This window comes from Saccharopolyspora griseoalba (assembly GCF_042665275.1).
Lineage (GTDB): Bacteria > Actinomycetota > Actinomycetes > Mycobacteriales > Pseudonocardiaceae > Saccharopolyspora > Saccharopolyspora griseoalba.
This window is the reverse complement of record NZ_JBHTCJ010000011.1, coordinates 57,260-114,027: the sequence shown is the minus strand read 5'-3', so window position 1 is coordinate 114,027 and position 56,768 is coordinate 57,260. Positions and strand designations below refer to the sequence as shown.

Sequence of the window (56,768 nt, the reverse complement as noted above, 5' to 3'; positions counted from 1 at the left end):
GATCAGCGCGCCGGGCACCAGGTTCACCGGCGCGGGGACGAACTTCTTCCAGCCGACCATGATCAGCAGGGCGACCGCGGCCAGCGCCAGACCGCTCTGCCCGGCCGGGGTGGTGACCAGCGAGGTCGCCAGCTCACCGAGCCCCGTGAACTTCGCCGCGGTGGTGTCCGGCTGTTCGAGGCCGCCGACCGGGTAGATCTGGCCGAGGATGATCACCAGCCCGATGCCGGCGAGCATGCCCTGCACCACCGCGGGCGAGATCGCCCGGAACCAGGTGCCCAGCTTGGCCAGCCCGAGCAGGATCTGCAGCACACCGGCGCCGAGCACGATCACGCCCAGCATGGCCAGCCCGTGCGCGTGCACCGCGGAGGCCACCAGCACGGTCAGCCCGGCCGCGGGGCCGGAGACCTGGATGGAGCTGCCGGGCATCAGCCCGACCACCAGGCCGCCGATGATGCCGGTGAGGATGCCCAGCTCCACCGGCACGCCGGAGGCCGCGGCGATGCCCACGCACAGCGGGACCGCCACCAGGAACACCACCAGCGAAGCACCCAGGTCCGCGCCGAAGGTCGACGACTTGCGACCGGTCGGCGGCGCGGAGCTCTCTTCGAGTTGGGAAGTCACAACGCCTCCAAAGGCAACAGGTACGTGCGGAACGGGTCTTGCGCCGGGCGCACCGCCGTCGGGGCGCCCGGCGTGCGAACTCGCTCGGCCGCGTTACAGCGGAAGGAAGTCCGGGTCGTCGTCGGCTTCCGGGCAGGCGTAGACGAGGCCGGTGTCGATCTCGTAGAACCAGCCGTGCAGGCGCAGCTCGCCGGCCTCGATCCGGTCGCGGATGAACGGGTAGCCGCGCAGCGCGTCCAGCTGCGCGCGCAGGTGCCGCTTGCTCTCGGCGCGAACGGCCTCGGTGGGTTCGGCCCTGGTCATCCCGTCGGTGCCCAGCCAGCTCCGCAGCGCGGGAAGCTCGTCGAGGCCGTCACCGGCGATGGTCAGCGCGGTGACCGCACCGCAGTGCGAGTGCCCGCACACCACGATCTCCGGGACCCGTAGCTGCAGGACCGCGTACTCGATCGTGGCCATTTCGCTGGAACCCGAGTCGGGCGCGTATTCCGGGACGACGTTCCCGGCAGTTCGCAGCTCGAACAGCGTGCCCGGTTCCGCCCCGGTGATCTGGGACGGAATCACTCGCGAATCTGAACATCCGATGAACAACGCGCTGGGCTGCTGGCCCGCGGCCAACTCCTCGCGCTGCTCGGCGGAAAGCGTGCTGGGGTGACGACGTGCGTGCTGCACGAAGTTCTCGAAGCTCATTGTTAAATTTCTCCGGGTCGTCATGTCGGCTCGGCGAACTGGCGATCGAGCCGAATTAATGTCGAACGACCTGCAACGCCGCCGGAGAATGTCTGAGCCGAAGATGTTCGTGGTAGGTATCGCTCCCGGAATTCGGGAACCAGGTGCGCTGCGCTTCTCGGGATTCCTCCCAGCCCCGCAGGAATGCGGGCACCGGCCTGCGATCGTCGCTGTGCCGCGCCTGGTGCCGCCGGTTGAGCGTCGCGGACTTGGGCAGCCGATCGCGCAGCTTCTCGCTGTCCCGCTGCTCCTTGGGGTCGGGCTTGTGCTCGTGGGTGGCAACACCCACGTTCGGGCTCGCCACGGCTGCATCGACGGGACCGAGGGCGGCCAGCACGACCACGAAGAGCAGGAACAACCCCGCCCTCGTAATCCGCCAGACCTTGCCACGCACGGGTGCCTCCGAAGAATTGAGCAGCCTCATCCCCCGATCCGGCGACATCGGCGGTTGCGGGGGGAACAAGCGGAACGCTTGAGTCCAAGAATACCCGATCACCGCACCCCGGGTGCAAGTCGCAGAAACGGGCGAATCGCCTCCGATGACGAATGAGCAAACACTAATGCGATCCCCTCCACCAGCACAATTCACCCGGTAGCTGGGTAGACGGGGCCCCATTTGTTGCAGCGAGTCAGGATCGGCGGGCGCACGGGGCCGCAGGAATGTGATCGAGCTAACCTCATCGTGAACGAGAACTCGGTCCAGCACGTGAGAACTCGTAACGCGCGGGAAACTTCGGCTTCACCCGATCCGATAGTGATAGCGGTGCGAGGGAAGGAATCCCAACGACTCGTAACGACTGCGCGCCACCGGATTGTCGTCCTCGACCTGCAGGAAGATCCGCTGCGCGTCCACCGCCCAGCGCGCCCCCGCGCGGATCAGCGCCGCCGCGACCCCGCGCCGGCGCCAGTCGGGGCTGGTGCGCATCCCGTAGACCGCGCACCAGCCCGCCGAGACGGCGAACATGCCGACGCCGACCGGGTTTCCGCCGCGCGCGGCGACCGCGAAGCCCACCGGGAGCGGCATCCGCTCCAGCGCGGGTTCCGGCTTGCCGCCGCACGCGACCACCGCCGCCAGCCAGCGCGGGTGCGGGGAGTCGTCGACGACCACGTCGAAATCGGGCGCCTCGACGTCGGTCAGCGCGGCGCGCTCGGCGCGCATGCAGGTCACCGGAGCGTCGATCCGGTAGCCGCGATCGGCCAGCGCGGCGTCCAGGTCCCCGCACCGCTCCAGCGGGCTGACCTGGATCCGCGGTGCGGCACCGCGTTCGGCGTAGAAGCGCTCCGCGGTCTCGATCGGCGCACCGGGATCCAGCGGCACCGCGGAGTTCGAGCGGCGGCGCGGCAGCCGTTCGCAGTGCCGCAGCAGCCAGCCGTCGCGGCGTTCGACCTCGCTGGCCGGCCAGGTGGCCAGCGAGGCGCGCTCGATCTCGAAGACCAGGTCCAACCGGTCACTGCTCCGCGCGGAACGCGGGATAGGGCTGCAGGTGCAGCGCCCCGGCGCCGAACCGGTCCACCAGCGCGTCGATCATCTGATCGGCGAACTCGGCGACCTCGGCGATGTCGGCGGCGCGCGCGTCCGAGCGCAGGTGGCGCCAGCGGTCGACCAGCGCGGTGCTGCGCCGCGGCGAGGGCATGTGCAGGTCGATCGGCCGGTCGTTCTCGCCCTCGCGGGGCAGGTACCACCAGGTCGACACCCACACCCACAGCAGCTGGGCGTTGAACAGCCGGGGCAGCAGCACCTCGTCGTCGTCGAGCTCCGGGAACACCTCGGCGATCTCGGAGCGCCAGGTCGACAGCATGCTCTGCGCCAGGTTCTCCGGCAGCGCGTAGGAGCACCACGACGAGGGGAACGGGTACTGCAGGTAGGCCGCGTCCATCGCGACGTCCCGCACGCATCCCCACTCGAAGTCCAGGAACCGGACCCCGCTGGAGCCGGTGACCAGGCTGTTCTCCGGGCAGATGTCCGACGGGCTGAAGGCCTGGTAGCGGCTGCCGCCGAGCTGCTCGGACGCCGCGGTGAGCCGTTCGGCCATCTCCGGGGAGGTCCGCACGTCGAGCAGCTGGTCGATCAGCTCGGGGAGCTCGGCCACCGCCGAACCGATGTCGTCGCCGACCGGGTCGGTCCAGGACTTCGCGCCCAGGCGGCGCATCAGCGCGTCGAAGTCGGCGCTGCAGCCCGCCGTGGTGCTGTGCAGCCTGCCCAGCGCGCGGGCCCAGGCCAGCAGGGCGCGCTCGGCGGCCCGCGGGTCCTCGCCGAAGAGCACGTCGGCCAGCGTCGAACCGCGACCGAGGTCCTCCAGGACCAGCAGGCGCTCGTTGGTGTCGTGAGCGATGAGTTCGGGGCTCACCCGGGCTTCGGGCGGCAGCGCGGTGGTCAGCTGGCAGCTGGCCGCCTCGTGCGCGAACGGGTCGGAGCGGGCTTCCGGCGGGCACTCCCCGTAGTGCTTGACCACGACGGTCCGGGGCAGCTCGAACGGCGATTCGGCGATCCGCACCCGCAGCACGACCGAGCGGTCGCTACCGCCCAGGTCTTCCACGTCGGCGAGCCGCACCGGAGCGCCGGTCCGCTTGCTCAGCACCGCCTCCGCGGTGGCGACCGTGTCGGTCGCCTCGGTGCTGGCCGGAACCCGGACCTCCGGAGGGCCGGTGGTGATCTCCACGCTCATCGTCTCCAGACACTACCCCCACAACATGAACTCCAAGGGCCATGACCGGTCAAGTGACACTCGGCCGGACAACGGCATATGCGCAGCGTGTTAAGCCCGAAGTCCCCCGATCGGGTCCGCCCGCGACCGCGCACGCGGCCCCCACAGACGTTGACGGAGCCGGGCTGCGGGCGAGTTGCACCCGGACGACGATTGGGCAACCGGTCGTTGCCCAATCAACGGCTCCGGACGCGCCGGAGCCGGCCCGGCTGCGCGACCCGGGCCGGCTCCGCTCACGATCAGCCCTGCTCGTCAGCCTTCTTCTCGCCGGACTCGCCCTTCTTCGCCCCCGGCTTGGCGTCGATGCCCGCCTCCTTGCGCTGCTCGGCGGTGATCGGCGAAGGCGCGCTGGTCAGCGGGTCGAAACCGCCGCCGCTCTTCGGGAAGGCGATGACGTCGCGCAGCGAGTCCGCCCCGGCCAGCAGCATGCAGATCCGGTCCCAGCCGAAGGCGATGCCGCCGTGCGGCGGCGGGCCGTACTTGAACGCCTCCAGCAGGAAGCCGAACTTGTCCTGCGCCTCCTCCCCGGAGATGCCCAGCAGCTCGAACACCCGCTGCTGCACGTCCGAGCGGTGAATACGGATCGAGCCGCCGCCGATCTCGTTGCCGTTGCAGACGATGTCGTAGGCCCAGGCCAGCGCGTTCTGCGGATCGTCGTCGAAGTTGTCGATCCAGTCCGCGTTCGGCGAGGTGAACGGGTGGTGCACCGCGGTCCACTGGCTGGCGCCAACCGCGACGTCGCCCGCTTCCATCTCCGCGACCGGCTCGAACATCGGTGCGTCCACGATCCACACGAACGACCAGGCGTCGTGGTCGATCAGGCCGCACAGCTCGCCGATCTCCAGCCGCGCCGCACCCAGCAGGGAGCGCGCCGCGGAGCGCTGACCGGCGCCGAAGAACACGCAGTCGCCGGGATTGGCGCCGACGGCCTTGGCCAGGCCCTCGCGCTCGGTCTCGGAGAGGTTCTTGGCCACCGGGCCGGACAGGTCGCCGTCCTCGCCGACGAGCACGTAGGCCAGCCCCTTGGCGCCGCGCTGCTTGGCCCACTCCTGCCAGGCGTCGAGCTGGCGCCGCGGCTGGTCGGCCCCGCCGGGCATGACCACCGCGCCCACGTAGGGCGCCTGGAACACGCGGAACGGCGTGTCCTCGAAGTACTCGGTCATCTCGGTGAGCTCGACGCCGAAGCGCAGGTCCGGCTTGTCGGTGCCGTAGCGCGCCATCGCCTCGTGGTAGGTCATCCGCGGGATGGGGCGCGGGATCTCGTGGTCGATCAGCTTCCACAGCCCGGCGAGGATCTCCTCGCTGAGCTGCAGGACGTCCTCCTGGTCGACGAAGCTCATCTCCACGTCGAGCTGGGTGAACTCCGGCTGCCGGTCGGCGCGGAAGTCCTCGTCGCGGTAGCAGCGGGCGATCTGGAAGTAGCGCTCCATGCCGCCGACCATCAGCAGCTGCTTGAACAGCTGCGGCGACTGCGGCAGCGCGTACCAGCTGCCCGGCTGCAGCCGCGCCGGGATCAGGAAGTCGCGCGCGCCCTCCGGGGTCGAGCGAGTCATCGTCGGGGTCTCGACCTCGACGAACTCGTGGCCGTGCAGGACCTCGCGGGCCACCCGGTTGACCTCGCTGCGCAGCCGCATGATCCGCGCGGGCTCGCCGCGGCGCAGGTCCAGGTAGCGGTGCTTAAGGCGGACCTCCTCGCCGACCTCCAGGTGCTCGTCGAGCGGGAAGGGCAGCGGCGCGGCCTCCGAGAGCACCTCCAGGTCGGTGGCGGTGATCTCGATCGAACCGGTGGGGATCTCCGGGTTCTCGTTGCCCTCCGGCCGGATGACGACCTCGCCGGTGACCTTGACGCAGAACTCGGCGCGCAGCCGGTGGGCGCGCTCGGCCATCTCGCCTTCGCGGAACACGACCTGGGAGACGCCCGAAGCGTCGCGCAGATCGATGAAGATGACCCCGCCGTGATCGCGACGGCGCGCCACCCACCCGCTGAGGGTGACGGTCTGCCCGGCATGACCGGCGCGGAGCGATCCGGCCTCGTGCGTGCGCATCACGGGTACTGAGCTCCTTCTTCCGCTGTTCGAGCGCTCGGTGTTGCTTCGGTGCGTCCCGGCCGCCCGGCCGCCGCGCGGGCGTGAGCAGCGCGGACGCAAGACTTCAAGGCTAGCGGGCGACGCGGGGGCGGCCGCGCGCAGGGCCGGGCGGAAGGCTCCCACGGGCCGGGCGGGTGCCGCGAACCCTTTCCCGGGAGGGCACGAAGTGCCAGACTGGGCCAACCAATTTTCGCGCCAGTGATCCGCAATTCACCGCTATCGCGACACCGACGCCGAGGATCGGTGAACCCCCGTCGGTACCCGCATGCGTGTTGGAGAGCGGAAAGGCAACGGCAGAAGGCCGGTCTACTCCTAAAGTACGAGACCGGAACCGGAACTCGGTCGTTGCACAACAGTGATCCACTGATTAGCGTAAGTTCGGAATTCGCCGGACACGAGGAGTAACGATGACCGGCCCGAAAACCGAGGCCCGACCGACCGCCCACCCGGCCGTCCGCGGCCCGCAGCAGCAGCCCTCCAACGGCGTCTCCCCGGAGCTCGCCGAGCTCCTGCGCACCGGCCCGTTCGAAGCCGCGCTGCGGTTCGCGATCCGGGCCAGCCGCCTCAGCCTGGAGCGCATCCAGCACCGGCTGCGCGCAAGGGGCACCCCGGTCAGCATCACCGCCTTGAGCTACTGGCAGTCCGGCAGGCGCCGCCCCGAGCGCCCCGACTCGCTGCTGGCGCTGCAGCAGCTCGAACAGGTCCTGGGAGTGCCGGAGAGCTCGTTATCCGCGCTGCTGGGCCCGCCGCGGCCGCGCGGGCGCACCCGCCAGGCCAGCTCCGAGGCGCCGCCGCTGAGCGCGCTGTGGTCCGAGCACGAGTCGGCCGCGGAACTGCTGACCAAGATCGACACCAACCACGACTCCAAGCTCACCCGCCTGTCGCACCACGACGTGGTCCACGTCGACCAGCGCGGCGACCTGCGCAAGATCCGCACCCGCAAGCTGGTGCGCGCCGAGACCAACAACGTGGACCGCTGGGTGATCATGTTCGACGGCGCGTCCTCGGTGACCACGCCGCCGATCATCCGGCCGATCCGGTCCTGCCGGCTGGGCCAGGTGCTCACCGACCACGCGCGCGACCTGGTGGTCGCCGAGCTGCTGTTCGACCGCGCGCTGGCGCGCGGGGAAACGCTGCTGCTGGAGTACGAGATCATCGACCCGCCGACCGGACCCAACGAGCAGGAGCACAGCTTCTGCAGGCTGTTCCGGCTGCCGGTGCGGCAGTACGTCGTGGAGCTGCAGTTCGACCCGGCCCACCCGCCGACCTGCGCGGAGAGCTACGTGGGCGACTCGGCGATGCAGGAGTCCGAGGCCCCCAAGCAGCTGGCGGTGGACCGCTTCGGCCGCGCGCACGCGGTCGCGCTGGACTTCGGCATGGGCGTGTTCGGCGTCCGCTGGCAGCCCGAGGCCGAGAACGCGGAATCCGATCCGCCCGAATGAGCTTCGCGCCCGAACGGTTGCCTACGAACAGTAATGCTCATGGCCCGTTCGGGCGGCGCTCGAGCTCGATTTCGTTCAATCTCGAATAAACTCGCGCTCCTACCAACGGCGGAACAGAAGAGAGCGCTCCCGAACTCCGCTGCTTGCCGCACGGAAAACGATTGTTCCTTTCGAGTTCGGGTTGCGCACGAACGTTCGCAACGCGCCGAGTCGGCGTGCTTCCTCGCGGTCCGCGGGCGGCCGCACCGGCGCGGCTGCACCGTCCGCACCCCCTCCTGGGCGGCGGCTGTCACTCGGTGCCGCTGTCCAGCCGGTTGCGGTTATATGCCGCTCTGGTTATATTCCTGACATGGCAACTGCGTTCGAGGTGCTGGCCGAGCCTCGGCGGCGGGAGATCCTCGACCTGCTGCGCGGCCGCGAACGCCTCGTGGGCGAGCTGGGCGAGCAGCTGGCGCTCTCCCAACCGGCTGTTTCCAAGCACTTGAAGGTGCTCCGCGACGCCGGGCTGGTCGCCGTTCGCCAGGACGCGCAGCGCCGCTGGTACCGCCTGCGGCCGGAACCGCTGGCGGAGGTCGATTCCTGGCTCGCGCCCTACCGCGAGCTCTGGGCGAGGAGCCTCGACGACCTCGAGCGGCACTTGGACGCCATGCCGGATCAGCCCGACGAGGGGACGAAACCATGACCGACGCCCTGAGCCCAGCCGGAGACCGGTGGCAGCTACGCTTCGAACGACGGCTGGCGCATCCGCCGGAGAAGGTGTGGCGCGCGATCACCGAGGCGCAGCACCTGAACCGCTGGTACCCGTTCACGGCAGCCGCGATCGATCTGCGCGTCGGCGGCCGCATCCTGTTCCGCGACGAGGAGGGCACCGAGCTGCACGCCGAGATCACCGAGCTCGTGCCGCCGAAGGCCTTCGCCTTCACCGAGCACGACGAGGAAACCGGCGTCCACGAGCTGCGGCTCGAACTGGAACCCGACGCCGAGGGCTGCCGGTTGATCTTCACGCACACGTTCGCCGACGACACCTGGGCAGCCCAGACCGAAACCGGTTGGCAGCACTGCCTCGACGCGCTCACCCGAGCCGTGGAGCAGGTCGGCTGAACGTCGGGGCTCGGCAGCCCGCTCGGCCGGGAGCGCCTGCGGGTCAGGACCTGACGGCGGCGATGGCGGGCTGATCGGCTCTTCCCGATGTCGCCACGCCGCGCTCAGAGCAGGGCGAGCTGGCGCTGCTGGTCCCGGTCCGCATCCGACTGCGGGGGGTGGTGCTGCCGGAAGCTCTCCGACACGGGGCGAGCCAGCCCGTGCCGGCGCTTGGCGCGTTCCACCAGGGCGACGACCTCGCGCTGGTAGGACTTCGGCGCGTAGGCCCCGTTGCGGTACAGCCGCTGGTGCAGCGGGAGCAGGTCGGGGCGCCGGGCGCGCAGCCACTCGAAGTACCACTCGCGGGCGCCGCTGCGCAGGTGCAGCAGCAGCGGGGTGATGTTCGCGGCCCCGGCCTCGGCGATCGCGGCCACGGTGCGGTCGATCTGCTCCTCGGAGTCGCCGAGCCCGGGCAGGATCGGCGCCATCAGCACCGAGCACCCGATGCCGGCGTCGGCGAACCGGCGCACCACGTCGAGGCGGCGCAGCGGGGCGGGCGCGCCGGGTTCGACCTCGCGCCACGACCGCTCGTCGACCGACCCGATCGACACCGCCACCGACACCGGCGCCTGCCGCGCGGCGCGGGTGATCAGGTCGAGATCGCGCAGGATCAAGGTTCCCTTGGTCAGGATGGAGAACGGGTTGGCCCGCTCCCCCAGCGCGCCGATGATCTCGCGCATCAGCCGGTAGCGACCTTCGGCCCGCTGGTAGGGATCGGTGTTGGTGCCCATCGCGATCGCGTCGCCGGACCACTTCGGCGAGGCGAGCTCCTTGCGCAGCAGGGTTCCGGCGTTGACCTTCACCACGATCTTGCTGTCGAAGTCGTGCCCGGAGTCCAGGTCGAGGTAGGTGTGCGTCCGCCGCGCGAAGCAATACCGGCAGGCGTGCCCGCAGCCCCGGTACGGGTTGACCGTCCAGCCGAACGGCACCCGGGCCTCGCCGGGAACCCGGTTGATGATCGACTTCGCCTGCACCTCGATCGCGTAGGCGTCCTCGGTCCCCGCCTCGATCGGCACCGGCTCCGGCAGCTTCAAGCCCGCCCGGCCACCCCCGCGCTCGACCGGCTCTGGCAGTTCGAGCGGCAACTCCGCCACCCGCTCAACCCCGACCCGCTGCTCTTCCCAACGCATGCCCCCATTCGAACACAGTTTCGACCCCCTGTCGACCGACCTCACCCCATCGAGTCGAAGACCGCGCGGGCACGCACCCAGCACGCGCGTCCGCGGCGAGCTGCGCGTCGAGATCGCGCGAGCGCGCGCCACCCCGTTGCCGCGAACAGCTGAACCACCCGTTTATCCGCTGGACGCGCGACAGGCGGCGGCATTACCTTTCCCGTTGCCCGGCCGCGGTGCACGCCGGTCGGGTCCAAGCAACGCGCCCCCGCGCCCACCGGTTCCGCCGGCCGGCCGCGGGGGCGCTCGTTCTGGCGCCCGGGTCCGCCAACGGCGGGTGGGGCGCGCTCTCCCGGCGGCTCGACCACGGGAATCCGCACGGGCTGCTATTGACCCAGCCCAGCGGAGGAACGAATGATGTGCGTCACACCGGCCTCGTGTCGCAGCTGGCGGACGACGCACGCCTGCCAGCCCGCGGAGGCCTTGCCAGCGTCCAGGAGCGGACGGGCGAGCCCGGCAGGAGCGCCAGCCCACCGCGAGCGAGCGGGGAGGTAGCTCGTGCACCACTACGAGCACCGGCGAGACCAGGCACCGGCGGCAGCTGGCGTGCGCATCTCTCACCGCCTGTTCCGGACCACCGGCCGGGCGCGGCGCGGCTTCTCCTGACCGTCGCCCGCGTGCGCGGTGGCGACGCCGCCTCGCCCGGCCCGATGGCTACTCGACGCGCGTCTGCGCATCCGATTGCTGCTCGTCCTCCTCCGGCAGGTGGACGTCGTTGACCGCGATGTTCACCTCGACTACTTCCAATCCGGTCATGCGCTGCACCGCGTTGATGACGTTGCGGCGCACCGCCTGCGCGAGGTCCATCAGCGCCGCGCCGTGCTCCACGACGATCTCCAGGTCGACGGCCGCCTGCGCTTCGCCGACCTCCACGGCCACCCCGGAGGTCCGCGAGGAGCTCGCGCCCGGAATCCGCTCCCGGATCGCGCCGAACGCCCGCTCCACGCCCCCGCCTATGGCGTGGACCCCCGAGATCTCCTCGGTGGCGATGCGCGCGACCTGCTGCACCACGGTCGCGGCGATCGTCGTGCGCCCCTTCGGGCTTTCCGCCACCTGGGTGGTCTCGCCGCCGCGGCTGGCCGTCCCGGCCCCGCCGGCAGCGGTGGTGGACCAACCCGACTCGTTGCTCTCGGTTTCCGTGCTCCGCTTCCCCCTGGACCGCTCAGCCACCGCCACCACGTCCCCTCTCCTGCTGCTCGTCGGTTCCCGCGACCCCGTCGGAGCGCGGACGTCCCCGCTTCAGCGTTCCGGCGCCCGAACGAGCGACATGCGCGAGGTCGGCACCCCGAGAGTCCGCTGCCGGGCTCGAACCTCCGCACCGACCGGTCGGTCCTGGCGGGAGAACTCGGCTTCCCTCCCGCTGCCTCATTGGAAGTTCTTCATGGTTTCCCCGGCCCGTTGGACTCCGGCCTGCACATCGCTGAAGTCCATCGCCGGTGTGAGCTCGACGTGCGCACCGAGCTTCTCGAAGAACGGTTCCACGATCGACGGAATGTGGGAGGTCTCCTGCATGTCGAACACGAAGTACGCGGTCCGCACCCCGTCCGTCGGGCTGAAGAACGCCGCCTCGGGATTCAGCTGCTCCCGGGCCCACTGCATGACCTTCGGCAGCGTGCCGTCGCGGAACGCCTGGTTGCCCTTCTCCGTGTCGATCGAGACCTTCAAGAGCATTCTCATGACTTCCCCCCGCGGGCTGCGCCGGTCCGGTGCGCGGCGCACCGGTTACGCACCGGGCAGCACCGCCCCCACCGTGTCCAACGGCGCGTGCCCTGACCAATCGATCTGGACACGTTCGGCGGGCGATGAGTTCTCGTCGCGCGATCGGTCACACCATCTGGTGGAGCAGGCACAACAGGGAGGAGGGGCCCGATGCGGAGCTCGAGAGCGCACTGCCCCGCGATCACCGCTGGACCCGTCGGAGCGGTGGACCCGCCGTCATGCTGATCTACTCGATGAACGTCTCGGTGGACGGCTACATCGCCGACCGAGAGGGCCAGCTCGGGTGGTCGGTCCCGGGCACCGAGCAGTTCCGCTTCCACGTCGAGCAGGTGCGCCAGCTCGGCCGCTTCCTGTGCGGCCGCAGGCTCTACGAGACCATGCTCCCGTGGGAGACCGACCCCGCGTTCCGCGCCGACGAGCTCGGTGCCGCGTTCGCCGACGCGTGGAGCGCGCTCCCGAAGGTCGTCTTCAGCCGCACGCTCGACGGCGTCGAGGGCAACGCGCGGCTCGCCGGGGCCTCGGTGGCCGAGGAGGCCGCTGCGGCGCTCGAGAGCACCGACCTGGACGTCGCCGTCGGCGGGGCCGGTCTGGCCGCGGCAGCGATCGAGCTCGGCCTCGTCGACGAGCTCCGCGTGTTCCGCTGCCCGGTCGTCATCGGCGGCGGCACTCCCTTCCTGCCGCCGGTCGCCGAACACCTCCAGCTGGACCTGCTGGAGACCACGACGTTCGGGTCGCGGGTGATCTACGAGCGCTACGGCCGGGCCCGCGACGGATCGGGCCGGGGAACAACGCCCGAGTAGCGGTCCGATCCACCGCCGCGCGGTCAGCCGCCCAGCGGGACGACGTCGCGCTGGGCTTCCGGGCGGAGCTCCGGGAGGTAGGCGAGCAGCAGGCGCAGCGCGCTGATCGGGGCGCTCGCGGGGTTCGGCAGCGTCGTGTCGTGGATGACGTGGGCTCCCCGGTAGGTCGGTTCGGATTCCCGGACGTCGGTGAACCAGCGGTAGAAGTCGGCCGGAGCCAGCGGGGTTCCCGTGCGCTCGCGCGTCGTCCGGTTGAGCTCGAACAGCACCGGCTGCGGGTTGCGCAGCATCCAGCGGTACAGCTCGGAGCCCAGGTAGAGGTTGCGGTCCATGCGGCTGGGCTCGGCTCCGCGCGCCTCCGCCAGCGACACGCCGTGCTCCAGGGAGGCCTGCTCGGCGTCGGCGAACACCGGGTCGTGGGTCGCCCGGTCGGCGAGCTCGCCGCGGTGCATCCGGCGCAGGTAGTCGGCCCACGGCTCCGCGCCCGGGTTGCCGAAGTCGGGGCCCGAACCGCGCAGCGCGATCGCCACGCCGCGCTCGATGCCCTCCAGGTTCCCGGCGTCCGACCAGGAGATCCAGCTGCCGCGGGCGCCGTAGCCGCGCTCGTCGAAGAACCGCAGCAGGCCCTCGAAGTTGCGCCAGTGCCGGAAACCCGGGATGTAGTCGGCGGCGAGGCGCTCCTGCAGGGCCCGCAGGAACACCACCCGCTGCCCCATCGGGATCGCCTCCAGCTCGGCTGCCGAGCAGTCCAGCTCGGCAGCGCACTCCTCGGCGGTGCGCGCCGGACCGGCGGTCGCCGGTGCACCGGGCACGACCAGCAGCAGGACCAGCAGCGGGGCCAGCAGAACGGCGCGCATCGATCTCCCTCGGCGGAGTTGGCAAGATCGCGCCGATCCTACGGGCCGCAACGATCTCGGAATCCCCGTTCGGCCGAACCCGCGGCCAACCGCAGCAGGTGGCCGGGGCCTCCGCGGGTCGAGGGGCGGGACGCATAATTGCCCGGTGACCGAGCGCCGTCCTGAGGCAGGGCCTCCCGAACAGCCCGGTGGTCGTCGCGCTCGCCGGGAGCCGAGCGCCGGCTGGCAGCCTCCGACGGCGCCGCCGGGCGGTCAGCCCCCGCGCCCGCAACCGCCGGGCGAGCGGTCGTCCCCCAGGCGGCGGGCGGATCGGCAGCCTCCCCAGCCGTCCGAGCCGCGGCACGCGCAGCGACCCGGCGAGCCCGCACCGGCCCGGCCGCCCGAATCCGATCGGCGGCGCGAGTCCGCGCCGCCGCGCCCGGAGCGCCGCGAACCGGCGCCGTCGCGGGAAGCCGAACCGGCTCGCGCGAAGCGCCCCCGGCGGCGCGAACCCGCCGCTCCTGCGCGCGGTCACGGGCACGGCCACGGGCCCGCCGACCCGGCCCCGAAGCGGGTCAAGATCTGGCTGGCCGCGCTGCTGGTGCCCTTCGCGCTGGCCACCGCCGTCGGGATCCTGGTGCTCTACCCGTTCGGGCACACCCAGAAGACCGGTGCGGACATCGGTTTCGGGCAGGACCCGGTCAACGCCGAGGTGATCTCGGCCAAGACCTCCGGGTGCAGCGAAGGCGGTTCCGGCAGCGGCTGCGTCACCTTGCAGGTCGAGATGCAGGACGGTCCGCGACCGGGTCAGACGATCGAGCAGGTCATGCCGACCGACCCGGGGACGCCTCGGTTCGCCGTCGGTGATCAGGTGGTGCTCAGCTACTCCGGCACCAACCCGCAGGACCCGTCCTCTTTCCAGGTCGTCGACTTCCAGCGCGGCACGCCGCTGCTGGTGCTGGCGCTGGTGTTCGTCGCCGCGGTGCTCGTGCTGGCCCGCTGGCAGGGCGTGAAGGCGCTGATCGGGCTCGCGCTGAGCCTGGCGGTGCTGATCGGGTTCGTGCTGCCGGCGATCCTGGCCGGGGAGAACCCGCTGCTGGTCGCGGTGGCGGGCGCCGGCGCGACGATGTTCGCGGCCCTCTACCTCGCCCACGGGGTGTCCGCGCGCACCTCCGCGGCGGTGCTCGGCACGATGGTGAGCCTGGCGCTGATCGGCGCGCTCAGCGCGGCGTTCTCGGCGGCCACCAACCTCACCGGGCTCGACGAGGACACCTCCAGCCTGATCGGGCTGCTCGGCGTGCCCATCGACGCGCGCGGGCTGCTGCTGGCCGGGATCGTCATCGGCGCGCTGGGCGCCCTCGACGACGTCACCGTGACCCAGACCAGCGCGGTGTGGGAGCTGCGCGCGGCCAACCCGAACCTGAGCTGGCGCCAGCTCTACGGCGCCGGGCTGCGCATCGGACGCGACCACGCGTCCTCGGCGGTGAACACGCTGGTGCTGGCCTACGCGGGCGCGGCGCTGCCGATGCTGCTGGCCTACACGCTCTCCGGGCGGTCGTTCGGCGAGATCGTCAGCTCGCAGACGGTGGCGCAGGAGGTGGTGCGCACCCTGGTCGGCAGCATCGGGCTGGTCGCGGCGATCCCGGTCACCACCGCCCTGGCGGCGCTGGTGGTCACGCGGCAGCGCGCGGACTCCGAGCCGCAGGGGCCCACTCCCGGCGACGAGGTCAGCCGGGGCGCCGAGCACAGCGCCGAGGAGGCGCTCTGGTGGCGCCCGACCCAGAAGATCCAGGTCCAGCGCCCGGACTAGCGGGCCGCGCGGTTCTCCATTTCAGCGAATGTCCCGGCTCGCGTGCGGGACTCTCGATGAAAAGAGGGACCGCGAGCCGTCCTCAGAGGGTCGCGACGAACTTCGCCACCGCGTCGGAGTTGAGGCGCTTGGCCACGCCGCCCTGGGGAGCCTGCGAACCGATCTGGTACAGCGGCCGGTTGGGCGCCGGCTCGCCCCTGGCCTCCGCTTGCAGCTGGGCCACGATCAGCTGGGACAGCACCAGGGCCCGGGTGTCCGGGTTGGTCGCCAGCACGTCGGCCAGCCTGCGCAGGCCGTAGATGCCCAGCTCCCGACCGCCGGTGCCGGCGTACATCGCCAGGGCGACGCTGATCGCCTTGCCCCGACCGCCGACGAGCACGTTGATCGTGCGGGTGCCGCGCAGGTCGGTGACGAACAGCTCCAGCCGCGTCGCGGTGCGCACGTCCACCACGCGGCTGCCCAGCGCCCGCGCGACCACCTGCTCGCCGCGCAGCTGCACGGTCTTGCGCGCCTCGGTGAAGGCCAGCAGCAGCAGCGGAACGGCCACCACCGCGAACGTGACGCCGAAGCCCGCCGGACCGGCGAACAGCCCCACGACGCCGCCGAGCGCGGCGCCCACCAGGAGCGCCGCGATCGCCACGTTGCGGGCGCGCACCCGCACGGTGCGCCGGTCCAGCAGGTCCAGCGACACCGCCTCGTCCTCGGCCATCAGCGCCCCAGCGCCTCGCGCACGCCGGCGACCAGCGAGTCCAGCGCCACCTCGCGCTGCTCACCGGTGGCCAGCTCCTTGAGCTGGGCCGAGCCGGACTCCAGGTCCCGCTCGCCGAGCACCAGCGCGAACCGGGCCCCGGAGCGGTCGGCGGCCTTCATCGCGCCCTTGAGCCCCTTGCCGCCGTAGGCGATGTCGACCCGCACGCCCGCGGCCCGCAGGCCGCCCGCGGCCTCGACCAGCTTGCGCTTGGCGGTTTCGCCCATCGGCACGCAGTAGACGTCGCAGCGCGCCTGGTCGCCCACGGTCAGCCCCTCGACCTGGCAGGCCAGCAGCGTGCGGTCCACGCCCAGGCCGAAGCCGATGCCGGAGAGCTCCTGGCCGCCGAGCTCGGCCATCAGGCCGTCGTAGCGGCCGCCGCCGCCGATGCCGGACTGGGCGCCGAGCCCGTCGTGGACGAACTCGAAGGTCGTCTTGGTGTAGTAGTCCAGGCCGCGCACCATCCGCGGGTTCTCCGAGAACCGCACGCCCAGGTCGATCAGGTGCGCCTTGACCTGCTCGTAGTGGTCCTTCGCCTCGGCCGAGAGGTGGTCGACCATCAGCGGGGCGTCGGCGAGCAGCTCGCGGACCTCGGGGCGCTTGTCGTCGAGCACCCGCAGCGGGTTGAGCTCGGCGCGCTTCTGCGTCTCCTCGTCCAGCGGCAGCCCGCGCAGGAACTCCTGCAGCTTGGCGCGGTAGGCCGGGCGGCAGGTGGCATCGCCCAGCGAGGTCAGCTCGACGCGGTGCCCGGTGATGCCCAGCCGCCGGTAGGCCTCGTCGGCGATGGCGATGACCTCGGCGTCCAGGGCCGGGTCGTCGACCCCGATGGCCTCCACGCCGACCTGCTGCAGCTGGCGGTAGCGGCCCGCCTGCGGGCGCTCGTAGCGGAAGAACGCGCCGGAGTAGTACAGCTTCACCGGCAGCTGGCCGCGATCGAGCCCGTGCTCGATCACCGAGCGCATGACACCGGCCGTGCCCTCCGGGCGCAGCGTCACCGAGCGGCCGCCGCGGTCGGCGAAGGTGTACATCTCCTTGCTGACCACGTCGGTGGACTCGCCGACGCCGCGGGCGAACAGCGAGGTGTCCTCGAAGAGCGGCAGCTCGATGTAGCCGTAGCCCGCGCGGCGCGCGGCGTCCGAGAAGGCCTCGCGCACGGCGAGGAAGCCGGCGGATTCCGGCGGGTAGTACTCGGGGATGCCCTTGGGGGCGGTGAACTCGGTCATGTTCTTTCGGTCGCAGTCCTCGTCAGTGGGCGTCGGCGGGCAGTTCCTGCAGGAACGGGTTGCCCGCGCGCTCGCGCCCGATGGTGGTGGTCGGCCCGTGGCCCGGCAGCACGACGGTCTCGTCGTCCAGCGGCAGCACCCGGTTGGTCAGCGATTCGAGCATCTGGCCGTGGTCTCCGCCGGGCAGGTCGGTGCGCCCGATGGCGCCGGCGAAGAGGGTGTCACCGGACAGCAGGAGCCGTCCGCCCTCCTCGGTGCCGACGCCGAAAAGCACCGACCCGCCGGTATGGCCCGGGGTGTGCGCGACGTCGAAGCGCAGGCCCGCGAGCTCCAGCACGTCGCCGTCGGCGAGCTCGCGCACCTCGGCGGGCTCCTCCCCCGCCGGCCCGTCGCCGAAGAGCTGCTTGCCCATCGGGCCCAGGGCCGCGCCCGGGTCGGCGAGCATGTACCGGTCGGCCGGGTGGACGTGCGCGGCGATCTCGTGCTCCGCGCAGATCTTCGCCGCGGACATGACGTGGTCGAAGTGCCCGTGGGTCAGCAGCACGGCCTCCGGGGTCAGCCGGTGCTCGTCCAGCTGCGCGGCCAGCGGCTCGGCGGCGTCCTGCCCGGGATCCACGACCACGCACGGCTCGCCGTCGCCGCGCGCCAGCACGTAGCAGTTCGCCTGCAGAGGTCCGGCCGGAAACCCGAGGACAAGCACGTGGGGCCTTTCGTCGGAGGTGATGACGGTCCCAGGTTATCGTCCGGCGCTCCCGTCCCCGCGCACGCGGGCGCGGGCTCTCAGGAAACCGGATCGGGCGACCTCATAAACTGCCAGCACAACATCACAGACGGGATTGGGGAGGGAGCAGGTGCCCAGCAACGAGCAGCGCCGGCAGGCCGCCAAGCGGAAGCTCGAGCGCCAGATGCAGCGCCGCGAGCAGCAGGCCAAGCGACGCCGGGTGATCACCATCGGCACCACGATCGTCGTGGTCGTGGCGGTCGTGGTGGGGGTCTTCTACTTCACCCGCGACAACGACAGCTCCGCGGCTCCGAAGCAGCAGGACCAGCAGCAGCCGAAGGTCGACATCCCGACCGAACCGGCCCCGGTGCCCGCGCGCCCCGCTCCGCTGGCCGATCCGGTCTCGTGCCAGTACCGCCCGGACGGCGAGGCGAGCAAGCCGGTGCAGCCGCCGGCCGACGGCGAGGTGTCCTCGAAGGGCACCGTGCAGGCCACGATCAAGACCAACCGCGGCGACATCCCGCTGACCCTGGACCGCGCGCTGGCCCCGTGCGCGGTCAACAGCTTCGTCCACCTGGCCGAGCAGTCGTTCTACGACGGCACCAGCTGCCACCGGCTGGGCACCGAGGGCCTGCAGATGCTGCAGTGCGGCGACCCGACCGGCCAGGGCAGCGGCGGCCCCGGTTACGCCTTCGACGACGAGACCTTCCCGGAGCTCAAGTACGGCCGGGGGATCCTGGCCATGGCCAACTCCGGCCCGAACACCAACGGCAGCCAGTTCTTCATGGTCTTCGGCGAAGCTCCGCTGCCGCCCAACTACACCGTGTTCGGCACCATCTCCGAGGACGGGCTGAAGGTCGTCGACGACATCGCCCGCGCGGGCACCGACGGCGCCTTCGAGCCCTCGCCCGGCGGCGGCCACCCGAACAAGAAGGTCACCTTCGAGAAGGTCGCGGTCCAGGAGGCCTGATCGCCGCTTCTCATCAGAAGTCCCCCGCGCGCGCAGTGGCGTGGCGGGGGACTTCTGACGAGAAGGGGGCGCGGGGCTACGCGGCCGAGGTCACGCGGTAGACGTCGTAGACGCCTTCGATGTTGCGGACCGCCTTGAGGACGTGGCCCAGGTGCTTCGGGTCGCCCATCTCGAAGGAGAAGCGGCTGACCGCCACCCGGTCCTTCGAGGTGGTCACCGAGGCCGACAGGATGTTCACCCGCTCGTCGGCCAGCACCTTGGTGACGTCCGAGAGCAGCCGGTGCCGGTCCAGCGCCTCCACCTGGATGGCCACCAGGAACACCGAGGACGACGAGGGCGCCCAGTGCACCTCGACCAGGCGCTCCGGGGTGGCGCGCAGGTCGTCGGCGTTGGTGCAGTCGGTGCGGTGCACGCTCACCCAGCCGCCCCGGGTGATGAAGCCCAGGATCTCGTCGCCCGGCACCGGGGTGCAGCAGCGCGCCAGCTTGGCGTAGACGTCGTTGAGGTCCTGCACCACCACGCCCGAGTCGCCGCTGACCCGGCGCTTGCCGCGCAGCGTGGAGGGGGTCGAGCGCTCGGCCACCTCGTCGGCGGCCTGCTCCGGACCGCCGATGCAGGCCACCAGCCGCTGCACCAGGTGCTGCGCGGAGAGCTGCTTCTCGCCCACCGCCGCGTACAGCGCGGTGACGTCGACGTAGTGCAGCTCGCGGGCGACCGCGCCCAGCGCCTCGGCGGAGATCAGCCGCTGCACCGGCAGGCCCAGCCGGCGGACCTCCTTGGTGATCAGGTCCTTGCCGGACTCGATCGCCTCCTCCCGGCGCTCCTTTGCGAACCACTGCTTGATCTTGGCCTTGGCGCGCGGGGAGGCGACGAACGACAGCCAGTCCCGGCTCGGCCCGGAGCCCTCGGCCTTGGAGGTGAAGATCTCCACGACCTCGCCGTTCTCCAGCTTGCGCTCCAGGGCCACCAGCCGGCCGTTCACCCGGGAGCCGATGCAGCGGTGCCCGACCTCGGTGTGCACCGCGTAGGCGAAGTCCACCGGGGTGGAACCGCTGGGCAGCGTGATCACGTCGCCCTTGGGGGTGAAGACGAAGATCTCCCTGGTGGCCAGGTCGTAGCGCAGCGACTCCAGGAACTCGCCCGGGTCGGCGGCCTCGCGCTGCCAATCCAGCAGCTGACGCATCCAGGCCATCTCGTCGACCTCGTGCCCGCCGGTGGCGTTGCGGCCCTTGGTCTCCTTGTAGCGCCAGTGCGCCGCGATGCCGTACTCGGCGGTGCGGTGCATGTCGTGGGTGCGGATCTGCACCTCCAGCGGCTTGCCCTCCGGGCCGACCACCGTCGTGTGCAGCGACTGGTAGACCCCGAAGCGCGGCTGGGCGATGTAGTCCTTGAACCGGCCGGGCATCGGCTGCCACAGCGCGTGCACCACGCCCATGGCCGCGTAGCAGTCGCGGATCTCGTCGACCAGGATCCGCACGCCCACCAGGTCGTGGATGTCGTCGAAGTCGCGGCCCCGCACGATCATCTTCTGGTGGATCGAGTAGTAGTGCTTGGGCCTGCCCTCGACCTTGGCGGCCAGCCGAGCGGCGTCGAGGTGCTGGGAGAGCTCGTCGACGACGCTGCGCAGGTAGGTGTCGCGGGAGGGCGCGCGGTTGGCCACCAGCCGCACGATCTCGTCGTACTTCTTGGGCTGCAGGATGGCGAAGGCCAGGTCCTCCAGCTCCCACTTGATCGTGGCCATGCCCAGCCGGTGCGCCAGCGGGGCGAGCACCTCCAGGGTCTCCCGGGCCTTGCGCGCCTGCTTCTCCGGCGGCAGGAAGCGCATGGTGCGCATGTTGTGCAGCCGGTCGGCGAGCTTGATCACCAGCACCCGGGGGTCGCGGGCCATCGCGATGACCATCTTGCGGATGGTCTCGGCCTCCGCGGCCGCGCCGAGCTTGACCTTGTCCAGCTTGGTCACGCCGTCGACCAGGTGCCCGACCTCGTCGCCGAAGTCGGCGCGCAGCCGGTCCAGCGAGTAGTCGGTGTCCTCGACGGTGTCGTGCAGCAGACCGGCCACCAGCGTGGTGGTGTCCATGCCCAGCTCGGCGAGAATCGTGGCCACCGCCAGCGGGTGGGTGATGTAGGGGTCGCCGGACTTGCGGGTCTGGGTCCGGTGCTTCTCCTCGGCGACGTCGTAGGCGCGCTGCAGCAGCCCCAGATCGGCTTGCGGGTGGAGTTCGCGGTGCACCGCGGCGAGGGGTTCGAGAACCTGCTTGACCTGCGCCGCGCGCTGGGCCGTGATCCTCCTGGCCAGGCGGGCCCGCACGCGGCGGGTGGCTCCCGCGCGCGGTTCGGCAACCTGATCGGCTGCCGAAGCGGGGGAATCGACGTGATGGCTCACCGCACGCTCCCGGGCTCAGGCGTTGCTTCGAAGTCCCAGGTCCGGGGGACCCGGACACCGAGAATAACGCCGCCGACCTCGCAGGCCTTCCCCGGTGTGTCCGTCAATACGCTCAGCGGTCCCATCCGGCGGCCGAAACGACCACGCGGGTTCGCCCGAACCGATCACCAGCGCCGGTCACCACGGCCCGCGGGACGACGAATCCCCCGGCTCCCGTGCGGGAGGTCCGGGGGATTCGACAGCCCGTTCGCGCCTGGTCAGACCTTCAGCAGCGCGCGGATCTCGGTATCGGCGACCTTCGAGCGGCCCTCCAGCGCGGTCAGCTCCATGACCACCGCGGCCGCCGTGACCTCGGCGCCCGCCTGGGCGATCAGCTTGCAGGCCGCGTCCAGGGTGCCGCCGGTGGCCAGCACGTCGTCGACGACCAGCACCCGCTGCCCGGACCGAAGCGTGTCGGCCGGCAGCTCCAGGGACGCCCGGCCGTACTCCAGCTCGTAGGAGATCGAGTCGGCCACCACGGGCAGCTTCCCGGGCTTGCGCAGCCCGATCACGCCGGTGCCGAACTGGTTGGCCACCGCCGCGCCGAGCAGGAAGCCGCGGGCCTCCACCCCGGCCACCACGTCGAACTCCAGGCCGCGGCCGAGCGCGGCGGTGATCGCCCGCAGCGCGGCCGGGTCCGAGAGCATCGGCCCGATGTCGCGGAACAGCACGCCCGGCTCCGGGAAGTCGGGCACCTCCCGGATCAGGTCGACCGACCGCACGAGCTCGTGATCGCTGGAGTCGGCGACCTGGACGGGCATCGCTTCTCGCACTGCTTCCTCGCTCACGGGTCAACGCCGCTTCTTGCCGCTGGGACGCTGCGCCTTGCCGGCCGGGCGGGCCGCCGGGCGCTTGGGCCCCGCGGCCGCGGCGACCGGGCGCTTGGGCTCTTCCTCGGGAGCCTCGCCGGCGGCGTCGCGGCTGGCGGACTTGGTCCGGCGCTGCTCGACCTTGGCCGCGTGCTGCTGGTAGCGACGCTCGCGCATCTTGAGATCGACCAGCAGCGGCGTGGCCAGGAAGATCGACGAGATGACACCGGCGATCATGCCGACCAGCTGCACCAGGGCCAGGTCGCGGAGCACGCCCACGCCCAGCACCCCGGCGCCGATGACCAGCAGGCCCAGCACGGGCAGCAGCGCGATGACCGAGGTGTTGATCGACCGCATCAGCGTCTGGTTGACCGCCAGGTTGGCCGCCTCCGGGTAGGTCCGGCGGGTCATCGACAGCAGCCCGCGGGTGTTCTCCTTGACCTTGTCGAAGACGACCACCGTGTCGTAGAGCGAGAAGCCGAGGATGGTCAGCAGACCGATCACGGTGCTCGGCGTGACCTCGAAGCCGACCAGGGCGTAGATGCCCATGGTGACCAGGACGTCGTGGATGAGCGCCACCAGCGCGGACACGGCCATCCACTTCTCGAAGTAGAAGGCCAGGAAGATCGTCACCAGCACCAGGAAGACCCCGAGCGCGATCAGCGCCTGCTGCGTGATCTCGCTGCCCCAGGTGCCCGACACGGCGCTGTCGCTGATCACCGCCTCGCTGGGCTGCCCGTTGGCCGCCAGCGGCTTGGTGGATTCGAAGATCTCCTGCTTGACCGAGGCGACCTCGGCGACCGACAGCGAGGTGGCCCGGATCTGGATGGTCTGGGCGTCCCCGGAGCCCACCACCTGGACGGTCGACGGCGCGTGGCCGACGGCCTCGCCGAAGGCCTTCTCGACCTCGGCGGGCTCGATCGGCCCCTGAGCGCCGACCGCCGGCATCGACAGCTGGGTGCCGCCCACGAAGTCGATGCCGAGGTTGAAGCCCTTGAAGCCGATGCCGCCGAGGCAGATCAGCACCAGCAGCCCGAGAGCGACGTAGAACCGGGAGCGCTTGCCGACGATGTCGAAGGCGCCGGTACCGGTGTGGAGCCGGTGGAAGACGCTGCCTTGGGCACGCAGGTCTTCGGTACCTGGAGTCGTCACCTTCACGCCTCCTTGGCGGTGGTCGCGGCGGCCTGCTTGCGCGCTGCCCGGTTCTGGTTGCCGATCTTCTGCACGGCGCCCAGACCGGAGACCGAGGGCTTGGACAGGAACTTGTTCTTCGAGGCCATCGCGACCAGCGGGTGCGTCACCAGGAACACCACGACCAGGTCCAGCACGGTGGACATGCCGAGGGTGAACGCGAAGCCCTTCACCTGGCCGACGGCCAGCACGTAGAGCACGGCGGCGGCCAGGAAGCTGACCGCGTCGGCGGACAGGATCGTGCGGCGGGCCCGCACCCACGCCCGCGGGACCGCGGAGCGGAACGTGCGGCCCTCGCGGACCTCGTCCTTGAGACGTTCGAAGAACACGATGAACGAGTCGGCGGTGATGCCGATGGCGACGATGAAGCCGGCCACGCCCGCCAGGTCGAGGGTGAACCCGATCCAGCGCCCGAGCAGCACCAGCACCGCGTAGACGATCCCGCCGGAGAGGACCAGCGACAGGATCGTGAGCACGCCCAGCGCCCGGTAGTAGGCCAGGCAGTACAGCGCGACCAGCAGCAGCCCGATGGCACCGGCGATCAGTCCGGACTCCAGCGAGGTCACGCCCAGCGTCGGCGAGACGGTCTGGGCCTCGGACTGGTCGAAGGCCAGCGGAAGCGAGCCGTACTTGAGGATCTGCGCGAGGTCGGTCGCGCTCTGCTGGTTGAACTGGCCCTGGACGTTGGCGTTGCCGCCCAGCATCGGCTCGTTGATCGACGGTGCGGACACGACCCGGCCGTCGAGCACGAACGCGGCCCGCTGCTGGACGTTCTTCGAGGTGAAGTCGGCCCACTGCTTGCCGCCCTCGGCCTTGAAGTCCACGTTGACCGTCCAGCCGGGCTGGCCGCCCTGCGGCTGCGGCGGTTGGGCCCTGGCGTCGGCGATCTGCTTGCCCTGGATCACCACCGGTTCGAGCACGAACTTCTGCGTGCCCTCGCGGTTGCAGGTCACCAGCGGGAGGTTCGGGTCGGCGTTGCCGCGCAGCGGGTCCTCGGCCTTGCAGTCGAGCGTCTGCAGCGCCTGCATCTGGACCGCCGGGTCGGCGCTCTGCCGGGTCGCCTTGGCCTCCTCGATGGCCTTGGCGTGGTCCTCCGGAGGCTGGCCGGCCTGCTGCGGCGCGGTGCCTGCGGGCGGTGCCTGACCGGCCTGGATGGCCTGGGTGACCTTGCGGATGGTCAGCTTCGCGGTCTGGCCGAGCTGCTTGGCCTGCTCGCCACCGGCGCCGGGCACCGTGATGACCAGGTTGTTGCCCTCGAGCGCGACCTCGGAGCCGCTGATGCCCATGCCGTTGACGCGGGTCTCGATGATCGAACGCGCCTGGTCGAGCGATTCCTTGCTCGGCGGCTCGCCGTTGAGGGTGCGCGCGGTGAGCGTGACCCGCGTGCCGCCCTGCAGGTCGATGCCCAGCTTGGGATTGGGCTTACCGTCGCCGGTGAAGAACACCAGCGAGTACAGCGCAGCCGCGATCAGCACGAAGATCGCGAGATAACGCCCTGGGCGGATCTGCCCGGCCGGAGGTGCCACGGTGCGTCGTTCTCCTGTTCGAGGTCTGTGCGGATGCGCGGCCCGCCCGCAGCGCGGGCGGCTCGGCCGCGCAGTGGCCGACGAATTGCCACCGTCAAAACTACCGCCGGTTCTACACCGGCCCGTGCGATCGATGCGATGTCGTGTCGATCTTCGCCACGGTCAGTGGGCCCGGCGGTCGAGCCAACGGCGCCGCCACCACGTTCGACGCCTCAGTCTCGCAGGCCCGGCACCGGTCAGGACGATGCGGGGTGGGCGACGAGGTGATCACGCAGCGTGAAAGTGCGCAAAAGCACTGACGCGGACCCGCAGCAGGCGCGGGTCCGCGTCGTGGTCACGTCGGTTCGATGCGGGCCGAGACGTCCCGCGCGGCGAGTCGCGATCGCGGATCCGCTGGTCGTCGTGGTGACCAGCGGTGCGCCGCGGTTCTGCCGCGCCGCGCGGGCTCGGAGGCGCGCCGCGTCGGGCCCGCAGGAACCGGGGAGGGGCCGGTCAGCTGGTCTTCTGCTCCTCGGCCTTGGCCTCGGTGACCTCCTCGGCGGCCGGCTCCTCGGTGACCTCGTTGGTCTCCTCGGCAGCCGCCTCGGTCGAGACCTTCTCGCGGACCGCCTGGCGCACCCAGGTGGTGGTCAGGCCCGGGGCCAGCTCCAGGTCGATGCTGTCGTCGTTGGTGGCCACGACGGTCCCGAACACACCGGAGGTGGTCATGACCCGGTCGCCGACGGTGATGGAGTTCTGCAGCTTCTGCTGCTCGGCCATCATCCGCTTCTGCTTGCGGGCCTGCAGGAACAGCGGCACCGCCAGCAGGACGATCAGCAGCGGGAGGATCAGGGATTGGAGGTTCATCGTGCTCCGTTCAGCGGACGCTTCGGGGCCAGCCCTCTGAGTACTGCGCCCGAATTGTTCGGATGTTCAAACCCAGTGTGCCAGGTCAACTTCGACTGACTCGCCTTTCACCAGGTCGTCAAGGGTCCAATCGGCCCGGGGATCGGCGCGCACCGCCCGGCCGCCCCGGATCGAGACGTGACGAGGATAACGCCAAGCCCAAGACCCCGGTCAGCACCCCGACCCGGACCCGAGCGCCACCGTAGTGTCGCTTTGTCACCGTTCGGTCACTTCGACCGCGGACCTCGTCCCACCGTAGTCGAGGATCGTCCCGCACCGGGGGCTTGCCGCTCGGCGAACGTCACTCCTCGAACAGCGAGGGTTGGGCCTCGCCGGGGGCGTGCTCCGGAGGGCTCATGCCCAGGTGGTTCCAGGCCGCCGCGGTGGCCACCCGGCCCCGCGGGGTGCGCGCGAGCATCCCGATGCGCACCAGGTACGGCTCGCAGACCTCCTCGACCGTGGTCGCCTCCTCCCCCACGGCCACCGCCAGCGTGGAGATTCCCACCGGGCCGCCGTGGAAGGACCGGATCAGCGCGCGCAGCACCGCGCGGTCCAGCCGGTCCAGGCCGATCTCGTCGACGTCGTAGACGTCGAGGGCCGAGCGCGCGATCTCGCGGGTGACCGCCCCGTCGGAGCGCACCTCGGCGTAGTCGCGGACCCGGCGCAGCAGCCGGTTGGCGATGCGCGGGGTGCCCCGCGACCGGGTGGCGATCTCGGTCGCGCCGTCGTCGCGCAGGTCCACGCCCAGGATGCCCGCCGAGCGGCGCACGACCAGCTCCAGCTCGGCCGGGGTGTAGAACTCCATGTGCGCGGTGAAGCCGAACCGGTCGCGCAGCGGACCGGTCAACGAGCCCGAGCGCGTGGTGGCCCCGACCAGGGTGAACGGAGCCAGCTCCAACGGGATGCTGGTCGCGCCCGGCCCCTTGCCCACCACGACGTCGACCCGGTAGTCCTCCATCGCCAGGTAGAGCATCTCCTCGGCCGGGCGGGCGATGCGGTGGATCTCGTCGATGAACAGCACGTCGCCCTCGGTGAGGTTGGACAGCATCGCCGCCAGGTCACCGGGCTTCTCCAGGGCAGGCCCGGAGGTCACGCGGATGGCCGAGCCGAGCTCCGCGGCGATGATCATCGACAGGCTGGTCTTGCCGAGCCCGGGCGGGCCGGAGAACAGCACGTGGTCGGGCTGGTCACCGCGCCGCAGCGCGCCGTGCAGCACCAGTTCCAGCTGCTCGCGCACGCGCGATTGCCCGACGAACTCGCCGAGCTTGCGGGGGCGCAGCGAGGTCTCGACATCCTGGTCCGAGGGCTCCTGCTGCGGGGTGAGCGACACCGAGTCTCCGGGTGCCGGCCAGTCCTGGGGTTCCTCGTACATCGGCTACCTCACTTGGGCCCGAGGGCGGCCAGCGCCTTGCGCAGCACCGCGGAGGTGTCCAGTTCGCCGCCGCCGTTGGACAGCACCTGCTCCACGCTCTGCTCGGCCTGCTTGGCCGAGAAGCCCAGGCTCACCAGCGCCTCGGAGACCTCGCCGCGGATCCGGCCGTGGTCGGGAGACTGGGCGGGGGTCTCGGCGGTGCCGGCCAGCACCCCGACCTTGTCGCGCAGCTCCAGGATCAGCCGCTCGGCGCTCTTGCGGCCGATGCCGGGAACCTGGGTGAGCACGGTGAGGTTGCCGTCGGCCAGCGCGTGGCCGAGCTGGTCGGGCGAGAGCACGGCGAGGGTGGCCAGGGCCAGCCGCGGCCCGACGCCGGAGGCGGTCTGCAGCAGCGCGAACAGGTCGCGGGACTCGGCGTCGGCGAAGCCGTAGAGGGTCAGCGAGTCCTCGCGCACGATCAGCGTGGTCCACAGCCGCGCCTCCTCGCCGCGGCGCAGACCGGCGAGGGTGTTCGGGGTGGCGTGCACGGCCATCCCGACGCCGCCGACCTCGATCACCGCGTGGTCGAGCCCGATCGACAGCACCGGGCCGCGCACCGTGGAGATCATTTCTTCGTCCCTCCTGTTTTGGCCCTGGCGGCCTGCTGCGCCTGCTTGAGGCGGGCGCGGTGATTGCGGGCGAGTTCCGCGGCGCGGGCCTCGGCCTGCGCCAACCGGTCCATCATCGGCGCCCGCCAGAGGTGGCAGATGGCCAGGGCCAGGGCATCGGCGGCGTCGGCGGGCTTCGGCGCGGCGTCCAACCCGAGGATCTTGGTGACCATGGCGGTGACCTGCTGCTTGTCCGCGCGGCCCGAACCGCTGATGGCGGCCTTGACCTCGCTGGGGGTGTGGAAGGCCACAGGCAGGTCGCGGCGCGCGGCGGCCAGCGCGACCACCCCGGACACCTGCGCGGTGCCCATCACGGTGCGCACGTTGTGCTGGCTGAACACCCGCTCGATCGCGACGACCTGCGGCTGGTGCAGATCCATCCAGCGCTCGACCTCGTCGCCCACGGCCAGCAGCCGCGAGGCCAGCTCGTCCTCCGCTGGCGAGCGCGCGACCCCGACGGCCACGCAACCGGCCTCGCGCCCGCGCCCGCCGTCGACGACGCCCAGACCGCAGCGGGTCAGACCGGGGTCGACTCCCAGCACACGCACGACGCCACCCACTCACTCGGAAATGAACACGCGTTCGAAGGCTATCGAATCGGGATCAACCCCGCCCCACCGACACGCCTAGCCCTCCCCCACCCGAGTGGCGATCATCGTCGCGCCCGGTCCGGTGTCCGGCGAGCACCCGGCATGCCCGCGCGGTCCTCGGCGAAGCCGCCGCTACGGCCCGTCGTGGCCCGGGGTCCAGGACTCCGGGGACCCCGAGTCGGTCAGGATCGGCTGGTACTCCCGGAAGCCGCCGGGCGCGTCCGGCTCCCACGGGAACTTCCCCTCGTCGGGGCTGGAGACGATCAGCTGCAACGCCGGGAAGTCCGGCCCGCTGTAGACCAGGAACGCGCTGCCCAGGTACTCCGGGTAGTGCTGCAGCGAGATCTTCTCGAAGGTGACCGGGCAGCCCTGCAGGAAGCCCTCGTAGACCACGCCCGGCTTGAACCGCTCGCCCTGCCCGGCGCGCTGCACGTAGGTGTTCACCACCGCGTGCGCGACCTCCTGGGGCAGGCCGATCACCACGACCTCCGGCTTGCCGAAGCGCCGCCAGGCTCCCACCGAGAACGCGTACGCCGGACCGCTGCCGTCCTCCGCGACGTGCATCACCGCGGCGCCGTGCTGCTCCGCGGTGTTGACCATCCACCTGCGCAGACCCTCATCCGTGTCGACCACGGCGTCATTGTGCACGCACCGGCAAACCCCAGGACCCACCGGACCACATCGGACACCCGCAGCGCTCGACCCCGAGCACTGCGCGCACGCGCCCGCCGGGATCCGGCACCGGTTTCCGGGTTCAGCGCACCGCGCTGCGGTTGCCGCTACTCGCGATCCCCTCGCCCTGGTCGATCGTGTGCAGCAACCGCTTGGCGTCGTCGATGGCGAGCAGCAGGCCCGCTCGGATCGGCGGCGAGGTGTGGTCGTCGTAGGCGCTCAAGTTGGCCTTGTCCAGGTACTCCAGCCGCATGATCAAGGTGCGCAACGCGTCGTGAGCGTTCATCTCGGCCTCCCCAGTCTCCCCGCCGGCAACTGGTTCCCAGCATGCGCCGAGAGCCCGGAACCGGGAGGGCCGATGGTCCCCGACCCGCACCCTTTCGGGCCGCCCGCGCAGCCTGACCGCGCGCGTCGGCGGCCACCGGCGTCACCAGGGGCTTTCGCCCCTGTCCCGCGCACCGTCCCGGGAGGACGCTCGGAGCAACCGCATCTCCGGATGCCGCTGGGGGGTTGATCCGAATGACCACCGAACAGCCTTACTTCCCGCCACCAGGGCCACCGGCGATGGCACCCCGCGCACCCACGAACGGCATGTCGGTGGCCGCGCTGGTGCTGGGCATCGTCGGAGTGGCACCACTGGCGGTGATCTTCGGTCACATCGCGGTGCACGACATCAAGAACAATCCGCCGCAGTCGGGGCAGGGCATGGCCATCGCCGGCCTCGTGCTGGGCTACGTGGCCCTGGCGGGATGGGCGATCTTGATCGTCCTGTTCACGATCCTCGCGATCGGAGCGGCCAGCACCGGCGTGGCCGGGTAGCGCGCGGGCGCGCGCCGACGGAGCGGGTGAGCCAGCGATGAATCCCAGCAGGTGGGTGGTGCTGATCGCGGGCCTGGCGCTGGCCTCGTCCGGATGCTTCGGCACGGCGGAGGAGAAACCAGCACCGGCGCCGCCTCCCACGACGCAGCAGGTGGAACCCGCCCCGGCTCCGGCCGAGGCCCCCGCGGACAACTGCGCGCTGGATCCGGCGGACATGGACGCCAAGACGAAAGCCCAGTGCGGCCTGCCGGTCGGCGAGCCGTCGACGCAGACCTCGGGCGCGACCACGCCGCCCGAGGGCGACGCGCAGGCGCCCGAGGACGATTCCAGCGTCCCGCAGACCGACCCGGACTCACCGCTCTACCAGCAGTACCGGGAGCAGACCGGGTACCCGTACTCGGAACAGCAGTACGACCAGCTGCCCGGTTATCAGCAGTGCGGCACGGCCTGCGGGAAGGAACCCACCAGCGGCGAGGTCCAGCAGCAGTGGGGCTGCGAGCAGGGATACATCACCGAGGGCTGCTGACCGGGGACGCGAGAACCTCCGGCCGCGCGGTGCGGACGCCGGCCGCTGCACGTCAGCCGACGTCGGCCACACCCCTCACCGGCGACGTCGAGCGCGCTTGCGCCGACGGGCAAGCAGACCCGCGGAACTGCCATCTCGACCGCCGTACCTCCTGGACTAGCTCCTCGATCCGGGCCGGCGGGCTGCGACGATTGCCGCGCCGACCGAGCCAGGACTTTGCCCCTACTGCGCATATCGCCCGAGAGGGACCATTCAGTCATCGCTGGGTTTCTGAGGACCTGATTCGGATGAGCGAGAAACGTCCTCGTCGCCACGTGCTGCGCTACCGAGAACTCGAGCGGGCCTAGACCTGACGCAGCCACGGCGCGAGCCGCATCCGGCGCATCGAGCCCGCCGGTGAAAAGCATTCTCCCCCACCGCTGTCGGCGACGACATCTCCGATCCACCCCTCTCCTCGGGGGCTAAGGAGATCGTTATGACCTTTCAAGAACCGATGCCGGTCGTCGTTCGCAACGGCATGGGAATCTCCGCCCTGGTCCTGGGAATCGTCGGGCTCTTGTTCGCCTGGATCCCCTTCGTGGGCTCGCTCGGGTTCGTGCTCGGGATTTTGACCGTCGTCCTCGGCGGGGCCGGAATCTACGGTTCGCAACACGGTGACGACGACTTGCAGATCAACTCGATCACGCTCACTGCGCAGCACGACGGGCGCGTGGCCCAGCAGGATTACCTGTCCGGCGACCTGCTGCCGAACGCTCAGCTCCGACCGGGCGGGGAGACGGCGTTCACCACCGTCTACGAGGTCGGCGCCGGGCCCGGCGAACTTCAGATCTCGGTGCAACCGAACTACTTCGCCGAGGACACCGTCTGCTTCACGGGCCAGTTCCAGCCATGATGCGGTGGCGTTTCCCGCAGCTGCTCGGCTGACCATTCGTCAACGAACGTCCCTCCCCGGCCTTCGGACCGGGGAGGGACTTCTTGAGCGAAACCGACCCCCAGGCCTTTCGGCCCTACTGCGCAAACCGCCCGAAGGGGATTCTTTCATCATCACTGGGGCCGCCTTGGGGGATGATTCGGATGAGCGCGAAGAGTTCTCACGCTCCGAAATCGGCACGGGGGCCCGGATCCTACGCGGCTCTGATCGCTGGTCTAGCGCTCGCGCTGTCCGGCTGCTTCGGCGCCGCGGAAGACGACAAACCCGCCCCCGCGCCGCCCCCGGCGTCGGAGCAGCAGCCTCCGGACGCGGCCCCGCCGCCCCCGGCTCCGGCTGAACAAGCGCCCGCGGACAACTGCGGGCTCGATCCGGCAGACATGGACGACGCGACCAAGGTCCAATGCGGGTTGGCTCCCGAGCCGACCGCTCCGATCGAGTGCACCGGCAACAGCGTGCCCGTTCAATCGTTGGCCGACGGCTCCTGGTACTGCGACTACTCCGGCGGGACGGGTGAAGAAGCGGTGCCGTTCGAAGGTGACCACTCGTTCGAAACCTTCTGCCGCGAGGGATTGCTCGGACCCGAACAGGGGTGCCCGACTGCTTACACACCCGAAGACGACGGGCCGGGAAGCTTGTACACGCACCCGGAATCACCGATGTATCAAGGCGGAGCCGACTGCACCTGGGGAAGCGGCCCGACCGTGCACTGCACGGGCCCGAACGGGTCGTACTCCTTCGAGGACGGCACCGGAGGCTGATATCGCACAGCCGTCGAGAGCGCCGATCACCGTAGCGATGCTCTCCGGCACATCCTGAAGGGCAAAGAACCCCTCCCCAGCTCCGGCACGGGAGGGGCTCCTCGCGTTCAAGAACCTATTCGAGGCCGGCTTCGCTTCCGAAGCGAAGCCGGCCTCTCATTGGTCAGCTGTTCGCACCCAGGGAATTGCGTTCCAGCACGCCCCCGGCACGTGCTCGGTTGACGCGCTGGCGCCCCGGGAGCGACGACTCGACGCCACGGCCGACCCCGTCGCTCGGGGGCCGGCCGGTGGGGGTTGTGGGAGGTCAGCCGACCTCGGCCATGACCTCGTCGGAGACGTCGAAGGCCGCGTAGACGTTCTGCACGTCGTCGCAGTCCTCCAGGGCTTCGATGAGCTTGAAGATCTTGCGGGCGCCCTCGGCGTCGAGCTCGACGTTGGTGGTGGCCAGGAAGCTGGTCTCGGACGAGTCGTACTCGATGCCCGCGGCCTGCACCGCCTTGCGGACCTCGACCAGGTCGCTCGGCTCGGTGAGGACCTCGAAGGTCTCGCCGAGGTCGTTGATCTCCTCGGCCCCGGCTTCGAGCACCACGGCGAGCAGGTCGTCCTCGGTCATCCCGTTCTTGGGCACCAGCAGCACGCCGCGGCGGTTGAACATGTAGGAGACCGAACCGGCGTCGGCCATCGAGCCGCCGTTGCGGGTCATCGCGGTGCGGACCTCGCCCGCGGCGCGGTTCTTGTTGTCGGTCAGGCACTCCACCAGCACGCCGACGCCGTTGGGCGCGTAGCCCTCGTACATGATCGTCTGCCAGTCGGCGCCGCCGGCTTCCTCGCCTGCGCCGCGCTTGCGCGCGCGCTCGATGTTGTCGGCGGGAACGGAGTTCTTCCGCGCCTTCTGCATGGCGTCGTACAGCGTGGGGTTGCCCTCGGGATCGCCTCCACCGGTGCGGGCGGCAACCTCAACGTTCTTGATCAGCTTCGCGAAGAGCTTGCCGCGCTTGGCGTCGAGGGCGGCCTTCTTGTGCTTGGTGGTGGCCCACTTGGAGTGGCCGCTCATCTCTCCTCCGTCTTTCCACGCCTGCGCTGCGGTTTCAGCGCGCGCGGACGATCTGTACGAAATAGCGGTGCACGCGCTCGTCCCCCTCGACCAGTTCCGGGTGGAAGGCCGTGGCGAGCACCGCTCCCTGCTGAACCGCAACGATCCTACCGGCGGCCTCCGAGCGCTCGGACACATCCGGCCCATCCGGCACGGTGGCCAGCACCGACACGCCGTCGCCGATCTTGTCCACCCACGGGGCGCGGATGAACACCGCGTGCACCGGGTCGTCGACGCCGGCGAAGTCCAGGTCCGTCTCGAAGGAGTCGACCTGCCGTCCGAACGCGTTCCGGCGCACGGTCACGTCCAGCGCGCCCAGCGGACGCACAGCAGGAGCTGCGGCTCCGTCCCCACCATCGCACACCGCGGCGGACAGCATGATCATCCCGGCGCACGACCCGTACGCGGGCAGCCCGTCGGCGAGTCGTTCGCGCAGCGGCTCGTAGAGGTCGAAGATGTCCAGCAGCCGGGTCATCGTCGTCGACTCGCCCCCGGGCAGCACGATGCCGTGCAGCCCGTCGAGCTCCTCGGCCCGCCGCACGGGCCGCGCGGTCACCCCGCAGCGCTCCAGCGCCGCGACGTGCTCGGCGACCCCGCCCTGCAATGCCAGCACCCCGACAACAGGCGTACCCAAAGCTCACTCCTCCTCACCCCGTCACCCACCCAGGTCACCACCGCCGATCTCCATGGAAATCGCCCCGGCGAAAACCATGGAATTCGCCGGGGTGATTTCTAGGGTTCTTGGCGCGGATGGGCGGGTCGGGCGTGTTGTTCCGGTTGGTCACCAGCCCCGGTCGGCGTAGCGCTGGGTCTCCGGGAGGTCGGTGACGTTGAGGCCGACCATGGCCTCGCCCAGGCCGCGGGAGACCTTGGCCACCACGTCCGGGTCGTCGTAGAAGGTGGTGGCCTTGACGATGGCCTCGGCGCGCTTGGCCGGGTCGCCGGACTTGAAGATGCCCGATCCCACGAACACGCCCTCGGCGCCGAGCTGGCGCATCATCGCCGCGTCGGCCGGGGTGGCGATGCCGCCGGCGGTGAACAGCACGACCGGCAGCGAGCCGGTGCGCGCGATCTCCTGGACCAGCGGCAGCGGCGACTGCAGCTCCTTGGCCGCCACGTAGAGCTCGTCGGCGTCGAGCACCGACAGCTTGCGGATGTCCGCGCGGATCTGGCGCATGTGCCGGGTGGCCTCGACGACGTTGCCGGTGCCGGCCTCGCCCTTGGAGCGGATCATCGCCGCGCCCTCGCCGATGCGGCGCAGCGCCTCGCCGAGGTTGGTCGCGCCGCAGACGAACGGCGCGGTGAAGGCCCACTTGTCGATGTGGTTGGCCTCGTCGGCCGGGGTGAGCACCTCGGACTCGTCGATGTAGTCCACGCCCAGCGACTGCAGGACCTGGGCCTCGACGAAGTGGCCGATGCGCGCCTTGGCCATCACCGGGATGGACACCGAGCTCACGATGCCCTCGATCATGTCCGGGTCCGACATCCGGGCCACGCCGCCCTGCGCGCGGATGTCCGCGGGCACCCGCTCCAGGGCCATGACCGCGACCGCGCCGGCCTGCTCGGCGATCTTCGCCTGCTCCGGGGTGACCACGTCCATGATCACGCCGCCCTTGAGCATCTCGGCCATCCCGCGCTTCACGCCGTCGGTGCCGGTGGACGCCACGTCCGCAGTAGCCAACTTCGACCATCCTCGAGAGTTCGTCGGTTCTTCCGACACCAGGCTAGATGCGAACTGGACCATCGCCACGGTCCAGTCGATGCCAATTTCAGTAGTCCACTTCGCAGTGCGGAAGCGTCATCCGACGGTGCCCTTGCACCCCGGAGGACCCGGGTGTGTGATCGGAGACACATCCGCACGCGCGCCCGAGCGCCTTCTCCCCAGGGAGCGAGCCATGGGAAGCAAGCAATCCGGCACACCAGGAGGGCCGGGCATCCCGGCCCCCGAAGATCCCGCGCAGATCCGCAACGTGGTGCTGGTCGGCCCGTCCGCGGCGGGCAAGACCACCCTGGTCGAGGCGATGCTGGCGGCCACCTCGACGATCCCGCGCTCCGGCGCGGTCACCGAGGGCAGCACCGTCTGCGACCACGAGCCCGCCGCGATCGAGCAGCAGCGATCGATCGCGGTGTCCATCGCCCCGCTGCAGCACGGCGAGCACAAGATCAACCTGATCGACACGCCCGGCTACGCGGACTTCGTCGGCGAGCTGCGCGCGGGCCTGCGCGCCGCCGACGCGGCCCTGTTCGTGGTGGCCGCGACCGAGGGCGTGGACGCCGCGACCACGGCGATCTGGCACGAGTGCGCCGCGGTCGGCATGCCCCGCGCGGTGGTCATCTCCCGGCTCGACCAGCCGCGCGCCGACTTCGAAACGGCCCTGCTGACCTGCCAGGACGCCTTCGGCTCCGGCGTGCTGCCGCTGTACCTGCCGATGATGGACGGCGAGCAGCCGGTCGGCCTGCTCGGTTGCCTGACCGGCAGCCGCTACACCGCCGACGGCGTGCACCCGGCCACCGACGACCAGCTGGCGATGCTGGAGCAACCGCGCGGCGAGCTGATCGAAGCGATCATCTCCGAGAGCGAGGACGAGTCGCTGATGGACCGCTACCTCGGCGGCGAGCAGATCGGCGAGGACGTGCTGATCGCCGATCTGGAGAAGGCGGTCGCGGGCGGGGGCCTGCACCCGGTGCTGCCGGTCTCGGCGCTCAACGGGGTCGGCGTGGAGCAGATCCTGGACGGGATCCGCCGCGGCTTCCCGAGCCCGCTGGAGCACGTGCTGCCCGAGTTCACCGATCCGCAGGGCGGCAACCCCCGCGTGCTGACGCCGGACCCGGACGGTCCGCTGGCCGCCGAGGTGGTGCACACCTCGGTCGACTCCTACGTCGGGCGCGTCTCGCTGGCCAGGGTGTTCTCCGGGACGATGCTGCCCGAGCGGCCGGTGCACGTCTCCGGGCACGGCATGGCCGAGCGCGGCCACCCCGACCACGACGAGGACGAGCGGGTCGCCCACCTGTACTCACCGCTGGGGCCGAACCTGCGCGAGGTCCCGCGCTGCGTGGCGGGCGACCTGTGCGCGCTGACCAAGATCGGCTCGGCCGAGACCGGCGACACGCTGTCCGACCCGGCCGACCCGCTGCTGCTGACGCCCTGGCCGATGCCCGAACCGCAGCTGCCGATGGCGGTCACCGCGCACAACCGCAGCGACGAGGACGCGCTGGCGCGCAACCTCAACCGGCTCATCGCCGCCGACCCGAGCCTGCGCCTGGAGCGCGACACCGAGACCCACCAGCTGGTGCTGTGGTGCACGGGCGAGGCGCACGCCGAGGTGGTGCTGCAGCGGCTGCGCGAGGGCGGCGCCGAGGTGGACACCGAACCGGTGCGGGTCCCGCTGCGGCAGACCTTCGCGCAGGCGGCCAAGGGGCACGGCAGGCACGTCAAGCAGTCCGGCGGCCACGGCCAGTACGCGGTCTGCGACATCGAGGTCGAACCGCTGCCGCGCGGATCGGGCGTGGAGTTCGCCGAGAAGGTCGTCGGCGGCGCGGTGCCCAGGCAGTTCATCCCGAGCGTGGAGAAGGGCGCGCGGGCGCAGCTGGCCAGGGGCATCACCGAGGGCTGCCCGGTGGTGGACGTGCGGATCACGCTGGTCGACGGCAAGGCGCACAGCGTGGACTCCTCGGACCAGGCCTTCCAGGCGGCGGGGGCGCTGGCGGTCAAGGTCGCCGCCGAGCAGGCCGGGATGCAGACCCTGGAGCCGGTCGACGAGGTCTCGGTGCACATCCCCGAGGAGCACCTGGGCGCGATCCTGGGCGACCTGTCCAGCCGGCGCGGCAAGGTCATCGGAACCGAGCCGGAGGACGGCGGGTGGACGGTGGTGCGCGCGCACGTGCCCGCCAGCGAGCTCACCCGCTACACGGTCAACATCCGCTCGCTGACCTCGGGCAGCGCGACCTTCACCCGCCACTTCGAAGCCTTCGAGCCCATGCCGGACAACCTCGTCCCGAAGTGAGCCCCGCAGTTCGGCCTGAACCCGCACCCCTGGGGGCGCGGTTTCAGGCCGAACTGCTCACTCGCCCACCGAGCGGTGGACCGCGAGGAGGCGCTGGACGATGGTCGCCAGCGCCAGCACCACCAGCACCCAGATCGCCACGTCCAGGACGTGCGGCACGCCGAGGCCGTGCAGGCCGGTGCCGGTGAGCACGATCAGGAACCGCTCGGCCCGCTCGGCCAGGCCGCCGTCGGCCCGCAGGCCGTTGGCCTCCGCGCGCGCCTTGACGTAGGAGATCACCTGCGCGGCCACCAGGCAGATCAGCAGACCCGCCCCGCGCACCCGGTCGCCGTCGACGACCAGCGCCCACCAGGTCAGCGAGCCGAAGAGGACGCCGTCGACCAGCCGGTCGCAGCTGGCGTCGAGCACGCCGCCGAAGCGGGTCACGCTGCCGCCCACCCGCGCCATCGCGCCGTCGAGGACGTCGAAGAGCAGGAACACCGCGGTCACCACGGTTCCGACGAACAGCTCACCGCGCGGGAAGAACCACAGCGCCGATGCGGCGGCGGCCAGCGTTCCGGCCGCGGTCACCGCGTTCGGCGTCAGGCCGAAGCGGACCAGCGCCGCACCGACCGGATTGGTCAACCGGGCAAGGCTCGCCCGCGCGAAGATGTTGAGCATGAGTCTTCAGGTGCCCGCCGTGGATCCGTCGTAGCCGATTCCCCTCCCCGCAGATTAGCCGCGCTCCGATCACCCCGGACACCTGGTTCGAACCGCTCGGGCAGAAGTGACGTCCGCCATACCCAGGAATGGTTGAAACTTCAACATAGTTTGGCAGGATGGGCCCCAACAGCGACGAAGACCTCTTGGAGGAAGCAATGACCGCGACCGAGCAGATCCCCGGCTACGCCGTCGGCACCTGGGACATCGACACCGTCCACTCGGACATCATCTTCAGCGTCCGGCACATGGGCGTCGGCAAGTCCAAGGGCCGCTTCGGCACCTTCTCCGGCGAGATCGTCACCGCGGCCAACCCGCTCGAGTCCTCGGTGACCGCGACGATCGACATCACCTCGATCGACACCCGCAACGCCGACCGGGACGCGCACGTGCGCAGCGCCGACTTCTTCGACGCCGAGCAGTTCCCGACCGCGACCTTCCGCTCCACCGGCGTGCGGCAGGACGGCGAGGACTTCCTCATCGACGGCGAGCTCACCCTCAAGGGCGTCACCAAGCCGGTCACCCTGGAGACCGAGCTCGGCGGCTTCAACGGCGAGGGCCTGGTCGGCCTGTCGGCCAGCACCACGATCAACCGCACCGACTTCGGCGTCGGCCCGGCCGGCGGCGCGATGATCGGCGAGAAGGTCACCCTGACCCTCGACATCGAGGCCCAGCTGCGCAGCTGAGCGGCGGGTCGCGCGCCCGAGGCGCCGCCCGCACCGCGACGACGAAGAGGAGCAGGACCAGCACCCCCGGCGCTGGTCCTGCTCCTCTCGTTTCCCCGGAGGCCTACTCCGCTCGGGACCAGGCGTCGGCGAGCAGCTGGCGGGTCTCCCCGAGCAGCTGCGGCAGGACCTTGGTGTGGCCGATGACCGGCATGAAGTTGGAGTCGCCGCCCCAGCGCGGCACCACGTGCTGGTGCAGGTGAGCGGCGATGCCCGCCCCGGCCACCGGACCCTGGTTGAGCCCGATGTTGAACCCGTGCGGCGCCGAGACCGCCCGGATCACCCGCATCGCCCGCTGGGTGTACTCCGCGACCGCGACCGTCTCCTCCGGCGTGAGCTCGGTGTAGTCGGCCACGTGCCGGTAGGGCAGCACCATCAGGTGCCCCGGGTTGTACGGGTAGAGGTTCAGGATCGCGAAGACCAGCTCGTCCCGGGCCACGATCAGGGTCGCGTCGTCGGGCTTGCCCGACTCCACCAGGCGGCAGAACGGGCAGCCGTCGCTGTCCTCGCCTTCCGGCTTGTTCTCGCCCTGGATGTAGGCCATCCGGTGCGGGGTCCACAGCCGCTGCAGCGCGTCCGGGACCCCGACGCCCTCCTGCGCCGTCAGCTCAACGCCCTCGGGTCCGCTCACGCCTTCTCCACCGCGAAGTTCTCGGCGTTCGGCGAGGCGTTCTCCCGCCGCTGCACCCAGTCGGCCAGCGCCCGCACCGCGTCGTCGACCGGCACGCCGTTGATCTGCGAGCCGTCGCGGAACCGGAACGACACCGCCCCGGCCTCGACGTCCTTGCCACCGGCCAGCAGCAGGAACGGGACCTTCTGCGTGGTGTGGTTGCGGATCTTCTTCTGCATCCGGTCGTCGCTGGTGTCGATGTCCACCCGAAGGCCCTCCGCGCGCAGCGCCGCGGCCACGCCGCGCAGGTGCTCCACGTGCTCGTCGGCGATCGGGATGCCCATCACCTGCACCGGCGAGAGCCAGGCCGGGAACGCGCCCGCGTAGTGCTCGGTGAGCACGCCGAAGAACCGCTCGATCGAGCCGAACAGCGCCCGGTGGATCTTGATCGGCCGCTGCTTGCTGCCGTCCGGGCCGGTGTACTCCAGGTCGAACCGCTCCGGCAGGTGGTAGTCGACCTGGATGGTCGACATCTGCCAGGTGCGGCCCAGCGCGTCCCGGGCCTGCACCGAGATCTTCGGGCCGTAGAAGGCCGCGCCGCCCGGGTCGGGCACCAGCTCGAGGCCGGACTCCTCGGCGGCGCTGCGCAGCGCCTCGGTGGCCACGTCCCAGCTCTCGTCGTCGCCGACGTACTTCTCGTCGTTGCGGGTGGACAGCTCCAGGTAGAAGTCGTCCAGGCCGTAGTCGCGCAGCAGGTCCAGCACGAACCCGAGCAGCGACTTGAGCTCGTCCTGCAGCTGCTCGGGCATGACGTAGATGTGCGCGTCGTCCTGGGTCATGCCGCGCACCCGGGTCAGCCCGTGCACCACGCCGGACTTCTCGTAGCGGTAGACCGACCCGAACTCGAACATCCGCAGCGGCAGCTCGCGGTAGGAGCGCCCGCGCGAGCGGAAGATCAGGTTGTGGAACGGGCAGTTCATCGGCTTGAGGTAGTAGTCCACGCCCGGCTTGCGGACCTCGCCCTCGGCGTCGCGCTCCTCGTCGAGGTGCATCGCCGGGAACATGCCGTCCTGGTACCAGTCCAGGTGCCCGGAGGTCTTGAACAGCGCGTCCTTGGTGATGTGCGGCGAGTTGACGAACTCGTAGCCTGCCTCCTCGTGCCGCTTGCGGGAGTAGTCCTCCAGCTCGCGGCGGATGATGCCGCCCCTGGGGTGGAACACCGGCAGGCCGGAACCGATCTCGTCCGGGAAGGAGAACAGGTCCAGCTCGGCACCCAGCCGGCGGTGGTCCCGGCGCTCGGCCTCGGCCAGCCACTCCAGGTGCTCGTCGAGCTTCTCCTTGGACTCCCAGGCGGTGCCGTAGACGCGCTGCAGCTGCTGGTTGTTCTGGTCGCCGCGCCAGTAGGCGGCGGCCACCCGGGTGAGCTTGACCGCGGGGATGAACCGGGTGTGCGGCACGTGCGGGCCGCGGCAGAGGTCGCCCCAGACCCGCTCGCCGTGCCGGTCGATGTTGTCGTAGACGGTCAGCTCACCGCCGCCGACCTCCATGACCTCGCTGGTGTCCACGTCGGACTTGAGGTCGACCAGCTCCAGCTTGTACGGCTCGTCGGCCAGCTCCCGCTTGGCCTCGTCGGTGGACTCCACCAGGCGGCGGGAGAACTTCTGGCCGGACTTGAGGATCTGCTTCACGCGCTTCTCCAGCGCCTGCAGGTCCTCCGGGGTGAAGGGCTTCTCGACGTCGAAGTCGTAGTAGAAGCCGTCCTTGACCGGCGGGCCGATGCCCAGCTTGGCGTCCGGGAACAGGTCCTGCACCGCCTGCGCCAGCACGTGCGCGGCGGAGTGCCGGATGACGCTGCGGCCGTCCTCGGTCTCGGCGGCCACCGCCTCGACCTCGGCGTCGCTCTCCGGAGCCCAGTCCAGGTCGCGCAGGGCGCCCTCGGCGTCGCGGACCACCACGACCGCCTCGGGTCCCTTGCTCGGCAGCCCCGCCTCGGCGACGGCTGCGCCCGCAGTGGTGCCCGCCGGAACCTTCACCCGGGGTGCTTGCTGGGCGTGGGAAGGCTGTACGGACACGATCACTCCTAGACTGGGCCGGAGCGCGCTCCGGCACTGGGGGTTAACGGCTTCGCCACCCGATGCTATCGGCCACCGGTGACCGGACGACGCGCAGCTCCGCGTGCGCGGCCCTAGCGCGCAGCGGTGGCTTCCAGCTCCAGGGCCGCGAGGCGCTCGCCCGCGTAGGGGCCCAGGACGGTGCGCACGCCGACCTCGCGGAGGCGGTCGGCCTGCAGCGCGTCCTGGACACCGCTGGCCATCACCGGCAGGCCCATCAGGTCGGCGGCCTGGGCCGCCGCGCGCACCAGGTGCGCGTCCAGCGCGTCCGGGCCGTCCGGATCGGCGAAGGCGGCCAGGTGCGGCCCGTCCACCCGCACGCCGTGCAGCGGCAGCCGCCGGAGCCGGTTCAGCCGGGTGTAGTCGTCGCCGAACTGGTAGACGATCAGCCGGATGCCCATCTCGGCGAAGATCTCCACGGTGTCGACCGGATCTCCCTCGTGGTCGAACAGCGCGGGCTCGGGCATGCCCAGCGCGAGCCGGTCCGGCGGCAGCCCGCTGTCGGCGAGCATCCGCTGGACGTCGTTGACCAGCTCGGGGTCCCGGCAGTGCCGCCGCGACAGGTTCATCACCGCGATCGGGGCGTTCGGTCCGAGCCGCTCGCTCCACCGGGCCGCGTGCTCGCAGACCTGCTCCATGGCCCACCGGCCGAGCCGGGTGATCAGCCCGGTCTCCTCGGCCAGGCCGAGGAACGCGTCCTGCCCCAGCTCGCCGAACTCGGGGTGGTCCCAGCGGATCGTGGCAGCCGCGCCGACCGTCCGACCCCTGACCAGGTTCCACCCGGCCAGGTCCCCGTCGCTGAGCGAGACGATCGGCTCGTACTCCACGAACAGCTCGTACTGGTCGAGCGCGGCGGGCAGGGCCGCGGAGAGCTTGAAGCGGTCGCGGGCCCGCGCGTTGCGCTCGGCGTCGAAGAGCACCCACTGCGCGCGCCCGTCCTCCTTGGCGCGGTAGAGGGTGATGTCGGCGTCGCGCAGCAGGCACTCGCCGTCGGTCTCGGCCACCGGTCGCTCGACCACGCCGACGCTGGCCGAGGCGGACAGCTCGTGGCTGCCGATCCGGCACGGCCGGGTGATCTCGGCGAGCATCGCCTCGACCTGCTCGACCAGGTCGGTGGCCCCGGAGGTGTCGGGCACCAGCACCACGAACTCGTCCCCGCCCATCCGGGCGGCCAGCGCCCCCATCTCGGCGGCCCGGGCCTGGATGCGCTGGGCGACCGCGCGCAGCAGCTGGTCGCCGACGGCGTGCCCGAGGCTGTCGTTGACCGCCTTGAACCCGTCGAGGTCGAAGAAGCACAGCCCCACCCGGCGGCCCGGGTGGGTGGGCTCCAGCGCCTTGTCCAGGCTGGTCTGCAGCTGGGTGCGGTTGGCCAGCCCGGTCAGCGGGTCGTGCACCGCCTGCCGCCGGAACTGCTCCTGGAGCATGTGCCGGTCGGTGATGTCCTCGTAGAGCAGCACCTGGTAGTCCGGGCCGCCGGCGGGGTCGCGCACCAGCGAGGCCGACAGCTGGGTCCAGATGTGCGAGCCGTGCTGCTCGGTGAACCGGGTCTCCAGCTGGTAGCGGTCCACCCGGCCGCGCACCAGGTCGGCGTTGGCCGCGGTGAGCTCGCCCAGCCAGGTCTGGTCGGTGAGCTCGAAGATCGTCCGGCCCACCAGCTCGTCGGTGCGGCGGCGGAAGATCCGCGTCATCGACGGGTTGATCTCCTCGATCACGCCGTCGAGGGTGACCACCGCGATGCCCAGCGCCGAGGAGGCGAACACCGCGCGGGAGCGGGCCTCGGAGGAGCGCAGCGCGGTCTCGGCCGCCGAGCGGGCGTCCAGCACCGACTTCTTGATCAGCTCCTGCTGGTCGAGGGTCTGCTCGCGCAGCGCCCCGGAGAACCCGGAGGCCACCGCGCCGAGCACCTCGACCAGCCGCTGCTGCCCCACCCGCGCGCCGCGCGGCAGCACGGTGCCCAGGTGCGTCACGGTGCGCTGCAGCGCGACCGGGCTGGTGAAGTGCACCTGGACCAGCCGCTCGCCGGCCAGCCGGGCCGATTCGAGCGGGCCGTCGCAGGCGGTGCGGACGTCGTCGAGGCACTTGGCCAGGAACGCCTCGAGCTCGGGGCGCCCCATCGGGACGTAGCTGGTGTGGATGATCTCGCGGGCCCACTGCCGGACGGCCTCGCGATGCTCATCACCGCCGAGGCTTCCTTCGGAGGCAGACATTCCATTCACCTTCTGGGCACCGACCGGACGAGCCTGCGCGGCCCGCCCGGTCGCCGATGTGCGTTCAGCGCTTGCGACCGACGAGCCCGTAGACGATGGACTCCTCGGGATTGTCGGTGACGTCCTCGGGATCGTCGGGGCGCCACTCCGGCACGTAGACGACTCCCGGCTCCACCAGCTCGAAGTCCGAGACCAGCTCGGCGACCTCGTCCCGGGTGCGCAGCGTGACCGGGTTGGTGGAGTTCTCGTAGAGCTTGACCAGCCCCTCGGTTCCCTCGGGGTAGTCGTCGCCGGTCACGTGCGAGAAGCCCAGGTAGCTGCCCGAGGGCAGCCGGTCGTGGTACCGGCGGATCAACTCGCCGGGCTTGTCCGCGGGCGGGACGAAGTGCACCAGCGCCACCATCATCACCGCGACCGGCTGCGAGAAGTCCAGCAACCGGCGGGTTTCCGGCGCTTCGAGGACGGCGTCGACGTCCCGCAGGTCGGCCTGCACGATCGCGGCGTTGTCCTGGCCCTCCAGGATGGTGCGGCTGTGCGCCACGGCGACCGGTTCGTTGTCGACGTAGACGACGCGGGCTCGCGGGTCCACCGCGTGCACGATCTCGTGCACGTTGCCCGCCGTGGGGATCCCGGAACCGATGTCGAGGAACTGGCGGATGCCGCGCTCCAGGCAGTACCGCACGGCGCGGCGCAGGAAAGCCCGGTTGTGCAGGGCGATCTCGCGCACGTTCGGCACCACTTCCAAGACCTTGCGGCCCAGTTCGCGGTCGACGGCGAAGTTGTGCGCTCCGCCCAGGTAGAAGTCGTAGCAACGCGCTGCGCTCGGGGTGTCGAGGTCGACACCCTCGGGTATCCAGTCGGGCTGCTCCATGAATCAGACCTCCCGGTGGTGGTCTCGCGGGGAACGCGGCCGACCTGCGGCCGCGGAGAGCGCTTCGACCGACGTCGTCCGGTGGGGAGCCGGGGACGTTGATCAAGGAGCCCCATCGTACTGTCACTGACCGCAGTCAGTCACCCACCCGGCGTCGCGAAACCTGCCCGGGTCGGGGAGAGCATCAACCGCGACCCGTGACGAAGCCGCCGATCTCGCCGGCCGACAGCCGGTCGCCGACGTACGGGCCCTGGATCATCGAGACGCCGAGCTCGACCAACCGCGCCGCCTGCCGCTCGTGCTCCACCCCCGCGGCCAGCACCGGCAGCTCCAGCAGCCGGGCGGCCCCGACCGCGCTGCTCACCAGGTGCTCGCTGAGCGGGTCGGCTCCCCCGGGATCGGCCAACCCGGACAGGAACGGCCCGTCCAGCCGCACCCCCGCCAGCGGCAGGTCGCGCAGCCGGTCCACCCGGGTGTAGCGGGAGCCGAACTCGTGCACGAACAACCGGATCCCGAGCTCGGCGAAGATCTCCAAGGTGTCCACCGGATCGCCCTGGTGGTCGAACAGCGCGCTCTCCGGCAGGCACAGCACCAGCGATTCGGCGGGCAGCCCGGTGCGCGCCAGGACGTCGCGAACCTCCCGCACGAGATCGGGCTCGCGGCAGTGCCGGGCCGACAACGTCACCGCGACCAGCGGGGCGCTCCGGCCGAGCTCGCCCACCCAGCGCGCGGCGTGCTCGCCCGCCTGCTCCAGCGTCCAGCCGCCGAGGCGGGTCAGCAGCCCGGTCTCCTCGGCCAGGCCGGCGAAGCGCTCCGCGCCCAGCTCGCCGAGCTCCGGGTGGTCCCAGCGGACGGTGGCCGCCGCGGCGATCACCGAGCCGCCGGGGACGTCGAGCACCGGTTCGTACTCGACGAACAGCTCGTTGGACTGCAGCGCCGCGGGCAGCGCGGCCGACAGCCGGAAGTTCTCGTGCTCGCGGGCGTTGCGCTCGGGGTCGTACAAGACCCACAGCGCGCGACCGTCCCGCTTGGCCCGGTAGAGCGTGATGTCGGCATCCCGCAGCAGCGCGTCGGCGTCGGTGCCGACCACTTCGCGCTCGACGATCCCGACGCTTGCCGAAGCGGTCAGCTCGTGCTGACCGATGCGGATCGGCCGGGTGATCTCGGCGAGCAGCCGCTCGACCAGGTCGATCACCGCGGTCGCGTCGATGGAGTCCGGGATGACCACGGCGAACTCGTCGCCGCTGGTGCGCGCCACCACGGCGCTGTCCGGGGCGGCCAGCACCCGCAACCTGCGGGCCACCTCGCGCAGCAGCCCGTTGCCCGAGCGGTGGCCGAGGCTGTCGTTGACCGCCTTGAAGCCGTCCAGGTCGAACAGGCACAGCCCGACACGCCTGCCCGGGTACACCGGGGTGAGCGCGGCGTGCAGGCAGCTCTCCAGCTGCGTGCGGTTGGCCAGCCCGGTCAGCGGGTCCTGCACCGCCTGCCGCCGGAACTGCTCCTGCAGCAGGTGCCGGTGGGTGATGTCCTCGTAGAGCAGCACCAGGTAGTCGGGTTCGCCCTGCGCGTCGCGCACCAGCGCGGGCGAGATCCGGGTCCACAGCTCGCTGTCGTCCGGCAGCGTGTAGCGCACGTCCAGCGCCGCGCGGTCCTCGGCGCCGGCGGCCAGCTCGGCCAGCGCCCCGGTGACCCCGGCGCGCCACCGCTGATCGGCCAGGTCGGTGATCAGCACCCCGACGAGCTCGCCGGGATCGCGACCGAACATCGCGCCCAGCGCGGGGTTGGCCTCGGTGATCACGCCGTTGGTGCCGGCCAGCGCCACGCCCAGCGCCGCCGAGTCGAACACCGCGTCGAACCGCGCCCGGCTGGCCCGCAGCGCCTCGTCGCCGACCTGGCGGGTGTGCCCGACGGCGTGCTTGAGCACGACCTCCTGCTCGTCGACGGTCTTCTCGCGCAGCTTGCCGGCGAACCCGGCCGCGAACTCGCCCAGCACGCCGAACAGCCGCTCCGGGGCGACCTCGGGCAGCAGCTCGGGCAGCTCCAGCGCCAGCAGCTTCAACGAGCGCGAGAGCATCGCCGGGCTGGTGAAGTGCAGCGGAACCAGATCGGCCCCCGCCTGCCGGGCCTCGCCGGCGCGGTCCGGGCACGCGAGCTCGCCGAGCACGTGCTCCAGGCAGTCGGCCAACTGGTCGTCGACATCGCTGCGCTGCAGCGGAACGTAGCCGGCGTGGGCGATCTCGTGCTTCCACCGCCGGACGAGCTCCAGTCGGTCCACCTTGGTGATCACGGTTCGGCTCCGTCGGGTCCGTGTGGCCTTCGCCGCATTCCCAACTCCGCGTCCTCGACATTCCGTCACCACGCGTGGTTGAACGGAACCGGACGCCCCAGCGCGGTTAATCAAGTCAGGATCTTACTGTCACGCACCGCGTCGGGTCACGCACTCACGGCAGAAGGATCCGGACGAATGCCGTCCACGCGGGGCGAACACCCGGTGCGCAGCGCAGGTGATCTGCGGCACCGCGACGTCGGCCCAGGCCAGCGCGCTATGAGCATTGTCACCAGCCCGCATCGCGGGATCGGGGGTAAGGCGGCCCTAAGCTGGAATCGATTCCGCGCAGAGCAGCCGCCCGGACTTCCGGGCGAGCGCCCGCGCGGCTTCGTAGTCGAGCGCGCCGAGCACGGCGCACAGGAGGAGAGTGCATGACCCGCCCGTTGCGCGTCGCGATCGTCGGGGCCGGCCCGGCCGGCGTTTACGCCGCCGACATCCTGACCAAGTCCGAGACCCCGGTCGAGATCGACCTGCTGGACCGGATGCCTGCACCCTACGGCCTGATCCGCTACGGCGTGGCTCCTGACCACCCGCGCATCAAGGGCATCGTGTCCGCCCTGCAGCGGATCATGGAGAAGCCGGAGATCCGGTTCCTCGGGCACGTCAACTACGGCGTCGACCTCAAGCTGGAGGACCTGCAGCGCCACTACGACTCGGTCATCTTCGCCACCGGGGCCGACCAGGACCGCCCGCTGGACATCCCGGGCATCGATCTCAAGGGCAGCCACGGCGCCGCGGAGTTCGTCTACTGGTACGACGGCTACCCGGAGGCCCCGCGCGACTGGACCCTCGACGGCGAGCAGGTCGCGGTGATCGGCGCCGGCAACGTCGCGCTGGACGTGGCGCGCGTGCTGGCCAAGCAGGCCGACGACCTGCTGACCACCGAGATCCCGGACAACGTCCACGCCGGGCTGCAGGACTCCAAGGTCACCGACGTCCACCTGTTCGCCCGGCGCGGCCCGGCGCAGGCCAAGTTCACCCCGCTGGAGCTGCGCGAGCTCGACCACCAGGACGAGGTCGAGATCATCCTGCACCCGGAGGGCTTCGACCTGGACGAGGCCAGCGAAGAGGACATCCGGACCAACAACCAGACCAAGACCATCGTCAAGACCCTGCAGGACTGGGCGCTGCGCGACCCGCAGTACGACACCAAGCGGCGGCTGCACCTGCACTTCCTGCGCGCTCCGGTCGCGGTGGAGGGCACCGACCGGGTCGAGGGCTTCAAGGTCGAGGTCATGGAGCTCACCGGCGACGGCAACGTGCGCGGCACCGGCGAGTACGAGACCTACCCGGTCCAGCAGGTCTACCGCGCGGTCGGCTACCTGAGCTCGTCGATCCCGGACATCCCGTTCGACCACAACGAGGGCACGGTGCCCAACGAGGGCGGCCGGGTGCTGGACCTCGACGGCGAGCGCATCCCCGGCGTGTACACCACCGGCTGGATCAAGCGGGGCCCGGTCGGCCTGATCGGCCACACCAAGGGCGACGCGCTGGAGACGATCAACAACCTGCTGGCCGACCTCGACGACCTGCCCAAGGCCGAGCAGCCCTCGGGCGACAGCATCATCGCGCTGCTGGAGGAGCGGGGCGTGGAGTACACGACCTGGGAGGGCTGGATGAAGCTGAACTCCCACGAGCAGTCGCTCGGCGAGCAGCAGGGCCGCGAGCGCATCAAGGTCGTCCCCCGCGAGGACATGGTCAAGATCTCCCGCGAGCCCTGATTCCCCCTTCTTCATCAAGAGTCCCGTCACGCTCGGCGTGGCGGGACTCTTGATGAGAGGAGGCCGGGCGCTGTCAGCCGAGCGCGTCGGCGCGGGTGGCCCGGTGGCCGAACAAGCCGCCCGCCGCGGTGATGAGCGCCAGGACCATCAGCAGCAGGGCCGTGGACCAGGACTGCTCGCCGCTGGCGATCAGCAGGGCGCTGGCGATCAGCGGGACGAACCCGCTGAGCAGGCCGCTGAGGTTGGACGAGATCGCCACACCGCTGTAGCGCAGGTGCACCGGGAACAACCCGGCCAGCAGCGAACCGGACACCGCGTACGGGATGGACAGGCAGTTGATCCCCAGCGTCACCGCGACGATCACCAGCACCGGGTTGCGCGTGTCGATCATCCAGAACACCGGGAAGGCCGCCAGCGCCGAGAGCACCCCGCCGAACAGGCAGACCTTGCCGGGGCTGAACCGGTCGGCCAGCCTGCCGCCGAAGATCAGGGTCACGATCTCGGCGGCCGCGGCGAACAGCGTGGCGCCCAGCATCAGCGACTTCGGCAGCCCCAGCTGCCCGACGCCGTAGCTGATCACGAAGGTGGTCAGGAGGTAGAACCCGCCGATGCCGATCAGCGAGGCCGCGATGCCGATGAGCACCTGGCGCCACGCGGTGCGGAACAGCTCCACCGCAGGCACCGAAGCGCGGTCGTGCTCGGCGAGCATCTGCTCGAACAGCGGCGACTCCCCGACCCGCCGCCGCAGGTAGAGCGCGATGCCCAGCAGCGGGAAGGCGGCCAGGAACGGCAGGCGCCAGCCCCAGGCGTCGAACGACTCGTCCGGCAGCGTCGCGACCAGGTAGAAGCCGCCCGAGGACAGCAGGGTGCCGACCGGTGAGCCGATCTGCGGCAGCGCCGCGAACCGGCCGCGCTGCTCGGGCGGGGCGTGCTCGACGGCGAGCGTGACCGCACCGCCCCACTCGCCGCCGACCGCGATCCCCTGCAGCACGCGCAGCGAGGTCAGCAGCAGCGGCGCGGCCAGGCCGATCACCATGAAGTCCGGCAGCAGGCCGATGAGGCCGGTGACCACGCTGATCAGGGTGACCGTGATGAGCAGGCTGCGCCTGCGGCCGATGCGGTCCCCCAGGTGCCCGAACAGCAGGGCGCCGAGCGGGCGGGCGACGAAACCGACCGCGAACGAGGCGAACGCGGCCAGGGTGGCCACCGCCGGGTCGCCGGTCGCGAAGTACAGCCGGTCGAAGACGATCGACGCGGCCGTGCCGTAGAGGAAGTAGTCGTACCACTCCAGGGCGGTGCCGACGAACGCGGCGAACGCGACCTTGCGCGCCTCTGTGGGATCGATGCGTGCCGGGCTTGCCGGACCAGCTGTCTCGGTCACGGTGCCTCCCTGTTCTGCCGATCAGGTGGGAACTGCTGCGAACTCCTCCGCGCCGTGCACCGCGCGACCGGCGACGAACGTGGCGCGCACGTCGATGTCGCCGATCGCCGAGCCGGGTGCGGTGGTCGGGTCGGCGTCGAGCAGCACGAGGTCGGCGAACATGCCCGCGGCGATGCGTCCCCGCTGGTGTTCCTGACCCGCCGCCCACGCCGCGTGGGTGGTGTAGGCGCGCAGCGCCTCGGTCGCGTCGACGCGCTCCTCCGGGCTGAGCACCCGCCCGGCCTTGGTCGTGCGCTCGACCATCGAGCGGATCCCCAGCAGCGGCGCGCCGTTGGACACGCACGGCCGGTCCGAGCTGCCGGGCACCACCAGCCCGGCGTCCAGGAAGGACCGCTGCCGGTACAACCACGGGACGCGCTCCTCGCCGACGGCCTCGACCATGGTGTCGCCGATCTCGTGGAGGAACCGGGACTGCGGCACCGGGATGACCCCGAGGGCGGCCATCCGGGAGAGCTGGTCGGGGCGCACCATCCCCGCGTGCTCGATGCGGTGCCGCGCGTCCGGGCGCGGGGTCTCGCGCTGCGCGGCCTCGAAGGACTCCAGCGCGAGGTCGATCGCGCGGTCGCCGATGGCGTGCGCGGCGACCCGCCAACCACCGCGGTGCGCGGTGCGGATCCGCTCGCGCAGCACGTCGGGATCGTCGCCGAGCACGCCGCGGCCGCCGTGCCCGTGGAAGGGTTCGGTGACCGCGGCGGTGCGGCTGGACAGCGCGCCGTCGGTGAAGATCTTCATCGGCCCGATGCGCAGGAACTCGTCGCCGAAACCGCTGCGCAGCCCCAGGTCCAGGCCGAAGGCGTCCGGCCCGACCCCGTGCAGCACCTCGGTGGCCGGCATCAGCTCGACCCGCAGCGGCAGCTCGCCGCGCTGCCGCGCGAGCTGGTAGGCGGCCGCCTCGGCCGGGCTGTGCCCGATCCAGCCGCCGCCGATCCCGGCCTCGGTGACGTGCGTGAGCCCCTCCGCGGCGTAGCGCTTCGCGGCCCGGCCGATCGCGGCGGCCAGCTCCTCCACCGGGTAGGGCTTGACCAGCGCGTCCACCAGCTGCTGGGCCTGCTCGGCGAGCAGCCCGGTCGGCTCGCCGCCCGCGGAGCGCTCGACCACGCCGCCCTCCGGCACCCGCGCCGACCCGTCCAGAACGCCGGCCTCGGCCAGGATTCGGGTGCTGGCCACGCACATGTGCGCCGAGCGGTGCTTGAGCCACACCGGCCTGCCGCCGCCCGCGCGATCGAGCCCGGCGCGGTCCGGGTGGCCGCCGATGACGAAGTCGTCGTAGCCCGATCCGATCACCCAGCCGTCCGAGGGCAGCTCGGCGGCCTTGGCGGCGACCAGGTCGTAGAGCTCCTCGGCCGATGCGCAACCGGACAGGTCCAGCTCGGCCAGCGACAGCCCGTACCAGACCATGTGGTTGTGCGAGTCGGCGAAACCCGGTGTCACGACCGCGCCGTCGCCGTCGATCACCCGCCGGGCGGGCAGGTCGGCGATCTCGGCGTCCACGCCGACGATCCGCCCGCCGAGCACGCCGACGGCGTGCGCGGTGGGGTGCTGCGGGTCCATGGTCAGCGCGCGCACGTCGCGCAGCAGCAGGTCCAGCACTTCGTTCCCTTCCTCGGTTCCCGAGCTCGTTGCGGCGCGCGGTCGGCGGAACCCGACCCGCCCCGGACTCCGCGCGCCGATCAGGCCAGGTGGTGCAGCCGGGTCAGCGGCAGCGCGGCGGACCGGTGCACGTCGACCTCCTTCCCGTCGACCGACACCGGCCCCGGTTCGCGCGGGACCTCCACGCGCGGGGTCGCGGTGTTGCGCACCATGTCCGCCCTGGTCAGCCCCCTGCTGTCGCGCACGGGGGCGTAGTTCGGGCCGCTCGGCAGGCGCGCGCGGTCGGCGGCGTCGGCGACGAACACCGTGGACAGCCTGCGGGGTGCGGCGCCGAGCCCGCCGAAGAACGGCCGCATGACCCTCGGTTGGGTGAGACGGGTGGAGCCGGAACCGGAACCGCTGGCGCCCCAGGCGACGAAGCCGGACTTGATCACCAGCTCGGGTTCGGCGCCGAACCAGCCCGGCTGCCACAGCACGACGTCGGCGAGCCTGCCCGGCAGCAGCGAGCCGACCTCGTGGGCCATGCCGTGCGCGATGGCCGGGTTGAGGGTGATCTTGGCGAGGTAGCGCAGCACCCGCTCGTTGTCCGGGTTCTCCGGCCCGGCCCGCCCGGCCAGGTGGGCCTGCACGTGGGCGAGCTGCCAGGTGCGCCGGGCCGTTTCGGCGATGCGCCCCATGCCCATCGAGTCGGAGTTGACGATGCTGATCGCCCCGGAGTCGTGCAGCGCGTTCTCCGCTGCGATGCCGTGCTCGCGCACGCGGCTGCCCGCGATCCCCCGGTCGCTGTCCACCATGGAATGTCCCCTGTGGACCGTCATGGTCATCGGGAAGAGCTCGGAGACCGTCGCCGGGGTCAGCGGCAGCGTCGGCGTCGTCGAGGAGGTCAGCACGTGCGGGCTGCCCACGATCTCCAGCAGGTCGGGGTGCCCGCCGCCGCCCTCGACGTGGTAGGCGTGCACCGTGCGCCCTCGCGTCGCCTCCAGCGTGTCGGCCAGGAAGCCGGACTCGTTGAGCGTGTCGGTGTGCAGCGCGACCGGCAGGTCGGCCTGGTCGGCCACCCCGAGGCAGGTGTCCACGATGTGCGGGGTGGCGCCCCAGTCCTCGTGGATCTTGAACCCGCCCGCCCCGGAGAGGACCGCGCGCTCCAGCAGGTCGTTCGACGAGGACGAACCGCGCGCCAGGAACGCGACGTTGATCGGCACGTCGCGCCAGGCCTCGATCATCGAGTGCAGGTTGCAGGCCGGGTTGGCGCCGACGTCCCACACGCCGCCCATGCCCATGCCCACCAGCGAGGTCACCCCGGCCGCCAGCGCCGAGGGCACCACCTCGGGGCTGGACAGGTGCACGTGCGAGTCCACCACGCCGGGCGTGGCGATCAGCCCCTCGCCGGTGATCATCGCGGTGTGCGAGTCGACGACCAGCTCGACGTCGTCCATGGCCTGCGGGTTGCCCGCGCGCCCGACCCCGACGACCCGCCCGTCGGAGATGCCGATGTTGGTCTTGCGCACGCCCAGAACCGGGTCGAGCAGCAGCACGCCGAGGATCACCATGTCCAGCGCGCTGTCCCGGCCCGCCTTCGGCGCGACCAGCAGGCCGTCGCGGGTGGTCTTGGCGCAGCCGCCGAGCAGCTCCTCGCCGGGCTCGGAGTCGTCGTCCTCGACGCGCACCCACAGATCGGTGTCGGCCAACCGCACCAGATCACCGGTGGTCGGCCCGTACAGCGCCGCGTAGCGCTCGCGGGACAGGCTGGTCATCGGTGGCCTCCCATCGCCACGACGGTGAGTTCCCTGCGCTCCCCGGCCTCCAGGCGCACCGCCGTGCCCGCCGGGATCGCCAGCCGGAAGCCGGCCAGCTCCGCGTCGGTGCGCACCGCCGGGTTGAGCTGGTCGAGCGGGAAGTGCGAGGAGATCCACACCGGACGCTCGCCGGTGTTGTGCAGCGTGGTCGTGCGGTGCTCGCGGTCGGCGGCCAGCTCGATCTCCCCCTCGGCCGCGCGCACCGCCCCCGGCGCGTCCGGGCCCGGCGGCCCGAACGGGCTGGCGATGTGCACCAGCGAGCTGCCGTGCGGGAACATCGCCTCCACCTGGATCGCCGGGACCGCGGCCGGCACTCCGGGCTGCAGCTGGTCCGGGGTGAGCAGCTCACCGGCGATCCGCACGATCTCGTCGATGTCCACGCCGTCCCAGGCGAGTTCGCAGATCTCGTCGCAGACGTAGGCCACGGCGTCCGGGGCGCCGAGCCGCGCGCCGCGCGCCAGCCTGCGGCGGGCCAGCTCCGCGGCGGTGAACAGGTTCAGCCGCTCCTGCTCGCGGGGCGTCAAGTGCATGAGAGCACGGTCCTCTGGTCACCGGCCCAGCACAATGGTGGATCAACGCCATCTCGGCGCCCTAGATTGGGCAGATGCACACTTCGCTTCACGTGCCCGTCACGCCCGACGGGCCGTTGCGCCGGCTGGTGCACTCCTGCCTGGACGACCTCGACGAGCTGGTCGCGGTCTTCCTCGCCGAGCTGCGCTCGATGGAGCCCTACTCCAGCGACGCGGTGCCGTGGCCGGAGCTGCGCGAGCACGCCGAGGGCAGCATGGAGCTGCTGCTGCGGCTGGTCGGCGGGTTGGCGGTGCCCGACCGGCTGAGCGATCTGTGCGAGCGGATCGGCCGCAGCCGCGCGCAGGCGGGCGTGCCGCTGGAGGTGCTGCTGCACGCGGTGCGCTTCGACTTCCGGGTGCTCTGGGACGCCTTCGCGCGCCGGGTCTCCGAGGACGACCTGCCCTCGCTGGTGCACAGCGCCTCGCGGGTGTGGGCCGCGGTCGACCACCACACCACCCGGATCCACCTGGCCTACCTCGCCGAGGCGGCCGTGGTGGCGCGCGAGCAGGAGCACCAGCGCGCCCAGCTGGTGACGCGGCTGCTGACCACCGACGCGCGCGATCCGCAGGTGGTCGCCCAGGTCGCCACGGCGCTGGACGTCTCGGCCGAGGCCGACTTCGCGGTGGCGGCCGCGCCGCTGTCGGCGACCCGTCCGCTGCGCGACGCCGTCGACGGGCTCGCCGCCCGCGGCATCGCGGTGCACCTGCAGGACGTCGACCGGCGGCCGGTGCTCATCGCGCAGCTGCCCGCGGGCGCCGGGGGCGTGCCGCCGCGCTGGCTGCAGGACGTCCCGTGCGGGCTCGCACCCGTCGCGCGCACGCTGGCGGGCGTGCCGCGCGCGGTGCGCATCGCCGCCGAGCTGGCCGATCCGGGTGCGGCCGAGGCGGGCCCGCGCGCGCTGACCGACGTCTGGCCCTCGGTGCTGGCGGGACGGCTGGGCGAGCTGGGCGACGCGCTGGCCGCGGAGGTGTTCGGCCGCATGCGCGGCATCGGCGCGGGCGAGCGCTCCCGGCTGCTGGAGACCGCGAACGCCTACCTGCGCACCGGCTCTGCGGGCGCGGTGTCCGCCGAGCTGTACTGCCACCGCAACACCGTGCTCAACCGCCTGCGCCGGATCGCCGAGCTCACCGGCTGCGACCTCGCCCGGCCGGAGCAGGCGGCGCTGTTCGCCGCGGCCCGCGCGTGCGACCGCGTCGGGTGACTTTCGATGAAAAACGTCCAACGGCGATGCCGGGACGTTCTTCATCAGAAGTCACCCGACCTCCGCCACCCGGGTGCGTGATTTCGAACGCCGTGCGGCGTGCCGGTTGTTCGGAGTACTACGGTGGGACAGGACCTCTCTCGACCGCGCAAAGGATGGGACGTTGACCGCGACGCAGATCCCGGACACCACCCGAGCCGAACTGGACACCGCGCTGCAGCGCGCGGCCGACGCCGCCGAGCCCTTCGGGGCGCAGGCCCCGGCCGAGCGCGCCCGCCAGCTGCGCGCGGTCGCCGACGCCCTCGACGCCGGGGCCGGCGAGCTGATCCCGCTGGCCATGGCCGAGTCCAACCTCGGCGAGGGCCGCCTGACCGGCGAGCTCAAGCGCACCACCTTCCAGCTGCGGCTGTTCGCCGAGGTCCTCGACGAGGGCTCCTACCTGCAGGTCACCTTCGACCGCGCGGACGCGGACTTCGCGCTGGGCCCCAAGCCGGACCTGCGCCGGATGCTGCTGGCGGTGGGGCCGGTGCTGGTGTTCGCAGCCAGCAACTTCCCGTTCGCCTTCTCGGTGGCCGGCGGCGACACGGCTGCCGCGCTGGCCGCGGGCTGCCCGGTGGTGCTCAAGGGCCACCCGGGCCACCCGGAGCTGTCGGTGCGCACCGGCGAGATCGTCGCCGAGGCGCTGCGCTCGGCGGGCGCGCCGGAGGGCGCGTTCTCGGTGGTGCTGGGCTTCGAGATCGGCACCGCTGCGCTGCAGGACGAGCGGATCAAGGCCGCCGCGTTCACCGGGTCGGTGCCCGCCGGGCGGGCCCTGTTCGACATCGCCAACTCCCGGCCCAAGCCGATCCCGTTCTTCGGCGAGCTGGGCAGTCTCAACCCGGTGTTCGCCGCCCCGGACGCGGTGGCCAACCGCGGCGAGGAGATCGCCAAGGGCTACGTCACCTCCTACTCGGGCAACGCCGGTCAGCTGTGCACCAAGCCGGGCCTGCTGTTCCTGCCCGCCGACCACGACCTGGAGGGCGTCCTGGCCGAGGAGTCGGAGAAGGTCGCCGCGCACAAGCTGCTCAACGAGCGGCTGCACGGCGGCTACTGCGACCGCCGCGCCTCGGTGACCGAGGTCCCGGGCGTGCGGGTGCTGGCCGAGGGCTCGGCGGACGGCTCGGCCGCCGGCGACGGCGCCGCCCCGACGCTGCTGACCACCGACGTGGACACGCTGCTGGCCAACCGGGAAGCGCTGCTGGAGGAGGTCTTCGGCCCGCTGTCCATCGTGGTCACCTACTCCTCGGCCGAGGAGGCGCGCCGCGCGGCGGAGGCCTTCGAGGGCAACCTGACCGCCACGGTCCACGCCGACGAGTCGGACACCGAGTTCGCCGGCGGGCTGGTGCCGCTGCTGCGCGACCGCGCGGGCCGGCTGCTGTTCAACGGCTGGCCGACCGGTGTCGCGGTCTCGCACGCGATGCAGCACGGCGGCCCGTACCCGGCCACCACCGACGCGCGGTTCACCTCGGTGGGCACCGCGGCCATCGACCGCTTCCTGCGCCCGGTGACCTACCAGAACGTCCCGTCCGCGCTGCTGCCGCCGGCGCTGCGCGACGACAACCCGTGGGGCGTGCCGCAGCAGGTCCACGAGCCCCGCTGAGGCTCGTCGGGCGTCCCCGCCCGCGCGGGGACGCCCGCTACCGGCGGAGGTACTTCGCCACGGTCACCGAGGCGGTGGCCGCGACGGGATCGCCGAGCCCGCGCACCCGTTCGGCTAGCTCCCCCGGTTCCAGGTGCCAAGCGCTCGGCCCCATGGCCACGGCCGATTCGGCTTCCTCCGCCGAGAGCCGCAGCGGGAACTCCACGGTGTCCGAAGCGGACGGCTCGAACCGGTCGGCCAGCTGCTCGGAGAGCCGCTGCTGCTTCCGGGCGTCGACGTCGAGCAGGCCG

The 56,768-nt window shown here is 71.5% G+C and carries 52 protein-coding genes (2 of these 52 running past the window's edge); 15 read left to right on the top strand and 37 right to left on the bottom strand.

Annotated features, from left to right (window positions below):
• The 6 genes from ACFQRI_RS20175 to aspS form a co-directional block, all read right to left on the bottom strand.
• On the bottom strand, positions 1–624 hold the 5' portion of the coding sequence (locus tag ACFQRI_RS20175; RefSeq protein WP_380670916.1) for a SulP family inorganic anion transporter. It extends 876 nt beyond the left edge of the window; only the first 624 of its 1,500 coding nucleotides appear in the window; it begins with the start codon at positions 622–624; its stop codon lies off the left edge, out of view.
• Positions 625–717: 93 nt separating this feature from the next.
• On the bottom strand, positions 718–1,311 hold the full coding sequence (locus tag ACFQRI_RS20170; RefSeq protein WP_380670914.1) for a carbonic anhydrase: 594 nt from the start codon (positions 1,309–1,311) through the stop codon (positions 718–720).
• A gap of 55 nt (positions 1,312–1,366) precedes the next feature.
• Positions 1,367–1,744 (bottom strand): hypothetical protein, encoded by a 378-nt coding sequence (locus ACFQRI_RS20165; protein WP_380670912.1) that lies wholly within the window; start codon positions 1,742–1,744, stop codon positions 1,367–1,369.
• A 345-nt stretch (positions 1,745–2,089) separates the two neighbouring features.
• Positions 2,090–2,794 carry a GNAT family N-acetyltransferase gene (locus ACFQRI_RS20160; RefSeq protein WP_380670910.1) on the bottom strand — a complete coding sequence of 235 codons (705 nt, stop codon included), beginning with the start codon at positions 2,792–2,794 and terminating at the stop codon, positions 2,090–2,092.
• 4 nt (positions 2,795–2,798) lie between these two features.
• A complete protein-coding gene (locus ACFQRI_RS20155; RefSeq protein ID WP_380670908.1) occupies positions 2,799–4,016 on the bottom strand; it encodes a phosphotransferase family protein in 1,218 nt (405 codons plus the stop codon).
• Positions 4,017–4,294: 278 nt separating this feature from the next.
• On the bottom strand, positions 4,295–6,103 hold the full coding sequence (gene aspS / locus ACFQRI_RS20150) for an aspartate--tRNA ligase (RefSeq protein ID WP_380670906.1): 1,809 nt from the start codon (positions 6,101–6,103) through the stop codon (positions 4,295–4,297).
• Between the two features lie 446 nt (positions 6,104–6,549).
• Here aspS and ACFQRI_RS20145 point away from each other — a divergent pair, with 446 nt between their 5' ends.
• The 3 genes from ACFQRI_RS20145 to ACFQRI_RS20135 all read left to right on the top strand — a co-directional run bounded on the left by ACFQRI_RS20145 (position 6,550) and on the right by ACFQRI_RS20135 (position 8,685).
• Positions 6,550–7,584 (top strand): hypothetical protein, encoded by a 1,035-nt coding sequence (locus tag ACFQRI_RS20145; RefSeq protein ID WP_380670904.1) that lies wholly within the window; start codon positions 6,550–6,552, stop codon positions 7,582–7,584.
• A 349-nt stretch (positions 7,585–7,933) separates the two neighbouring features.
• The gene (locus ACFQRI_RS20140) at positions 7,934–8,266 is read left to right on the top strand and encodes an ArsR/SmtB family transcription factor (RefSeq protein WP_380670902.1); all 333 of its coding nucleotides are present in this window, start codon (positions 7,934–7,936) and stop codon (positions 8,264–8,266) included.
• Positions 8,263–8,685, top strand: coding sequence for an SRPBCC domain-containing protein (locus tag ACFQRI_RS20135; RefSeq protein WP_380670900.1), 423 nt, complete (start codon positions 8,263–8,265; stop codon positions 8,683–8,685). Before ACFQRI_RS20140 ends, ACFQRI_RS20135 begins: the two co-directional genes overlap by 4 nt.
• Before the next feature lie 104 nt (positions 8,686–8,789).
• On the opposite strand, the gene ACFQRI_RS20130 is transcribed toward ACFQRI_RS20135, so the two are convergent.
• The 3 genes from ACFQRI_RS20130 to ACFQRI_RS20120 form a co-directional block, all read right to left on the bottom strand.
• Positions 8,790–9,818, bottom strand: coding sequence for an Rv2578c family radical SAM protein (locus tag ACFQRI_RS20130; protein ID WP_380670898.1), 1,029 nt, complete (start codon positions 9,816–9,818; stop codon positions 8,790–8,792).
• A 732-nt stretch (positions 9,819–10,550) separates the two neighbouring features.
• Complete coding sequence (locus tag ACFQRI_RS20125) at positions 10,551–11,066, bottom strand: Asp23/Gls24 family envelope stress response protein (protein WP_380671102.1); 516 nt, start codon at positions 11,064–11,066, stop codon at positions 10,551–10,553.
• A gap of 195 nt (positions 11,067–11,261) precedes the next feature.
• Complete coding sequence (locus ACFQRI_RS20120) at positions 11,262–11,573, bottom strand: hypothetical protein (RefSeq protein ID WP_380670896.1); 312 nt, start codon at positions 11,571–11,573, stop codon at positions 11,262–11,264.
• Positions 11,574–11,833: 260 nt separating this feature from the next.
• Between ACFQRI_RS20120 and ACFQRI_RS20115 the strand changes: the two genes are divergently transcribed.
• Positions 11,834–12,415, top strand: coding sequence for a dihydrofolate reductase family protein (locus ACFQRI_RS20115; protein WP_380670895.1), 582 nt, complete (start codon positions 11,834–11,836; stop codon positions 12,413–12,415).
• Between the two features lie 23 nt (positions 12,416–12,438).
• Here the strand turns inward: ACFQRI_RS20115 and ACFQRI_RS20110 are convergent, their stop codons facing one another.
• Positions 12,439–13,272: a hypothetical protein gene (locus ACFQRI_RS20110; protein ID WP_380670893.1), complete on the bottom strand. Its 834-nt coding sequence runs from the start codon at positions 13,270–13,272 to the stop codon at positions 12,439–12,441.
• A 145-nt stretch (positions 13,273–13,417) separates the two neighbouring features.
• Between ACFQRI_RS20110 and ACFQRI_RS20105 the strand changes: the two genes are divergently transcribed.
• A complete protein-coding gene (locus ACFQRI_RS20105) occupies positions 13,418–15,061 on the top strand; it encodes a YibE/F family protein (protein WP_380670891.1) in 1,644 nt (547 codons plus the stop codon).
• An 82-nt stretch (positions 15,062–15,143) separates the two neighbouring features.
• Here ACFQRI_RS20105 and ACFQRI_RS20100 read toward each other — a convergent pair whose 3' ends face one another.
• Genes ACFQRI_RS20100 through ACFQRI_RS20090 form a run of 3 tightly spaced genes read right to left on the bottom strand, consistent with a single transcriptional unit; the run spans position 15,144 to position 17,732 of the window.
• On the bottom strand, positions 15,144–15,770 hold the full coding sequence (locus ACFQRI_RS20100) for a hypothetical protein (RefSeq protein ID WP_380670889.1): 627 nt from the start codon (positions 15,768–15,770) through the stop codon (positions 15,144–15,146).
• The gene (gene hisS, locus ACFQRI_RS20095; protein ID WP_380670887.1) at positions 15,770–17,032 is read right to left on the bottom strand and encodes a histidine--tRNA ligase; all 1,263 of its coding nucleotides are present in this window, start codon (positions 17,030–17,032) and stop codon (positions 15,770–15,772) included. The genes ACFQRI_RS20100 and hisS overlap by 1 nt, the downstream gene beginning before the upstream one ends.
• A 22-nt stretch (positions 17,033–17,054) precedes the next feature.
• Positions 17,055–17,732: an MBL fold metallo-hydrolase gene (locus ACFQRI_RS20090; RefSeq protein ID WP_380670885.1), complete on the bottom strand. Its 678-nt coding sequence runs from the start codon at positions 17,730–17,732 to the stop codon at positions 17,055–17,057.
• 151 nt (positions 17,733–17,883) lie between these two features.
• Here ACFQRI_RS20090 and ACFQRI_RS20085 point away from each other — a divergent pair, with 151 nt between their 5' ends.
• Positions 17,884–18,723: a peptidylprolyl isomerase gene (locus ACFQRI_RS20085; protein WP_380670883.1), complete on the top strand. Its 840-nt coding sequence runs from the start codon at positions 17,884–17,886 to the stop codon at positions 18,721–18,723.
• Positions 18,724–18,799: 76 nt separating this feature from the next.
• Here ACFQRI_RS20085 and ACFQRI_RS20080 read toward each other — a convergent pair whose 3' ends face one another.
• From ACFQRI_RS20080 to ACFQRI_RS20035, 10 genes are all read right to left on the bottom strand, one after another.
• Positions 18,800–21,106 (bottom strand): RelA/SpoT family protein, encoded by a 2,307-nt coding sequence (locus ACFQRI_RS20080; protein ID WP_380670881.1) that lies wholly within the window; start codon positions 21,104–21,106, stop codon positions 18,800–18,802.
• A 257-nt stretch (positions 21,107–21,363) separates the two neighbouring features.
• Entirely contained in the window at positions 21,364–21,906 is a 543-nt protein-coding gene (locus ACFQRI_RS20075; RefSeq protein WP_380671100.1) for an adenine phosphoribosyltransferase, read from the bottom strand.
• Between the two features lie 30 nt (positions 21,907–21,936).
• Positions 21,937–23,112, bottom strand: coding sequence for a protein translocase subunit SecF (secF, locus tag ACFQRI_RS20070; protein WP_380670879.1), 1,176 nt, complete (start codon positions 23,110–23,112; stop codon positions 21,937–21,939).
• Positions 23,109–24,671: a protein translocase subunit SecD gene (gene secD / locus ACFQRI_RS20065; RefSeq protein WP_380670877.1), complete on the bottom strand. Its 1,563-nt coding sequence runs from the start codon at positions 24,669–24,671 to the stop codon at positions 23,109–23,111. Before secD ends, secF begins: the two co-directional genes overlap by 4 nt.
• A 492-nt stretch (positions 24,672–25,163) precedes the next feature.
• Entirely contained in the window at positions 25,164–25,517 is a 354-nt protein-coding gene (yajC, locus tag ACFQRI_RS20060; protein WP_380670875.1) for a preprotein translocase subunit YajC, read from the bottom strand.
• Positions 25,518–25,857: 340 nt separating this feature from the next.
• A complete protein-coding gene (gene ruvB / locus ACFQRI_RS20055) occupies positions 25,858–26,928 on the bottom strand; it encodes a Holliday junction branch migration DNA helicase RuvB (RefSeq protein ID WP_380670873.1) in 1,071 nt (356 codons plus the stop codon).
• Positions 26,929–26,936: 8 nt separating this feature from the next.
• A complete protein-coding gene (gene ruvA / locus ACFQRI_RS20050; protein ID WP_380670871.1) occupies positions 26,937–27,536 on the bottom strand; it encodes a Holliday junction branch migration protein RuvA in 600 nt (199 codons plus the stop codon).
• On the bottom strand, positions 27,533–28,123 hold the full coding sequence (gene ruvC, locus ACFQRI_RS20045) for a crossover junction endodeoxyribonuclease RuvC (protein ID WP_380670869.1): 591 nt from the start codon (positions 28,121–28,123) through the stop codon (positions 27,533–27,535). The genes ruvA and ruvC overlap by 4 nt, the downstream gene beginning before the upstream one ends.
• A 174-nt stretch (positions 28,124–28,297) precedes the next feature.
• Positions 28,298–28,765, bottom strand: coding sequence for a DUF4262 domain-containing protein (locus ACFQRI_RS20040; protein WP_380671098.1), 468 nt, complete (start codon positions 28,763–28,765; stop codon positions 28,298–28,300).
• 154 nt (positions 28,766–28,919) lie between these two features.
• A complete protein-coding gene (locus ACFQRI_RS20035; RefSeq protein WP_380670867.1) occupies positions 28,920–29,123 on the bottom strand; it encodes a hypothetical protein in 204 nt (67 codons plus the stop codon).
• Positions 29,124–29,356: 233 nt separating this feature from the next.
• Here ACFQRI_RS20035 and ACFQRI_RS20030 point away from each other — a divergent pair, with 233 nt between their 5' ends.
• From ACFQRI_RS20030 to ACFQRI_RS20015, 4 genes are all read left to right on the top strand, one after another.
• The gene (locus tag ACFQRI_RS20030; RefSeq protein ID WP_380670865.1) at positions 29,357–29,656 is read left to right on the top strand and encodes a DUF4190 domain-containing protein; all 300 of its coding nucleotides are present in this window, start codon (positions 29,357–29,359) and stop codon (positions 29,654–29,656) included.
• A 37-nt stretch (positions 29,657–29,693) separates the two neighbouring features.
• On the top strand, positions 29,694–30,182 hold the full coding sequence (locus ACFQRI_RS20025) for a hypothetical protein (protein ID WP_380670861.1): 489 nt from the start codon (positions 29,694–29,696) through the stop codon (positions 30,180–30,182).
• A 475-nt stretch (positions 30,183–30,657) separates the two neighbouring features.
• Positions 30,658–31,074 (top strand): hypothetical protein, encoded by a 417-nt coding sequence (locus ACFQRI_RS20020; RefSeq protein WP_380670859.1) that lies wholly within the window; start codon positions 30,658–30,660, stop codon positions 31,072–31,074.
• 416 nt (positions 31,075–31,490) lie between these two features.
• Positions 31,491–31,871, top strand: a complete 381-nt coding sequence (locus tag ACFQRI_RS20015) for a hypothetical protein (RefSeq protein ID WP_380670857.1) — start codon at positions 31,491–31,493, stop codon at positions 31,869–31,871.
• A 304-nt stretch (positions 31,872–32,175) separates the two neighbouring features.
• Here the strand turns inward: ACFQRI_RS20015 and ACFQRI_RS20010 are convergent, their stop codons facing one another.
• The 3 genes from ACFQRI_RS20010 to pdxS all read right to left on the bottom strand — a co-directional run bounded on the left by ACFQRI_RS20010 (position 32,176) and on the right by pdxS (position 34,684).
• Positions 32,176–32,925, bottom strand: a complete 750-nt coding sequence (locus tag ACFQRI_RS20010; protein ID WP_380670855.1) for a YebC/PmpR family DNA-binding transcriptional regulator — start codon at positions 32,923–32,925, stop codon at positions 32,176–32,178.
• Positions 32,926–32,959: 34 nt separating this feature from the next.
• On the bottom strand, positions 32,960–33,598 hold the full coding sequence (pdxT, locus tag ACFQRI_RS20005) for a pyridoxal 5'-phosphate synthase glutaminase subunit PdxT (RefSeq protein WP_380670853.1): 639 nt from the start codon (positions 33,596–33,598) through the stop codon (positions 32,960–32,962).
• Positions 33,599–33,745: 147 nt separating this feature from the next.
• Positions 33,746–34,684, bottom strand: a complete 939-nt coding sequence (gene pdxS / locus ACFQRI_RS20000; RefSeq protein ID WP_380670851.1) for a pyridoxal 5'-phosphate synthase lyase subunit PdxS — start codon at positions 34,682–34,684, stop codon at positions 33,746–33,748.
• A 175-nt stretch (positions 34,685–34,859) separates the two neighbouring features.
• Here pdxS and ACFQRI_RS19995 point away from each other — a divergent pair, with 175 nt between their 5' ends.
• A complete protein-coding gene (locus tag ACFQRI_RS19995) occupies positions 34,860–36,968 on the top strand; it encodes an elongation factor G-like protein EF-G2 (RefSeq protein ID WP_380670849.1) in 2,109 nt (702 codons plus the stop codon).
• A 57-nt stretch (positions 36,969–37,025) separates the two neighbouring features.
• Here the strand turns inward: ACFQRI_RS19995 and pgsA are convergent, their stop codons facing one another.
• Positions 37,026–37,628 carry a phosphatidylinositol phosphate synthase gene (pgsA, locus tag ACFQRI_RS19990; RefSeq protein WP_380670847.1) on the bottom strand — a complete coding sequence of 201 codons (603 nt, stop codon included), beginning with the start codon at positions 37,626–37,628 and terminating at the stop codon, positions 37,026–37,028.
• 197 nt (positions 37,629–37,825) lie between these two features.
• Here pgsA and ACFQRI_RS19985 point away from each other — a divergent pair, with 197 nt between their 5' ends.
• A complete protein-coding gene (locus tag ACFQRI_RS19985) occupies positions 37,826–38,353 on the top strand; it encodes a YceI family protein (RefSeq protein WP_380670845.1) in 528 nt (175 codons plus the stop codon).
• Between the two features lie 103 nt (positions 38,354–38,456).
• Here the strand turns inward: ACFQRI_RS19985 and ACFQRI_RS19980 are convergent, their stop codons facing one another.
• The 5 genes from ACFQRI_RS19980 to ACFQRI_RS19960 form a co-directional block, all read right to left on the bottom strand.
• Positions 38,457–38,936 (bottom strand): HIT family protein, encoded by a 480-nt coding sequence (locus ACFQRI_RS19980; RefSeq protein WP_380671096.1) that lies wholly within the window; start codon positions 38,934–38,936, stop codon positions 38,457–38,459.
• Positions 38,937–39,019: 83 nt separating this feature from the next.
• Positions 39,020–41,035 carry a threonine--tRNA ligase gene (gene thrS / locus ACFQRI_RS19975; protein WP_380671094.1) on the bottom strand — a complete coding sequence of 672 codons (2,016 nt, stop codon included), beginning with the start codon at positions 41,033–41,035 and terminating at the stop codon, positions 39,020–39,022.
• 152 nt (positions 41,036–41,187) lie between these two features.
• Positions 41,188–43,320 (bottom strand): putative bifunctional diguanylate cyclase/phosphodiesterase, encoded by a 2,133-nt coding sequence (locus tag ACFQRI_RS19970; RefSeq protein ID WP_380670843.1) that lies wholly within the window; start codon positions 43,318–43,320, stop codon positions 41,188–41,190.
• 64 nt (positions 43,321–43,384) lie between these two features.
• Positions 43,385–44,191, bottom strand: a complete 807-nt coding sequence (locus ACFQRI_RS19965; protein WP_380670841.1) for an SAM-dependent methyltransferase — start codon at positions 44,189–44,191, stop codon at positions 43,385–43,387.
• A 184-nt stretch (positions 44,192–44,375) separates the two neighbouring features.
• Positions 44,376–46,478, bottom strand: a complete 2,103-nt coding sequence (locus ACFQRI_RS19960) for a putative bifunctional diguanylate cyclase/phosphodiesterase (protein WP_380670839.1) — start codon at positions 46,476–46,478, stop codon at positions 44,376–44,378.
• A 413-nt stretch (positions 46,479–46,891) separates the two neighbouring features.
• On the opposite strand from ACFQRI_RS19960, the gene ACFQRI_RS19955 reads away from it, so the two are divergent.
• Positions 46,892–48,241, top strand: a complete 1,350-nt coding sequence (locus ACFQRI_RS19955) for an FAD-dependent oxidoreductase (RefSeq protein ID WP_380670837.1) — start codon at positions 46,892–46,894, stop codon at positions 48,239–48,241.
• 73 nt (positions 48,242–48,314) lie between these two features.
• Here the strand turns inward: ACFQRI_RS19955 and ACFQRI_RS19950 are convergent, their stop codons facing one another.
• The 4 genes from ACFQRI_RS19950 to ureA form a co-directional block, all read right to left on the bottom strand.
• Positions 48,315–49,622 (bottom strand): MFS transporter, encoded by a 1,308-nt coding sequence (locus ACFQRI_RS19950; protein WP_380670835.1) that lies wholly within the window; start codon positions 49,620–49,622, stop codon positions 48,315–48,317.
• 21 nt (positions 49,623–49,643) lie between these two features.
• Positions 49,644–51,272, bottom strand: a complete 1,629-nt coding sequence (locus ACFQRI_RS19945; RefSeq protein ID WP_380670834.1) for an amidohydrolase — start codon at positions 51,270–51,272, stop codon at positions 49,644–49,646.
• 80 nt (positions 51,273–51,352) lie between these two features.
• Positions 51,353–53,026, bottom strand: a complete 1,674-nt coding sequence (locus tag ACFQRI_RS19940) for an urease subunit alpha (protein ID WP_380670832.1) — start codon at positions 53,024–53,026, stop codon at positions 51,353–51,355.
• Positions 53,023–53,598: an urease subunit gamma gene (gene ureA, locus ACFQRI_RS19935; RefSeq protein WP_380670830.1), complete on the bottom strand. Its 576-nt coding sequence runs from the start codon at positions 53,596–53,598 to the stop codon at positions 53,023–53,025. Before ureA ends, ACFQRI_RS19940 begins: the two co-directional genes overlap by 4 nt.
• Before the next feature lie 74 nt (positions 53,599–53,672).
• Here ureA and ACFQRI_RS19930 point away from each other — a divergent pair, with 74 nt between their 5' ends.
• A complete protein-coding gene (locus tag ACFQRI_RS19930; RefSeq protein WP_380670828.1) occupies positions 53,673–54,839 on the top strand; it encodes an RsbRD N-terminal domain-containing protein in 1,167 nt (388 codons plus the stop codon).
• Between the two features lie 163 nt (positions 54,840–55,002).
• On the top strand, positions 55,003–56,478 hold the full coding sequence (locus ACFQRI_RS19925; RefSeq protein ID WP_380670826.1) for an aldehyde dehydrogenase (NADP(+)): 1,476 nt from the start codon (positions 55,003–55,005) through the stop codon (positions 56,476–56,478).
• 37 nt (positions 56,479–56,515) lie between these two features.
• Here ACFQRI_RS19925 and ACFQRI_RS19920 read toward each other — a convergent pair whose 3' ends face one another.
• A protein-coding gene (locus ACFQRI_RS19920) for a putative RNA methyltransferase (protein WP_380670824.1) crosses the window boundary here: on the bottom strand, positions 56,516–56,768 show its end. It continues 560 nt past the right edge of the window; 253 of the gene's 813 nt are visible here — the last part of the coding sequence; the start codon falls outside the window, past its right edge; it ends in the stop codon at positions 56,516–56,518.

Bases quoted from the DNA above. Each gene is read 5' to 3' on its own strand.
- ACFQRI_RS20110 (WP_380670893.1), bottom strand. From the start codon at position 13,272: ATGCGCGCCGTTCTGCTGGCCCCGCTGCTGGTCCTGCTGCTGGTCGTG.
- yajC (WP_380670875.1), bottom strand. From the start codon at position 25,517: ATGAACCTCCAATCCCTGATCCTCCCGCTGCTGATCGTCCTGCTGGCG.
- ACFQRI_RS20115 (WP_380670895.1), top strand. From the start codon at position 11,834: ATGCTGATCTACTCGATGAACGTCTCGGTGGACGGCTACATCGCCGAC.
- ACFQRI_RS20035 (WP_380670867.1), bottom strand. From the start codon at position 29,123: ATGAACGCTCACGACGCGTTGCGCACCTTGATCATGCGGCTGGAGTAC.
- ACFQRI_RS19995 (WP_380670849.1), top strand. From the start codon at position 34,860: ATGGGAAGCAAGCAATCCGGCACACCAGGAGGGCCGGGCATCCCGGCC.
- ACFQRI_RS20025 (WP_380670861.1), top strand. From the start codon at position 29,694: ATGAATCCCAGCAGGTGGGTGGTGCTGATCGCGGGCCTGGCGCTGGCC.
- ACFQRI_RS20020 (WP_380670859.1), top strand. From the start codon at position 30,658: ATGACCTTTCAAGAACCGATGCCGGTCGTCGTTCGCAACGGCATGGGA.
- ACFQRI_RS19965 (WP_380670841.1), bottom strand. From the start codon at position 44,191: ATGGAGCAGCCCGACTGGATACCCGAGGGTGTCGACCTCGACACCCCG.
- ACFQRI_RS19930 (WP_380670828.1), top strand. From the start codon at position 53,673: ATGCACACTTCGCTTCACGTGCCCGTCACGCCCGACGGGCCGTTGCGC.
- ACFQRI_RS20155 (WP_380670908.1), bottom strand. From the start codon at position 4,016: ATGAGCGTGGAGATCACCACCGGCCCTCCGGAGGTCCGGGTTCCGGCC.
- ACFQRI_RS20135 (WP_380670900.1), top strand. From the start codon at position 8,263: ATGACCGACGCCCTGAGCCCAGCCGGAGACCGGTGGCAGCTACGCTTC.
- ACFQRI_RS19980 (WP_380671096.1), bottom strand. From the start codon at position 38,936: ATGGCCTACATCCAGGGCGAGAACAAGCCGGAAGGCGAGGACAGCGAC.
- ACFQRI_RS20015 (WP_380670857.1), top strand. From the start codon at position 31,491: ATGGACGACGCGACCAAGGTCCAATGCGGGTTGGCTCCCGAGCCGACC.
- hisS (WP_380670887.1), bottom strand. From the start codon at position 17,032: ATGACCGAGTTCACCGCCCCCAAGGGCATCCCCGAGTACTACCCGCCG.
- ACFQRI_RS20120 (WP_380670896.1), bottom strand. From the start codon at position 11,573: ATGAGAATGCTCTTGAAGGTCTCGATCGACACGGAGAAGGGCAACCAG.
- ACFQRI_RS19985 (WP_380670845.1), top strand. From the start codon at position 37,826: ATGACCGCGACCGAGCAGATCCCCGGCTACGCCGTCGGCACCTGGGAC.
- ruvB (WP_380670873.1), bottom strand. From the start codon at position 26,928: ATGTACGAGGAACCCCAGGACTGGCCGGCACCCGGAGACTCGGTGTCG.
- ACFQRI_RS20145 (WP_380670904.1), top strand. From the start codon at position 6,550: ATGACCGGCCCGAAAACCGAGGCCCGACCGACCGCCCACCCGGCCGTC.
- ACFQRI_RS20170 (WP_380670914.1), bottom strand. From the start codon at position 1,311: ATGAGCTTCGAGAACTTCGTGCAGCACGCACGTCGTCACCCCAGCACG.
- ACFQRI_RS20100 (WP_380670889.1), bottom strand. From the start codon at position 15,770: ATGGCCGAGGACGAGGCGGTGTCGCTGGACCTGCTGGACCGGCGCACC.
- ACFQRI_RS19970 (WP_380670843.1), bottom strand. From the start codon at position 43,320: ATGTCTGCCTCCGAAGGAAGCCTCGGCGGTGATGAGCATCGCGAGGCC.
- ruvA (WP_380670871.1), bottom strand. From the start codon at position 27,536: ATGATCTCCACGGTGCGCGGCCCGGTGCTGTCGATCGGGCTCGACCAC.
- ACFQRI_RS20140 (WP_380670902.1), top strand. From the start codon at position 7,934: ATGGCAACTGCGTTCGAGGTGCTGGCCGAGCCTCGGCGGCGGGAGATC.
- ACFQRI_RS19955 (WP_380670837.1), top strand. From the start codon at position 46,892: ATGACCCGCCCGTTGCGCGTCGCGATCGTCGGGGCCGGCCCGGCCGGC.
- ureA (WP_380670830.1), bottom strand. From the start codon at position 53,598: ATGCACTTGACGCCCCGCGAGCAGGAGCGGCTGAACCTGTTCACCGCC.
- pgsA (WP_380670847.1), bottom strand. From the start codon at position 37,628: ATGCTCAACATCTTCGCGCGGGCGAGCCTTGCCCGGTTGACCAATCCG.
- ACFQRI_RS20010 (WP_380670855.1), bottom strand. From the start codon at position 32,925: ATGAGCGGCCACTCCAAGTGGGCCACCACCAAGCACAAGAAGGCCGCC.
- ACFQRI_RS20075 (WP_380671100.1), bottom strand. From the start codon at position 21,906: ATGCCCGTCCAGGTCGCCGACTCCAGCGATCACGAGCTCGTGCGGTCG.
- ACFQRI_RS19940 (WP_380670832.1), bottom strand. From the start codon at position 53,026: ATGACCAGCCTGTCCCGCGAGCGCTACGCGGCGCTGTACGGGCCGACC.
- ACFQRI_RS20030 (WP_380670865.1), top strand. From the start codon at position 29,357: ATGACCACCGAACAGCCTTACTTCCCGCCACCAGGGCCACCGGCGATG.
- ACFQRI_RS20040 (WP_380671098.1), bottom strand. From the start codon at position 28,765: ATGGTCAACACCGCGGAGCAGCACGGCGCCGCGGTGATGCACGTCGCG.